At 41.2% G+C, this 51,978-nt stretch carries 88 protein-coding genes and 1 tRNA gene (1 of these 89 running past the window's edge); 68 read left to right on the top strand and 21 right to left on the bottom strand.

Features of this window, described 5'->3' with window-relative positions; all coding sequences use genetic code 11:
* The 5 genes from H735_RS10280 to H735_RS10260 form a co-directional block, all read right to left on the bottom strand.
* Positions 1-43 carry the beginning of a hypothetical protein gene (locus tag H735_RS10280; RefSeq protein ID WP_152447581.1) on the bottom strand. The gene continues 1,169 nt to the left of window position 1, outside the view, so 43 of the gene's 1,212 nt are visible here — the first part of the coding sequence; the start codon lies at positions 41-43; its stop codon lies beyond the left edge, outside the window.
* 19 nt (positions 44-62) lie between these two features.
* Positions 63-854 carry a hypothetical protein gene (locus tag H735_RS10275; RefSeq protein ID WP_020194561.1) on the bottom strand — a complete coding sequence of 264 codons (792 nt, stop codon included), beginning with the start codon at positions 852-854 and terminating at the stop codon, positions 63-65.
* Between the two features lie 139 nt (positions 855-993).
* The gene (locus H735_RS10270; RefSeq protein ID WP_020194560.1) at positions 994-1,398 is read right to left on the bottom strand and encodes a hypothetical protein; all 405 of its coding nucleotides are present in this window, start codon (positions 1,396-1,398) and stop codon (positions 994-996) included.
* Complete coding sequence (locus tag H735_RS10265) at positions 1,395-1,784, bottom strand: hypothetical protein (protein WP_020194559.1); 390 nt, start codon at positions 1,782-1,784, stop codon at positions 1,395-1,397. Before H735_RS10265 ends, H735_RS10270 begins: the two co-directional genes overlap by 4 nt.
* Positions 1,785-1,982: 198 nt before the next feature.
* Complete coding sequence (locus H735_RS10260) at positions 1,983-2,270, bottom strand: hypothetical protein (protein ID WP_020194558.1); 288 nt, start codon at positions 2,268-2,270, stop codon at positions 1,983-1,985.
* Between the two features lie 771 nt (positions 2,271-3,041).
* Between H735_RS10260 and H735_RS10255 the strand changes: the two genes are divergently transcribed.
* From H735_RS10255 to H735_RS10240, 4 genes are all read left to right on the top strand, one after another.
* Complete coding sequence (locus H735_RS10255) at positions 3,042-3,977, top strand: SEL1-like repeat protein (RefSeq protein WP_152447580.1); 936 nt, start codon at positions 3,042-3,044, stop codon at positions 3,975-3,977.
* A 94-nt stretch (positions 3,978-4,071) separates the two neighbouring features.
* Complete coding sequence (locus H735_RS10250; RefSeq protein WP_020194556.1) at positions 4,072-4,602, top strand: hypothetical protein; 531 nt, start codon at positions 4,072-4,074, stop codon at positions 4,600-4,602.
* A 461-nt stretch (positions 4,603-5,063) separates the two neighbouring features.
* Positions 5,064-5,942, top strand: a complete 879-nt coding sequence (locus tag H735_RS10245; protein ID WP_020194554.1) for a hypothetical protein — start codon at positions 5,064-5,066, stop codon at positions 5,940-5,942.
* A 57-nt stretch (positions 5,943-5,999) separates the two neighbouring features.
* Positions 6,000-6,530 carry a hypothetical protein gene (locus H735_RS10240; RefSeq protein ID WP_020194553.1) on the top strand — a complete coding sequence of 177 codons (531 nt, stop codon included), beginning with the start codon at positions 6,000-6,002 and terminating at the stop codon, positions 6,528-6,530.
* A 78-nt stretch (positions 6,531-6,608) separates the two neighbouring features.
* Here the strand turns inward: H735_RS10240 and H735_RS10235 are convergent, their stop codons facing one another.
* Complete coding sequence (locus H735_RS10235; RefSeq protein WP_020194552.1) at positions 6,609-6,848, bottom strand: hypothetical protein; 240 nt, start codon at positions 6,846-6,848, stop codon at positions 6,609-6,611.
* 190 nt (positions 6,849-7,038) lie between these two features.
* Here H735_RS10235 and H735_RS10230 point away from each other — a divergent pair, with 190 nt between their 5' ends.
* The 16 genes from H735_RS10230 to H735_RS10155 all read left to right on the top strand — a co-directional run bounded on the left by H735_RS10230 (position 7,039) and on the right by H735_RS10155 (position 16,390).
* Positions 7,039-7,263 (top strand): hypothetical protein, encoded by a 225-nt coding sequence (locus H735_RS10230; protein WP_020194550.1) that lies wholly within the window; start codon positions 7,039-7,041, stop codon positions 7,261-7,263.
* A 47-nt stretch (positions 7,264-7,310) separates the two neighbouring features.
* Positions 7,311-7,667 carry a hypothetical protein gene (locus tag H735_RS10225; RefSeq protein ID WP_020194549.1) on the top strand — a complete coding sequence of 119 codons (357 nt, stop codon included), beginning with the start codon at positions 7,311-7,313 and terminating at the stop codon, positions 7,665-7,667.
* A gap of 95 nt (positions 7,668-7,762) precedes the next feature.
* The gene (locus H735_RS10220) at positions 7,763-8,026 is read left to right on the top strand and encodes a hypothetical protein (RefSeq protein WP_020194548.1); all 264 of its coding nucleotides are present in this window, start codon (positions 7,763-7,765) and stop codon (positions 8,024-8,026) included.
* Positions 8,027-8,483: 457 nt separating this feature from the next.
* Positions 8,484-9,422, top strand: a complete 939-nt coding sequence (locus tag H735_RS10215) for a hypothetical protein (RefSeq protein ID WP_020194547.1) — start codon at positions 8,484-8,486, stop codon at positions 9,420-9,422.
* Between the two features lie 15 nt (positions 9,423-9,437).
* Positions 9,438-9,944, top strand: coding sequence for a hypothetical protein (locus H735_RS10210; protein WP_020194546.1), 507 nt, complete (start codon positions 9,438-9,440; stop codon positions 9,942-9,944).
* A 106-nt stretch (positions 9,945-10,050) separates the two neighbouring features.
* The gene (locus H735_RS10205; protein WP_020194545.1) at positions 10,051-10,326 is read left to right on the top strand and encodes a hypothetical protein; all 276 of its coding nucleotides are present in this window, start codon (positions 10,051-10,053) and stop codon (positions 10,324-10,326) included.
* A gap of 10 nt (positions 10,327-10,336) precedes the next feature.
* Entirely contained in the window at positions 10,337-10,789 is a 453-nt protein-coding gene (locus H735_RS10200; protein ID WP_020194544.1) for a hypothetical protein, read from the top strand.
* Positions 10,790-10,816: 27 nt separating this feature from the next.
* Positions 10,817-11,446, top strand: a complete 630-nt coding sequence (locus H735_RS10195) for a hypothetical protein (protein WP_020194543.1) — start codon at positions 10,817-10,819, stop codon at positions 11,444-11,446.
* Positions 11,447-11,531: 85 nt separating this feature from the next.
* Positions 11,532-11,921, top strand: a complete 390-nt coding sequence (locus H735_RS10190) for a hypothetical protein (RefSeq protein ID WP_152447578.1) — start codon at positions 11,532-11,534, stop codon at positions 11,919-11,921.
* Positions 11,922-11,991: 70 nt separating this feature from the next.
* Complete coding sequence (locus tag H735_RS10185; protein WP_020194541.1) at positions 11,992-12,372, top strand: hypothetical protein; 381 nt, start codon at positions 11,992-11,994, stop codon at positions 12,370-12,372.
* Positions 12,373-12,646: 274 nt separating this feature from the next.
* Complete coding sequence (locus H735_RS10180; RefSeq protein WP_020194540.1) at positions 12,647-13,486, top strand: SPFH domain-containing protein; 840 nt, start codon at positions 12,647-12,649, stop codon at positions 13,484-13,486.
* A gap of 288 nt (positions 13,487-13,774) precedes the next feature.
* Positions 13,775-14,332, top strand: coding sequence for a hypothetical protein (locus H735_RS10175; RefSeq protein WP_020194539.1), 558 nt, complete (start codon positions 13,775-13,777; stop codon positions 14,330-14,332).
* 283 nt (positions 14,333-14,615) lie between these two features.
* Positions 14,616-14,933, top strand: a complete 318-nt coding sequence (locus H735_RS10170) for a hypothetical protein (RefSeq protein ID WP_152447577.1) — start codon at positions 14,616-14,618, stop codon at positions 14,931-14,933.
* A gap of 18 nt (positions 14,934-14,951) precedes the next feature.
* On the top strand, positions 14,952-15,332 hold the full coding sequence (locus H735_RS10165) for a hypothetical protein (RefSeq protein WP_020194537.1): 381 nt from the start codon (positions 14,952-14,954) through the stop codon (positions 15,330-15,332).
* A 53-nt stretch (positions 15,333-15,385) separates the two neighbouring features.
* On the top strand, positions 15,386-15,607 hold the full coding sequence (locus H735_RS10160) for a hypothetical protein (protein ID WP_020194536.1): 222 nt from the start codon (positions 15,386-15,388) through the stop codon (positions 15,605-15,607).
* Between the two features lie 117 nt (positions 15,608-15,724).
* Entirely contained in the window at positions 15,725-16,390 is a 666-nt protein-coding gene (locus tag H735_RS10155; RefSeq protein WP_020194535.1) for a hypothetical protein, read from the top strand.
* 63 nt (positions 16,391-16,453) lie between these two features.
* Here H735_RS10155 and H735_RS10150 read toward each other — a convergent pair whose 3' ends face one another.
* The 13 genes from H735_RS10150 to H735_RS10085 all read right to left on the bottom strand — a co-directional run bounded on the left by H735_RS10150 (position 16,454) and on the right by H735_RS10085 (position 24,059).
* A complete protein-coding gene (locus H735_RS10150; protein WP_020194534.1) occupies positions 16,454-16,840 on the bottom strand; it encodes a hypothetical protein in 387 nt (128 codons plus the stop codon).
* Positions 16,841-16,854: 14 nt separating this feature from the next.
* A complete protein-coding gene (locus H735_RS10145; protein ID WP_020194533.1) occupies positions 16,855-17,211 on the bottom strand; it encodes a hypothetical protein in 357 nt (118 codons plus the stop codon).
* Positions 17,211-17,819: a hypothetical protein gene (locus tag H735_RS29645; RefSeq protein ID WP_020194532.1), complete on the bottom strand. Its 609-nt coding sequence runs from the start codon at positions 17,817-17,819 to the stop codon at positions 17,211-17,213. The genes H735_RS10145 and H735_RS29645 overlap by 1 nt, the downstream gene beginning before the upstream one ends.
* On the bottom strand, positions 17,816-18,337 hold the full coding sequence (locus tag H735_RS10135) for a sigma-70 family RNA polymerase sigma factor (protein WP_227741523.1): 522 nt from the start codon (positions 18,335-18,337) through the stop codon (positions 17,816-17,818). Before H735_RS10135 ends, H735_RS29645 begins: the two co-directional genes overlap by 4 nt.
* A gap of 250 nt (positions 18,338-18,587) precedes the next feature.
* Positions 18,588-20,333, bottom strand: a complete 1,746-nt coding sequence (locus tag H735_RS10125) for a vWA domain-containing protein (protein WP_020194529.1) — start codon at positions 20,331-20,333, stop codon at positions 18,588-18,590.
* 76 nt (positions 20,334-20,409) lie between these two features.
* A complete protein-coding gene (locus H735_RS10120; RefSeq protein WP_020194528.1) occupies positions 20,410-20,613 on the bottom strand; it encodes a hypothetical protein in 204 nt (67 codons plus the stop codon).
* 2 nt (positions 20,614-20,615) lie between these two features.
* Positions 20,616-20,903: a hypothetical protein gene (locus H735_RS10115; protein ID WP_020194527.1), complete on the bottom strand. Its 288-nt coding sequence runs from the start codon at positions 20,901-20,903 to the stop codon at positions 20,616-20,618.
* A complete protein-coding gene (locus H735_RS10110) occupies positions 20,904-21,143 on the bottom strand; it encodes a hypothetical protein (protein ID WP_020194526.1) in 240 nt (79 codons plus the stop codon).
* 27 nt (positions 21,144-21,170) lie between these two features.
* A complete protein-coding gene (locus tag H735_RS10105; RefSeq protein ID WP_020194525.1) occupies positions 21,171-21,914 on the bottom strand; it encodes a DUF2786 domain-containing protein in 744 nt (247 codons plus the stop codon).
* Positions 21,904-22,164: a hypothetical protein gene (locus H735_RS10100; protein ID WP_020194524.1), complete on the bottom strand. Its 261-nt coding sequence runs from the start codon at positions 22,162-22,164 to the stop codon at positions 21,904-21,906. Before H735_RS10100 ends, H735_RS10105 begins: the two co-directional genes overlap by 11 nt.
* Positions 22,165-22,168: 4 nt before the next feature.
* The gene (locus H735_RS10095; protein ID WP_020194523.1) at positions 22,169-22,420 is read right to left on the bottom strand and encodes a hypothetical protein; all 252 of its coding nucleotides are present in this window, start codon (positions 22,418-22,420) and stop codon (positions 22,169-22,171) included.
* A 58-nt stretch (positions 22,421-22,478) separates the two neighbouring features.
* Positions 22,479-23,096, bottom strand: coding sequence for a hypothetical protein (locus tag H735_RS10090; protein ID WP_020194522.1), 618 nt, complete (start codon positions 23,094-23,096; stop codon positions 22,479-22,481).
* A gap of 81 nt (positions 23,097-23,177) precedes the next feature.
* Positions 23,178-24,059 (bottom strand): hypothetical protein, encoded by an 882-nt coding sequence (locus H735_RS10085; protein WP_020194521.1) that lies wholly within the window; start codon positions 24,057-24,059, stop codon positions 23,178-23,180.
* A gap of 446 nt (positions 24,060-24,505) precedes the next feature.
* Here H735_RS10085 and H735_RS10080 point away from each other — a divergent pair, with 446 nt between their 5' ends.
* The 29 genes from H735_RS10080 to H735_RS09935 all read left to right on the top strand — a co-directional run bounded on the left by H735_RS10080 (position 24,506) and on the right by H735_RS09935 (position 40,589).
* Positions 24,506-25,471, top strand: coding sequence for a DUF1281 domain-containing protein (locus H735_RS10080; RefSeq protein ID WP_020194520.1), 966 nt, complete (start codon positions 24,506-24,508; stop codon positions 25,469-25,471).
* A 13-nt stretch (positions 25,472-25,484) separates the two neighbouring features.
* Positions 25,485-25,910, top strand: a complete 426-nt coding sequence (locus H735_RS10075; RefSeq protein WP_020194519.1) for a hypothetical protein — start codon at positions 25,485-25,487, stop codon at positions 25,908-25,910.
* A gap of 59 nt (positions 25,911-25,969) precedes the next feature.
* On the top strand, positions 25,970-26,473 hold the full coding sequence (locus H735_RS10070) for a hypothetical protein (RefSeq protein WP_020194518.1): 504 nt from the start codon (positions 25,970-25,972) through the stop codon (positions 26,471-26,473).
* A 377-nt stretch (positions 26,474-26,850) separates the two neighbouring features.
* On the top strand, positions 26,851-27,042 hold the full coding sequence (locus H735_RS30830; protein ID WP_143695863.1) for a hypothetical protein: 192 nt from the start codon (positions 26,851-26,853) through the stop codon (positions 27,040-27,042).
* Positions 27,043-27,052: 10 nt separating this feature from the next.
* Complete coding sequence (locus H735_RS10065) at positions 27,053-27,379, top strand: hypothetical protein (protein ID WP_020194516.1); 327 nt, start codon at positions 27,053-27,055, stop codon at positions 27,377-27,379.
* A 14-nt stretch (positions 27,380-27,393) separates the two neighbouring features.
* Positions 27,394-27,738 carry a hypothetical protein gene (locus tag H735_RS10060; RefSeq protein WP_020194515.1) on the top strand — a complete coding sequence of 115 codons (345 nt, stop codon included), beginning with the start codon at positions 27,394-27,396 and terminating at the stop codon, positions 27,736-27,738.
* 11 nt (positions 27,739-27,749) lie between these two features.
* The gene (locus H735_RS10055; protein WP_020194514.1) at positions 27,750-28,100 is read left to right on the top strand and encodes a hypothetical protein; all 351 of its coding nucleotides are present in this window, start codon (positions 27,750-27,752) and stop codon (positions 28,098-28,100) included.
* A 102-nt stretch (positions 28,101-28,202) separates the two neighbouring features.
* Complete coding sequence (locus tag H735_RS10050) at positions 28,203-28,721, top strand: hypothetical protein (protein WP_020194513.1); 519 nt, start codon at positions 28,203-28,205, stop codon at positions 28,719-28,721.
* A 96-nt stretch (positions 28,722-28,817) separates the two neighbouring features.
* Positions 28,818-29,132: a hypothetical protein gene (locus tag H735_RS10045; RefSeq protein ID WP_020194512.1), complete on the top strand. Its 315-nt coding sequence runs from the start codon at positions 28,818-28,820 to the stop codon at positions 29,130-29,132.
* Between the two features lie 45 nt (positions 29,133-29,177).
* Positions 29,178-30,200: an SPFH domain-containing protein gene (locus tag H735_RS10040; RefSeq protein ID WP_020194511.1), complete on the top strand. Its 1,023-nt coding sequence runs from the start codon at positions 29,178-29,180 to the stop codon at positions 30,198-30,200.
* Between the two features lie 137 nt (positions 30,201-30,337).
* Entirely contained in the window at positions 30,338-30,613 is a 276-nt protein-coding gene (locus H735_RS10035; RefSeq protein WP_020194510.1) for a hypothetical protein, read from the top strand.
* 7 nt (positions 30,614-30,620) lie between these two features.
* Entirely contained in the window at positions 30,621-31,433 is an 813-nt protein-coding gene (locus H735_RS10030) for a hypothetical protein (protein WP_020194509.1), read from the top strand.
* A 127-nt stretch (positions 31,434-31,560) separates the two neighbouring features.
* Positions 31,561-32,979 carry an Eco57I restriction-modification methylase domain-containing protein gene (locus tag H735_RS10025; RefSeq protein WP_020194508.1) on the top strand — a complete coding sequence of 473 codons (1,419 nt, stop codon included), beginning with the start codon at positions 31,561-31,563 and terminating at the stop codon, positions 32,977-32,979.
* 169 nt (positions 32,980-33,148) lie between these two features.
* Positions 33,149-33,379 carry a hypothetical protein gene (locus H735_RS10020; protein ID WP_020194507.1) on the top strand — a complete coding sequence of 77 codons (231 nt, stop codon included), beginning with the start codon at positions 33,149-33,151 and terminating at the stop codon, positions 33,377-33,379.
* A 70-nt stretch (positions 33,380-33,449) separates the two neighbouring features.
* Positions 33,450-33,773, top strand: a complete 324-nt coding sequence (locus H735_RS10015) for a hypothetical protein (RefSeq protein WP_020194506.1) — start codon at positions 33,450-33,452, stop codon at positions 33,771-33,773.
* A gap of 115 nt (positions 33,774-33,888) precedes the next feature.
* Positions 33,889-34,188, top strand: coding sequence for a hypothetical protein (locus tag H735_RS10010; RefSeq protein WP_144382829.1), 300 nt, complete (start codon positions 33,889-33,891; stop codon positions 34,186-34,188).
* Position 34,189: 1 nt separating this feature from the next.
* On the top strand, positions 34,190-34,681 hold the full coding sequence (locus H735_RS10005) for a hypothetical protein (RefSeq protein ID WP_020194504.1): 492 nt from the start codon (positions 34,190-34,192) through the stop codon (positions 34,679-34,681).
* A 138-nt stretch (positions 34,682-34,819) separates the two neighbouring features.
* Positions 34,820-35,188, top strand: coding sequence for a hypothetical protein (locus tag H735_RS10000; RefSeq protein WP_020194503.1), 369 nt, complete (start codon positions 34,820-34,822; stop codon positions 35,186-35,188).
* A 300-nt stretch (positions 35,189-35,488) separates the two neighbouring features.
* Positions 35,489-35,677 (top strand): hypothetical protein, encoded by a 189-nt coding sequence (locus H735_RS09990; protein ID WP_020194501.1) that lies wholly within the window; start codon positions 35,489-35,491, stop codon positions 35,675-35,677.
* Positions 35,678-35,706: 29 nt separating this feature from the next.
* Positions 35,707-35,931 (top strand): hypothetical protein, encoded by a 225-nt coding sequence (locus H735_RS09985; protein WP_020194500.1) that lies wholly within the window; start codon positions 35,707-35,709, stop codon positions 35,929-35,931.
* 502 nt (positions 35,932-36,433) lie between these two features.
* Positions 36,434-36,676, top strand: a complete 243-nt coding sequence (locus tag H735_RS09975) for a hypothetical protein (RefSeq protein WP_020194498.1) — start codon at positions 36,434-36,436, stop codon at positions 36,674-36,676.
* A 39-nt stretch (positions 36,677-36,715) separates the two neighbouring features.
* Positions 36,716-37,117 (top strand): hypothetical protein, encoded by a 402-nt coding sequence (locus tag H735_RS09970; protein WP_020194497.1) that lies wholly within the window; start codon positions 36,716-36,718, stop codon positions 37,115-37,117.
* Between the two features lie 298 nt (positions 37,118-37,415).
* Positions 37,416-37,814 carry a hypothetical protein gene (locus H735_RS09965; RefSeq protein ID WP_020194496.1) on the top strand — a complete coding sequence of 133 codons (399 nt, stop codon included), beginning with the start codon at positions 37,416-37,418 and terminating at the stop codon, positions 37,812-37,814.
* A 156-nt stretch (positions 37,815-37,970) separates the two neighbouring features.
* Entirely contained in the window at positions 37,971-38,294 is a 324-nt protein-coding gene (locus H735_RS09960) for a hypothetical protein (protein ID WP_020194495.1), read from the top strand.
* Positions 38,295-38,326: 32 nt separating this feature from the next.
* Positions 38,327-38,902, top strand: coding sequence for a hypothetical protein (locus H735_RS09955; protein ID WP_020194494.1), 576 nt, complete (start codon positions 38,327-38,329; stop codon positions 38,900-38,902).
* A gap of 46 nt (positions 38,903-38,948) precedes the next feature.
* Positions 38,949-39,404, top strand: a complete 456-nt coding sequence (locus H735_RS09950) for a hypothetical protein (RefSeq protein WP_020194493.1) — start codon at positions 38,949-38,951, stop codon at positions 39,402-39,404.
* Positions 39,405-39,430: 26 nt separating this feature from the next.
* A complete protein-coding gene (locus tag H735_RS09945; RefSeq protein ID WP_020194492.1) occupies positions 39,431-39,700 on the top strand; it encodes a hypothetical protein in 270 nt (89 codons plus the stop codon).
* Between the two features lie 108 nt (positions 39,701-39,808).
* Entirely contained in the window at positions 39,809-40,402 is a 594-nt protein-coding gene (locus H735_RS09940) for a hypothetical protein (RefSeq protein ID WP_020194491.1), read from the top strand.
* 7 nt (positions 40,403-40,409) lie between these two features.
* The gene (locus H735_RS09935; protein WP_020194490.1) at positions 40,410-40,589 is read left to right on the top strand and encodes a hypothetical protein; all 180 of its coding nucleotides are present in this window, start codon (positions 40,410-40,412) and stop codon (positions 40,587-40,589) included.
* A 47-nt stretch (positions 40,590-40,636) separates the two neighbouring features.
* On the opposite strand, the gene H735_RS09930 is transcribed toward H735_RS09935, so the two are convergent.
* Positions 40,637-41,200, bottom strand: coding sequence for a hypothetical protein (locus H735_RS09930; protein ID WP_020194489.1), 564 nt, complete (start codon positions 41,198-41,200; stop codon positions 40,637-40,639).
* A 5-nt stretch (positions 41,201-41,205) separates the two neighbouring features.
* Positions 41,206-42,261 carry a plasmid segregation protein ParM domain-containing protein gene (parM, locus tag H735_RS09925; RefSeq protein ID WP_020194488.1) on the bottom strand — a complete coding sequence of 352 codons (1,056 nt, stop codon included), beginning with the start codon at positions 42,259-42,261 and terminating at the stop codon, positions 41,206-41,208.
* A gap of 475 nt (positions 42,262-42,736) precedes the next feature.
* On the opposite strand from parM, the gene H735_RS30825 reads away from it, so the two are divergent.
* From H735_RS30825 to H735_RS09840, 19 genes are all read left to right on the top strand, one after another.
* Complete coding sequence (locus H735_RS30825) at positions 42,737-42,991, top strand: hypothetical protein (protein WP_095665322.1); 255 nt, start codon at positions 42,737-42,739, stop codon at positions 42,989-42,991.
* A gap of 252 nt (positions 42,992-43,243) precedes the next feature.
* Positions 43,244-43,615, top strand: coding sequence for a hypothetical protein (locus H735_RS09915; RefSeq protein WP_020194486.1), 372 nt, complete (start codon positions 43,244-43,246; stop codon positions 43,613-43,615).
* 190 nt (positions 43,616-43,805) lie between these two features.
* Positions 43,806-44,072: a hypothetical protein gene (locus H735_RS09910; RefSeq protein WP_020194485.1), complete on the top strand. Its 267-nt coding sequence runs from the start codon at positions 43,806-43,808 to the stop codon at positions 44,070-44,072.
* Positions 44,073-44,221: 149 nt separating this feature from the next.
* Positions 44,222-44,404, top strand: coding sequence for a hypothetical protein (locus H735_RS09905; protein WP_020194484.1), 183 nt, complete (start codon positions 44,222-44,224; stop codon positions 44,402-44,404).
* Between the two features lie 12 nt (positions 44,405-44,416).
* Positions 44,417-44,596, top strand: coding sequence for a hypothetical protein (locus H735_RS09900; protein ID WP_020194483.1), 180 nt, complete (start codon positions 44,417-44,419; stop codon positions 44,594-44,596).
* Between the two features lie 411 nt (positions 44,597-45,007).
* The gene (locus H735_RS09895; RefSeq protein WP_020194482.1) at positions 45,008-45,667 is read left to right on the top strand and encodes a hypothetical protein; all 660 of its coding nucleotides are present in this window, start codon (positions 45,008-45,010) and stop codon (positions 45,665-45,667) included.
* A gap of 14 nt (positions 45,668-45,681) precedes the next feature.
* Positions 45,682-46,320: a hypothetical protein gene (locus H735_RS09890; RefSeq protein WP_020194481.1), complete on the top strand. Its 639-nt coding sequence runs from the start codon at positions 45,682-45,684 to the stop codon at positions 46,318-46,320.
* 230 nt (positions 46,321-46,550) lie between these two features.
* Complete coding sequence (locus H735_RS09885; protein ID WP_152447575.1) at positions 46,551-46,772, top strand: hypothetical protein; 222 nt, start codon at positions 46,551-46,553, stop codon at positions 46,770-46,772.
* Positions 46,773-46,925: 153 nt separating this feature from the next.
* Positions 46,926-47,240, top strand: a complete 315-nt coding sequence (locus H735_RS09880; RefSeq protein ID WP_020194479.1) for a hypothetical protein — start codon at positions 46,926-46,928, stop codon at positions 47,238-47,240.
* A 690-nt stretch (positions 47,241-47,930) separates the two neighbouring features.
* Complete coding sequence (locus H735_RS09875; RefSeq protein ID WP_020194478.1) at positions 47,931-48,545, top strand: hypothetical protein; 615 nt, start codon at positions 47,931-47,933, stop codon at positions 48,543-48,545.
* Positions 48,546-48,558: 13 nt separating this feature from the next.
* A complete protein-coding gene (locus H735_RS09870; RefSeq protein ID WP_020194477.1) occupies positions 48,559-48,921 on the top strand; it encodes a hypothetical protein in 363 nt (120 codons plus the stop codon).
* Between the two features lie 9 nt (positions 48,922-48,930).
* Complete coding sequence (locus tag H735_RS09865) at positions 48,931-49,131, top strand: hypothetical protein (protein WP_020194476.1); 201 nt, start codon at positions 48,931-48,933, stop codon at positions 49,129-49,131.
* Between the two features lies 1 nt (position 49,132).
* A complete protein-coding gene (locus H735_RS09860; RefSeq protein ID WP_020194475.1) occupies positions 49,133-49,576 on the top strand; it encodes a hypothetical protein in 444 nt (147 codons plus the stop codon).
* 4 nt (positions 49,577-49,580) lie between these two features.
* The gene (locus tag H735_RS09855; protein WP_020194474.1) at positions 49,581-49,778 is read left to right on the top strand and encodes a hypothetical protein; all 198 of its coding nucleotides are present in this window, start codon (positions 49,581-49,583) and stop codon (positions 49,776-49,778) included.
* A 52-nt stretch (positions 49,779-49,830) separates the two neighbouring features.
* Positions 49,831-49,954 (top strand) — tRNA-OTHER (locus H735_RS30820).
* 92 nt (positions 49,955-50,046) lie between these two features.
* The gene (locus tag H735_RS09850) at positions 50,047-50,481 is read left to right on the top strand and encodes a hypothetical protein (protein ID WP_020194473.1); all 435 of its coding nucleotides are present in this window, start codon (positions 50,047-50,049) and stop codon (positions 50,479-50,481) included.
* 150 nt (positions 50,482-50,631) lie between these two features.
* Positions 50,632-50,802, top strand: a complete 171-nt coding sequence (locus tag H735_RS30815) for a hypothetical protein (RefSeq protein ID WP_020194472.1) — start codon at positions 50,632-50,634, stop codon at positions 50,800-50,802.
* A gap of 30 nt (positions 50,803-50,832) precedes the next feature.
* Positions 50,833-51,450, top strand: coding sequence for a hypothetical protein (locus H735_RS09845; protein WP_020194471.1), 618 nt, complete (start codon positions 50,833-50,835; stop codon positions 51,448-51,450).
* A gap of 9 nt (positions 51,451-51,459) precedes the next feature.
* Entirely contained in the window at positions 51,460-51,873 is a 414-nt protein-coding gene (locus tag H735_RS09840; protein ID WP_020194470.1) for a hypothetical protein, read from the top strand.
* Positions 51,874-51,978 lie beyond the last annotated feature (105 nt).

The raw sequence follows: 51,978 nt of genomic DNA, 5'->3' as shown, positions 1-51,978 counted from the left end.
AACCGACAATTAAAGAAATTATCAGAGCACAGAATTTTTTCATAAGGCTTTTGTTCCAGAGGTTAGTTAATTATTGACTCTACTTTGACATATCGACCATCATCTCCTTGGGTGATAGTGATAGTCTCGTTTGTGTCTATATTAGTTACTTTCGCTTTTCCTGAAAGCTCAAGGTTTACCTTTAATCGACGGTGACCATTAATTGGTGAAAATGAACCGTCTTCAAGTTTAATTACTGTAATATCGTTCATGGATTTAATCTCTTCTTCACTCAGTCCCTTTACTAATGCATCTAACGAAGTAACCAAGTCGCCGCTCCATTTTACTGGTTTTAATCTGCTACAATTACGGTCATAGTAAATATTGAACAAATCGCCTTCAAGTTCATTTGAAAGTGCAGTTCTGTAAACTAGACTCAATGAACCAGCATTGATCGGTATAACTTCCAGATCAAAATAGCCATTATCAACGGTATAGATAGCAAAATGAAATTGTTGATCACTACTGGTAATGACTTCGTCTTCTAGCCAACAGTTAACCGCGTCGATCGGTGCCACTCGGCCTTCGAAGCATTCATCTATAAAGGATTGTTCCACTATAAGGTCTTTGCTTATTTTTGCTATTGCTGCTCGAATGTAGTGGGAATAAAGTTCGATAGCTATATCGGATGTACCTTTAAAGCCGTCCAGTATGAAATGACGAATACCATTTAGAGCTCTGTTTCTGTTTGTAGCATCTACGTTGAATTCTACTCCTTTTATTTTGAAACCAACTTCTCCATTTAGTACACGATCCTCGAAACCAGTAAAATTAAAAACATCACCAGTGATAGATGACACAAAACACTCTTTCATTTTTAGATCCTTTATCTCATTTACCTGATGGATTCATTTTATGAGTGACTCGCCAAATTCAATGGTGAATGTAATTTGATCAGGGGTTCTTTGAAGTAAAAAAGGAACCGTATGGCTCCTTTTTGTAATTAACAGGAAATTAGTCTTTATCCACTCTCCCCATAATGATTTTGCACTTATCTAGAGCGACGATTCCCTTGACTTTCTTATCCGTTTTAAAAGAACCTTGAGAGGCTATTTGCGCAGGCTCTCCCTCTTTAATAACAGTGCCTGATATACACTTTGAACCAGCCAGTTCTTTATCTCCGGTACAATACCGAATTTCAGTTCTCAATGTTGAATGTGAGTAAAGAGTCTTAACTTCATTTATATCATCGTGTACCCAGATAATTTCAGTCTCTTCGGGCATTGTTGCTTTGTAGAAATTTATCATTTCTGCGCATGATAACAACGATCGACCGCCTGAAGCTGGCACAAAAGCTTGTGTGCTGAATCCAGTTATAGATAGCCCTAGTACGATCATGGTGTTGACTGTTTTTCTCATTTTTTCACTCGTCCTAATATAAGTTTACAACGATCAAGAGCCACTATCGCCTCCACTAAGTTTTCTGTATCGAAGCTTTCCTGATTGACTTCGATTGAAGGGTACTCCTCCATCATCATTAAGCCGGAGACGCACATTTTCCGACTTGGTGAGAGCTCTGTTCTACCTTTACAGTATTTAATTTTTGTTTCTAGCGTTGTCTTTGAATAAGTACTTCTTACTTCACTGATGTCTCCCTTAACCCAGACCATTTCGTACGATTCCGGTATGGTGGCTTTATATGCCATGATTCGTTCGGCACAATTGATAACCGTTCCATGTGCTTGTGTACCAAAGCTCGCCGCAAATAGTGTGAAAAGCAATATAGTTTTAATAGTATTTGTCATATTTGATCTTCTGGAATAGTTAATTGTGAGCGTTCGCAAATCATTTACAGACAAGGCTTAGACAGCTTTTCTCTTGAGTATCAGCTTTACCACCAGCTTGGTATGATTTATGCCAAATATAGAAATTCACTTATCGTGACTAGAAACCAAAGGTATGAGTTGCTGATTGGAGTGTTCTTCGAGTTAATAACTACAGCTTTAGTTCTGAAATTCATATTTGGGTGAGTATACACGGTTCACAGCAGCATAGACGTCATTCCAAGTTGGTTTACACGCACTTTTGGTTACGAAGTAGCGACGTCTGTAAGTAATGTGGCTGGGTTCATTCTCTGAAGCAGGGAACCTAAGCTCGCGCAGAATTCCTTTCTGAACAGTGATTCCCTCGAGCTTACTTAATGCGGCATCGATCTTCTCTGTCATTTCTTTAAGTTCTTTCTTGCTGCCTTCAAATCTGTCATCTGAAATGACTTCGAATGTTAGTTTCACTACCAGTCTCCCTCTTGCAAATATCCTTCAAATTACCAACATATCGAAATCCCATAAAGGACGTGATACATATGGCATTTATATTTTGGTTCTTAAAGCGGTCGCCCGAAAATCAGAGAAGTAAAAACGTGGCATGAAAGCGAGTAGCTGACCATTATAAGGAAACCTATAGCACTTTCTCTCGATCTTATCTGGCATCCAAACGCCTTTCCCAAAACTACAACTATAATACCTGTAATCAAGCCTATCTCTAAGTACGCTTGGAAATCTTTACTGATTAACTCACCAATGAAATTTAACATCGATTACCCTTGGTTATGACTATACACAAAGCGCTTTGCTACTCTAAATCGTCTCTTCATTTCTAATTCAAATGAATCTATATGTGAGCCCATTGTAGGTAAATACCTTCAATCCCAAGGTGAAGTTTAATGTGATCAGAAGGAAGTCCAGCTTCAGGCTTCTAAGCACACATTAAATCAGAGAGTTTACTATTGGTTCTAATGTTGTTTATCTATACAGGTGGTGAATGCGTTGCGAGCCCTTAATACTGTTGAAATCCTAAAGTACGCCGTTCCATTAGAGGTGTTTTTAATTACATTATTATCATTGAGACAAATACTTATACATCTAAGGTAAAAACATTGAGTTCTCCCATGATTCTTGTTCAGTTTTACTTTAGAATACGCCTCAGAACCCTTTGTTCATCTACCTTCAGTAACTCCCGCTTCCCACTCAGCTTTTAAGTTGTAGCGTTTTGGGTTGTAACAAATGGATATCGACATGAATTTACTTAAAAGACTATCAATCAGTATTGGTGTAGCCTGTCTATTTTCTACACCTTTGGTCTCATATGGATCGGTGGCAGTAGACCACAGTGGTAAGGCAAACGATATTGCTCAGCAGTTGATTGAAATGAAAGAGATGGCTGTTAAAGACAGGTCTGGAGATACAGCTTTGCATTTCGCCTATACACTTGAAGGCTATATGTCTGAGCCCAATTTCAAGCTTTTCTTCGATTGGATTAAACTTTCGGCCTCCAGAGGCAATGAAGATGCGCTGTATCAAGCGGGACTGCACTATGAGTATGGTATAGGTTTAATGCAGGACGTAGATCTAGCTGTTGAGTACTACAGCCATATAAAATCAGTTAACAACGACTTAAGCCGTGTCATCTCCAGAGCAAAGACAAGATCATTTTGTAATCAACCTCATTCGCGCAAGCCGGCTACTGCATCATTAGAGAATCGGCCAACATCATTATTTGGTAGCGAATTCACCTGCTTTACACGGCAGTCACTTGAAAAACTGTTAGTCTCGGGTGGAGCAATTAAATTGTCATCGAGTGATATGACAGATACCTTCGATGGCAGTGAAGAGTTACTCTTTTCCAAGCGTATTTATACCGATTATTCCGAGACAGGTAACTTACTAAATATAAGGTTCTACATTGCTCAAGTTGATGTGAATGATGTTCTTTATGAGATGCGGAACCAATTTGGCAAAGAGGAGCCAAACTATGGTGTTGAAGCTATGCGTGGAAAGGAATGGGTTTGGCATCGGAATGATGGTATCGATATCACCCTAATCAAAGACGGTGAGTATTCAATGCTAACGCTCGCTGACATTTCTAGTACGTTTGTTAAGCGTCGGCAGGAGGTCTATCCTTATTTGGCTGAAGGAAAGACCATTATTGCAACAAAATAGACTTTCTTGCCATTGTAATTAGATCACCTGTCTTACTTTAGTCGGTAATAAACTAGCCTTCAGTTTACTGGCAGAACCGAAGACAGGTGATTTTATGGATTTTATGACCGGCGCAAATTTGCCCACAATGGCTAGAGTTATTATTATTAACAACTTAGCCGCTCTTACACCAAATACAGCTATTGGCTATACTTTTTTAGATAATGGCTTAGAACGTATCGTTTTAGACGATGTTCAACTCCCTAGTGAAGTATCCATCGATGACTTTATGACGTGGTGTTCCGATACGATGAAGATCGAAGCAAAGGATATTAAGTTTGTGGATGCGCGAGAGTACCAAAGAGGTATCGAAAGTTACTACTCTAGTATTTTCAAAACCTCACTGGAGGAGATTGATTTACCTAAAGCGGTTGCATTGCAGCAAGAGTTACGTTTCGAACAGATGCCCTGCGAGACTGGGTATGCTTTCAAAGCTTGTAACAAGCAACCTGACCAAAGTTGCTCTTGGATCGTAAAATCGAATGATTCAGTTTACTTCGTGCAACATTTTGATGATTCTAAACCTGAAGAGGTCATTGCGTTTGTTCACGACGCAATTGTCAATCCCACAAAGAAAGTAGCATAGGTTTAATGGGCTCATAGACAATTTTGCCGGTTAACGTTCACCTTACCCACAGCAACTAGTTAGCAAGATCAAAGGTAAAATACGAAAATCCAATTAGGATATTGCGGACATTTACTTTCTGTGACGCGCTTGCTGTATTCAATCCAGAATGAATATGGACTAATCATCAACCGGCCTTGTCGGAATATCCAGATCAAAGTTGACCAAACATAGACTTGTATATGGCTGGTCAAAATCCACCTTGCTTACGCTTCATCACCATACCTTTAATCTGATCGCTTGTCTTAATGAGCTGAGCGATATCATAACCTTGCACTTGATACTTGCTAATAGAACTAATCTCGGTTGTCACTAGTTTCTATCAGAAATGCGGTCTAACAATGTTAACCACTTTTTTGATATGGAAGATGCAGCGCAAGTGCACTTGTCAATACGTAACCAAGAATCAAAGTGAGATAATTATGATGGATAACGACTTATACCAACTCTCTAGCCAGCTTAAAGGTGTTCAAACATGCCTTACCAATGCAATAGCTTGGAATCTTTCCGATTCAATAAACCAACGCAACAAAGACAGTTTAATCGATGCAATAGGTCAAATATCGAAGTCATCTCCTGACGTTTACAATCTTCTTGTAAAACAGATTAACGATGGTACGCTTGTCGTATCAGGCATTAATGACCCTGACAACAACGTTTGTGGTAATGACGTTTACACAATCAATTTTACGTTAGACGAACTATTCAAAATCATTCTGACGTTCACTGAAACTCGTGATTGTGACTCCTGGATCATAACCGATGAAAATGTTGAGGTCATTTGGCTTAATTCTGAAAAATCCAAATCTCAAGTGAGCGAGTTGTTACACCAAGCAATACTTAATGAAGCTAGTGCAATGGCAGAGTCCATTTTGAAACGCGAGTATTGTGATGACGGTTACTTGTTTGATGATACGCCTGCTATGGCAGAATTTGACCAGGGTTTACTCAAGGTTCTCAGCAATTCGTTAAACAAACCAGATAACACTGAGCATGAGTATTTTTTAGTTAAAACCAGAGTTGTTATTTGTGAGGATAGTTCGATAGCTTTAAGCCTTATAGCTGCTGAGAACGCCGATATCGCCCAAGATTTTGCGATTGCACTTGAGAGCGGAGAAAGCAACCTAGAGTGGGACACTAATGGGGCGGCAAAATCTTGTGGTTATCCTCGTTATGATTATTACAATTGTAACCCGGTAAACGCGCATGAAATCAATACTATCAAGCAATTCCATGATGTCTATGAGGCAGATTTGGGCGAGCTCGCTAGCAACGGTAATTGGGCAGAATTAAATAGTTAATTCCACCAGCGCTCATCTGATTTCGCGATCAGATGAGCACTCTATAAAGGAAACAACATGAAAAATAGTTTAAAGGTAGGTTCGGCGTTTGTAGCATCAGTGCTATTAATGGGTTGCGCTAAATCAGTTGACGATAGTCCATTCGTAAAACGTCAGGTTCTACTTGGTGATCCATCGACTGCGATCGGCTCAACTACAATCAACATTTTCGATGCTGGCTACAAGTACGGCCACCAAGAAATTGTAGTGAACTTCGATAAGATCCCTTACGGGGTGAAATTTAATAACTGTAACGATTCTGAACTTGAAAATTGTCCAAGTGAAATCAAGATTTTCTCGACAGGATTTAAGTCTAAGCCGGTTACAGTAGATGTAAACGTCACTTACAAACTCGCAGATAAGATTGTAAGTGAAGATGAAGGCGAAGACGATGTAAAGCCGGTAACGTTGAAATTTGAAAAAGTCTTTACGTATATGTCATGGGGAGAGCAGATGAAAACCCCTGAACCTCCCAAGCCTAAAGGTGAGGGTGTTCAGTTAGTTGATAAAGAAGTCTCAGTATCCATTTTTAAGAAACCTGCAAACTAAGCCACCTGATTAAATTTCGCTCAGCACATAAGAAAGCCCCGCTCAATCGCGGGGCTTTTGTTTGGGCATCAAGTTGGATTAGCCATCAATCTGGTCTTGTTGATAGCTAAATGACATGCCAGCCCCTGGCTTGCTTAGAACTGAATTATTGAACCCGGTCTCCTTTCCTTTTCTAGCGTTGTCATCCTTTAAGTGGATGACGCAAGAGCAATTACCAAGCAATGTAGCCGCAGATGATTCACTTAAATGATGAAGGTCTTTTGTGCAGGCTTCTATCCATTTCTTAGGTTTTACTGTCAATACTTCCTGATTTTGCATATGTGTTCCTTAATATATTGGTTAGATCAGCTTTATTCGAATTGGCGCTGGGCAGAACGATTGCTTTCGAAAGTGTCTTCATGATCAGCATCAGTGATTTTGAGAAAATGTAATATGATCATTTGCTTAAATTCGGTATTGAAGACAATGAGCTCATACATTAAACGCATTTGTATTCGAGGACAATGCTATGCCGCAAACTATCACACCAATATCTCTAATCACTCCAGAAATGGCAGACAAACTGCTTGAAGGTGAAGCAAACGTTGAAATCAAGCCTACAGGAGAAGTTCAAAGCGAAGATACAGTACCAATGAATTCAATAGGTCTGTTTGTCGAAGATAAGCTTATTGCCAGCTCTTGGACATACACAGGTTGTGCAGACGAACTGTTATATATTATGAACGAGCTGTAATAGCTCTGTTCGTGGCTTAAACTATTTAACCACTTGGAGTACATTTTATGGGTATTGCTGCTCACAATCGCGCTAGCCGTGTAATCTCTCAACGCATTGCGGCAGAGAAGCCGTTGCGTCCTACTGCTTTTTTGATCATGGATCGCATCAATGCTATGCCCAAATTCCCACGCTTTGATGTTTTAGGCCACAAAGTACAGGCAAAATGTACCCCGATGTGTGATGAGGTTGTGATCGAGTTTGATAAGAATCATAGCGTTTGGTTTATGATGCACCCAGAAAAAATGTATGAGGGTTTTTCTCGATGCTACAAGACTTTGGAAGACTGCATCAGGAATTGGGATATCTTTCTCTCTGACTATGATGAAACGACCCGTCGTTGGACAGCACGCACTTTGGGTTAGTTCCTAAGTGTATTTCGATCAACTTGAATATGATGCTTTGTTCTAAAATAGCATCATGTTTTTTTCTTTCTTATTCATTAATGCAGAGGAACGTCATGTGGCATAATGACTCAGAGCCAGTCCTAAGTAACAAGCTTTCAGTTTATAGAGAAAGCCCGCCATCCCCACATGTGGAAGAACCTAAAGAAAATCGTGAGTTCTGTGATCAGATCGCCCAAGCTTTAGTATCGCTTGGAACCGAAGAGACATTGGGATGCATGGCACGAATGATGTGTGCGATTGCGACTCATCAAGGCGTCGATTTGGAATTCAATTGTAGCCTTGGCAAAGTTTCCATAGAACGTGCAGAGAAACAGTAACTCAGGAAAGCCATCACGGTATTGGTGGTGTAAAGCAAGTTATAGAACTGGATCAACCTGAAGTAGAGCCTACAGAGGTTGAAAAAAGTATAAACGCTACTTATACAGTTATTTAAGCCTGATATCCCAGTTTAAGTTTTATGTTTTAATAGGGGTTAACCTTGTGAAAAAGTACATAACGTTCAATAGTCTTGCTGAGTCTGAACGTTTTAAAGATACCAATCCCGCTTTAATCGAAGAAGCTCACTCAATTGCGTCTTCCTATAAAGGCGTTGCTTATACAGAAACATGGTTATGCTGCAACTGCCCATCACATATAGCCGGCTTCGATAAAGACGATGAGATTTTGGTTAGTGTTCCGCTTCTTGTATCTGACTCAAACAATTAGTTCAGGTAGGAGTTTGGCGGTGGAAAATAGAATGAATCATCCAAATTCTAATACGTTACGGAGTATTTCGTGAGTCATAATTTACAAGAAGATATTGAGCATTATAAGGCTAGCGACGAGCATCTATCATCTCAGGTGCATGAACATAATGATAAGGTCTTTGCAAAGAAAGTAGAAATTGACGAGTTGAAAGAAGCTCGTTCTCGACTTGGGTTGTGGAACAAAATCAAAACGTACCGTTCTTTTAAACAAGCTGTAGGTGCTATTGAAAAAGAACAAAGCTCTATTCGTTCAACGATAAATGGCTTCAGTCGTGACCGAACTCGCATTAAAAGCCAATTAGTTAACAAGCATATTAGCCAGGTGTTAACCCAAAGTTCTGAGTTGGATATGATCAGACGACTTCAATGCCAACTAAATGATGCTGAACGAATTCACCAAAGTAACCAACGCCTTGTTGATTCGGGGAATGATGTTTTACGTGAGCTTGATGAAGCGGAAGATGCTGTTGATTCAGCAGAAACAATGGAAATGCTTGATCTGGTCACAAATAGTAGCGCTATTTCCATGCTTTCAACTATGGAAAACAGTGAAGTAGAAGAAGAGGTTGATGATGCTAAACGAGCTATCAGGTCTTTTGCCCGAGCATTGGGTGAACACCGTGATTTAGTTCAGGATCTTGAGCACTCGACCACTCTTGAATTCATCGACCTTGGCATGGATTTCATGGGAATGAATGACTCATTTGACTTCGGCAGTATTATATCCCTATTCAATCTGTCCAAAACAGGCGATCAGATCAGTACCGCTATTTGCAGAGTAAAATCCTTTATGCCGGATTTAGAGCGTGCTGCTTTGAACTCGAATAATGAATGTGCCCGCATCAAGCGTGAACTTTGGGACTTAAAGCAGGATGAATGTAAGCCGTTACTACAGACGTTTTTGCGTTCTAATGTTGAAATCTACCCAGTTGATTTCGAAAAAATGGTTGCCGCACAAACGGTATAATTAAGGTAGGTAAGAATGGGTTATCGTTACAGGCTAGGGACAATTCCTAAATCAGCAAAGGTTACTTATGCTGATAAAAGCTATTCGGATTGTGATGGAATGATGGAGTTTGTTTTCGCTCCACCAGAACATTCAGAGCTGTATTGCATGGGCGATCTGGCCTGTAACGTTGATGAAGATGTAACCCCATTCTATCCCTTTGACCTTTCTGCGGCAGAAGGCCATGAATTTTCTATCTTGTCCCGGGCAGGCCTTGTGAAGCTCATTGAAGCCTATCGGGATCGAGTTACTAAGTTTTATGCTGAAATGGTCGAACGTGATGACCACCTTGAAATGGTTGGTTATGTTACTCAGCGTTCAAAGGTTTGGGATTGTCGGTGGAGTAATCCTGTAAGAATCGATGAACCGGGCGACGGTGAAATGTCCCGTTCTGATGACATGGAATACGCCGTATTTAACCTTCTTTACATCCTTAAGACATTCGATTTTGAGTCCAACTATCTAATCCTTAATGGATGGTGATCATCGCCATCCATCCTAGCCACAAGATCAATTGAATGTGATGTGGTCAGTAATATTATGACCTTGTTGTTTCCATTAACGAAAACCACGAGGTTAAATTTAAATAATGTTAAAAGTCTCAAACATCACTCGCAAGCTGGCTCAACTGAACAACATTAAGTTGGTTGAAGATGCAAAAAACAACACGCTTTCGTTTACTGTTCTTAACGATTCTGAGCAAAAACCGGTAATCGTATGGGCTGTTTCTCCCAAAAATGAATTGGTCTTTAAAGACGCACCAGGTCTTTCTCCAGAAATGAAAGAAGAGTTACCTCACTGGGTTAGTGATAACAACAAACTACGAGAGGTGATCCGTTTTGTTAAACCTGCCTTTACTGCTTAAGGAGTAGGGCATGAATACTGGCATGAACAACTGCGTTTTGTATAAGGGGCTTTCTTCTGTCCCTCAAACCTCGAACATTGACTGTTATTACAGTGAAAGAGGTAGCTTTGGCTCTGGTTTTTACTGTGTGGATATCGATTCAGCATTGGTCTACGCGAGCGATGTACCTGAGCACATTCTCAAAGTAAACGTAGCCATGGTTAACCCAATGGTTGTTCGTGTCGGTTTTGAACAAGGTTGGGCAATGGATTTCGATAGCGCGGCATTGCCCCTCTTGAGAAAGCTGTTTACTGAAGATGACGTTCTCAAACTGGTTCGTGACAGTGAAGATGGATTGTTTGATGAAACAATACAGTTAGCTGTTACCCAAAAAGGGCATGATGGTTTAGTTGTCATTTACGACGAAGGGGCGTGCTTTGAAACTATTGTTTATGACAAGAATGTCATTTCGCTTTGCTTATGATGACCATTAATCACACTGGTAAAAGTTATGAAGATCAATGATAAAACACGCTATAACACTTCGAACCCAGATGTGGATTGGTTATCACTTGGAAAGAATCCAGAACTATCGCCACTGGACAAACAGTACGTTCGACAGGCGTTATCGTTTCTCCATAAGGATTCTGTAACTGATAGAGAGCGTGCTGCCAAGTTCCTCTTGAAGCGCATACAGCAGTATTACGATGTCATTGGCTATGTTGGTCCGATCATTTCTTCAGCTAAATCTGAAATTGGCTATTGTCTTGGCGGTTGGATCAATGAACACGGCCATGCACCATGGCGAGAGTCCTTCTGTACGACTAATAATTACTCTTGGGAAAAACCTGAGAAGATATTTAACTCTGTTCGTTATGCGTGCTTTGAAAGCGCTCTCAGACTCGCTGCATGGGAAGTTGAGCAAGAAGTACCTGAGAGTGCAGAAACACTTAAACGAGCACGTTGGTTAGCTTACGGGGCGATACAGGAGCATACAGATAGACGTTGGTATGATATTCGTAACCGTATGGGTACAACCGGCATGAAGAAGCAGCTTAAAAGTGTGATCGACAAAGTTAACTTGTATCGACTAGTGACTAGTAAAGGTGAATGGCTGGGTCATTTTGAGCCAATCACATGAAGTACATTCAGGTATAACTTTTGACAAATCGACTCAGGGTTTACTGCCATTAGCTGACAGTACCGATAATAAATATGGGCAACACATGCACAATCAACCAGCGTTTATTAGCAATTTAGAATCTAAGTTCCGTCAAACAAATGAGAAGCTTCGGCTAGAACTCGTATATTGGCGAAAACAACTCAACGAAAGTTGCCAAGAGTTAGCTATGTTCAACAAAGAGCAAAAAAGTGTTGAGGATGACTTAATGTGGCGATTTGATACCAAATCAATCGATCATAAGAAGGGGCTTTCGATTCAGAAACAATATCTCGAAGAGGTAGTTAAGCATAATCGTCACATGATTGAAATCCGAGAAAAAGAGTTCCGCAGGGTAGGAGGTTTTATTTGTAGCCTGCGAGCCGATGCTTACAACCATAAAATCGAGATGAAGTCCTTTAATAATGAATCGACCACCATTGATTACCACTCATAAGATCAATTAGTTACCACTGTTAGACCATATAATTAACCAATCGAACAAGTTCAAATACTTAGGAATCAACATGGTTAAAACAAACGGATTCGTAAACGCATTATTGACTGGCGGCACTGCTTGTACAGGTCATACTGAAATGGATTTTAAAGGTGAGCTTCTTGCTGCTCCTGTTGTCTATGAAACGGTGGAAGAAGCGCAGAGTGATTTGGAGTCAGAAGTGGCTGACATTTTAAATGCAGTTGAAAAAGGCGATATTGTTGATGCTGGAGATGCTCTTATGCTTCAGGTTCTCCGTATTGAGATTGAAAATGGTCACTTCAAACTATATCAAGTATTTAAAACTGACGAGCATGACCCCGGTGATCTTATCGAAGAAGGTTCTGTTGCTGACTTGGCTGGCGGATTCGATCAAAATCAATTACATCCTAACTTCCGAAAAGCAGCTTAAATATTTATACGGTAGGTTTGAGAACCTACCGTGTGAGGAATCCAAGTAGCAAGACGCAATGCTAGGTTAAGTATCTGGTCCACCCCTTGTTCATTCGTATTAATTGACTAAAATGCCGCACTCAATATCGATTAGTGCCACGAGCACTATCAACTAAGAAGCAAGCTGCTGAAAAGTCACATGATCAGGCTCTAATGCCTTGGAATCGATTACCATCTTACTGAAATACAACTTTTAATTATACTCAACTCAAGGTTATGGGAGTTACTAAACGATGAGAAAACTATTTGCTATTGGTGTATTAATTTTGGCCTCGACGAATTTGGCAGGATGTTCGAAGGTTGTTGAACTTGGCTTTGAAGGCGTGGCCGTTGACCGTCCGTTCATGTTTGGTCATGAGGGGGTTAACCCGGTTCCGCAAGAAGAAGGTACCCGCGAGTGGTATTATCCTTCAACAAAGGTTATTCCGATTGAAATTCGTCCGGTTCGTTATGATGAAGATTTACATGACATCTTCGCCAAAGATAACGTACCAGTCTCCCTTGATGCAGGTGTATCGATCAAAGCAGTTTCTGGCAAGACGCCCAGTCTGTATCAAAAAGCTGGTAAAGATTATTACGAGCGCAAGATTCAGTTGAAGTTCTTGAACCTACTTCGAAACTTTGCCCGTAGTGAAACCTCTTCTGATTTGACGTCAAATGAGCAAACTACAGAACAAGGTCAGGTTGATATTAAAGAACAACTACAAGCGTACGTTGATTCAATCGAGTTACCTGTAATTGTAGAAAGTGTATTCATTGGTAAAGCGACACCTCCAAAAGCAGTTCTCACCGAAATTGCCAATACTGCGAGTCAGACACAACGAATTAAAACTGAAGGTCAGCGCCAAGAAGCTGAAAATGCTCGCAAGGATGCTGAGGAGGCCAAAGCTTCTGCTGATAAAGCGTATATGGTTAAATTTGGTATGAGCATTCCTGAATACCTAACTTTGCGTGGATTGGAACTGCAAAAAGAACAGCTTGAGATCATCAAAGACAAAGAGAATCTCAATGTATTGATGGCTACTGGCGGAGCTAACCCGCAACCAATGTGGAAGGTTCCGGGCTCACGATAATCGTTAATAATCAATTGGCAAAAGCCCGCATGATGAGCGGGCTTTTTTTTGATCAAAGCAATTAAGCAATGACGCTACATTTAGTTTGTGCCCTCGGTTTAGACCAGTTCTATCTGTTTCTAGCAGGTAGCGGCATCTGTTAAACAATGTTTGGACGCAATTTCGTCTCACCGAAGCGAATGAGGTGTTCAAACTTGGTGTATGGATAACTGATCAATCATATTTTGTTGCTTAGTAGGATAATTGTCACAACAAATAGCTTGATTACAATTACTTTGAGGTGCCCAAATGGAAAATCAACCTAAACCAGAACTGATTGCTCGTATCTTTATCGATAGTAACAATGCCCACAGCTTCCGAAGTCAGTTTGCTAATGTTGGGTTTAATTTCAGTGTCATTGAAAAAGGTTCAGCCAACCAAAGCTACGCTCCAAACTTCCTGACAAGTTTAGACGCTGTGAATCAAAAGATGGAAGAGTATAGTAATATTGCTCTTACTTCTTCTGTAGAGAAGGGATCTGACCATTCAGACAAACCAGTTCGTTTTCTTGGTTATGATTTGGAAATGAATGGTTCATCGCGTAGTCTTGCTTTCCATAAGATTGAACGTTTTGTCAAAACGGTCAAGCCAGTAATACGTCGGGCCGAAAAAATTGCTAGTGACGAAGGTATCAATATGAGCTCCTTTGCTGGGTATTCTATGGCGATCCTTAAGTCTTTGAAGGTAAAAAGCATTACATTTGAAGATTACTCTGAAAAGCAGGGGGTTACCCGTTGGAAAACATACCCACTTATGGATCTGCCAGAACTGCTTGAAAAAGCAAAGGCTATGGCCGTTGAATTGTAAGTTAAATGGTTGTGGGTCTCCCGACCCACATTACTGACAGGTGTTAGGACAGTCCCCTATGATTTGCTCGCTATTTAGGATAATCCAATTTAAGGTTCAGATCAGACTTATGAAGAAAGAGCTGAAATATGCCATTTCACTCAATATGTCGAACTCTCAACAGTTTGTATATTTCACAAACCACGCTCGACGTATAGTTAACTTGTAGTTGATGTAAGTGTGTCTTGATCAATGACATCAACTCTATAGTGGTACAATGTTTCTACTGAACGAGGTATATTTTATGGATAGGAAATTGAAGTTATTACTAATGTCGATGTTATTTTCGATGACTTTTGTTTCAAACGCATCAAATTTAGCACCTAAACACATTCGGGATGCCGTGGAATCGCTGAATTTGCACTGCCCTGACGGGTACCAACCAATTATTTCATTTTATGAAAGACCTGAAATTCAGGTTAACTATTTTGACCCAAGCATTATGGCGATCGAATCGACTGAAATTCATCGCATTGGATGCGGTCAGAGTGAACTTCCCTTAGGGGAGAAACATTGCATGTTGGTTGAATGTACTCAGCCAATTTCTGAGACAGGCCAATAAATTAGGGAGACAGTACATATGACTATCGTTTTTAGACAGGTGAAAGACCGATTTGATCTCTCTCTTTTCAAATCAACGAACCTCTTACCAGGATATGGTAGTCACCAGAACCTATCAGCATCGCAATTTGAACAGATCAATGCACTTGGTTCAAATCTATCAAGCATCTGGCTTTCATTAGGTTGTCTTGAACTGAACTTCGGGCAAGTCTTGGGAACCCATTTAGATGTAAAACATCACGAACATACTATTAAGGTGGATTATAAGGGCAATATTTTGGATGAGAACCCAACAGAAGATGACATCCGAATGGTGGCAGGCATTCTACCTCAGTTGGAACTCATTACAAAAATGGTTCACCAGAAAATCGCGTACGAGAGGCCTAAAGAGTCAGCTTGATTTTTAGCAAACCATCCTAATTACGTTCTCTAAAAAGTGGAGATGATAGAAACATGATAAACACAAGTATTTTAAGCACTGTGATTAAGGCAGGTATCGCTGCAAACACTAGAGGTCCTGAATTACCAGAAGTTGTAATTGACGCACGTCACTTTACAGTAAATCCTTTTGGAATCTCTACTAATGCAAACCTCGCAGACTTCTCTACTGTTTTGGATAGAAATACTAGGATTATTGATATTGGCCCAGGTTACCAGAAACTGCTCCCTAACTGAGCTTTGGTCAAAGGCAAGCACAATAATTAATGCTTAGCTTTGAGATCAATTGCGCTACTTTTGAACTTGTTACAATAGCTATATGTTTCATAGATATTTATGTAGGATTTGTCACCTATGATTACTGCTTTAATCACACTTAACCTTCGCGTCGTACGAGGTGGTGTTGGCAACGTCGCCACTATTACGAAATCAATCCAATTACCAAATGTATATGAATCTGATGAGGGTATAGCAACATCTCTCGTTCTTTTCGAAGATCAAACAATATCGCCGGAATTAAGGATTGAGAGTGTTGATGGTGAAGTTGGTACCGTCCATTTGAATATGACCAATCCTTTCGGAGTGAATCTCGACAAGTTCATAGATGGCACAACATTTGAGGAACTGGCTGAAAAGATGAAAGTTGTCGGCTGGGAAGTAGAGCCTGACATTGATGGATTGCGCAGTTTAGATGAACATAACAAGATCATGGAAGAGCGTGATGCCCAAAAGTCTGTACCAGACGAAATGCTTTCAGACTCGGCGTATTCAAAGAAATATGATTTAAAGGCAACGACCAAGCAGAAGGTAGTTTTCTCGTTGATATTCGTTGTTGCCCTGTCCTTATTTATGGCTCTTGTTACTAGTATCTACAATGCAATTGGCTTAGAGGTAAATAGTATATCTCGGAACCTAATGACAGTTTTTTTTGGTTGTACTTTTTCTCTAATTGGCTCGAGGCTCATGACTTCATGGTTAGTTAAAAATCATCGAAAGCAAGCTGTTTCACACCCAGCTTAAGCAAAAAGGATAGGCTCTTTGCCTATCCTTTTTTGATAATCTCGGTTCGTTTTATGGCTGTGGCTATTGACGGATGTCCCCAGATACAGAGCTTACGTCACCTTCTATTCGATGTGCATGAACATCGCCTGAAACTGTTGTTACGTTACCTGACACATCACCGACTTGTACATCCCCGGAAGTTGATTCAACAGTACCCACAGACCCATTTACTATGCATGTATGGCATGACGTCACGTTTAGTGAGTTAATGTTTCCCGTAACCTGGATGTTGATTTCAGTTGCGTCTCCGACGACTATGTTGTTGCCATCGATAATTATGCTTCCGTTTACTCCGTTATTAACAATGACATTGTTGCCGGTGTATGTTTTGCCATTAATTGTTATAGTTCCACTAGTTGCACCGAAAGAGGCTAGCAATAGCAGGCAGAATGTAAAATGCTTCATCATTTGTCCTCTTTTTTTCAGTCGTTCTCTTGTCTGATGGATTCAAGCCAAACTGAGAGCAATTGTCCATCAACGCTGTGAACCCCCATTTTATCGGGATCGGTCTCAATTCCCATTTGAGGTGTATCTTTGGCGCATTCAAACGCTTGCATTATCTTCCCGCTTTTCACATCAAGTACATGCGACCATTCAACAGTAAAGGTAGTCATTTCGTTTCGGACAATTTGTTTCCCGATCACGGCCAGAGCAATTTCTGTTGCTTCAAAAATGCTGTCTTTTCCGATCAGGAAATCCTTCGCGCCTCCGGTTTGTTCGAAGTCTTCTCCGCAAAAAACTAGGTATTTTGCTTCAACAGTAGTGATGGAATTTCCCATTATTCAACGTCCTTTGGTTTAATCTGCTCAATAATTTCTTTTGACAATAAAGGTTCAACGTCGGGGTTTTCAGTAAATAACGTACGAGCTTTTGCTATATTTCCCTGTTTAACCAGCTTTTCGATTAATTCTGCGACCGAGTTGATACCGTTCCGATGAAGTGCATTACGTTCCTTCTCCAGTGTGGCTGAGTGCTGCTTTAACGACTGCTCTATCACAGTGCCTGATTCTGATATCCCCGGAGCTGGGGAGCCTAGTACATCCAGGCTGTCAGAACTTTCATTCAATGTTGAGTTTTCATCTGGCACGGTTTTTAGCAGCATTTGCTGTTCTACTGACCCAGGCTTGTATTCGAACCCTTTTAGCATCAATTCGCTTTGTACTGGTTCTAACGTTTGTTTGTGCCATTTCCAAGGTTTAAGTAGGGTTACAAACATCACAGAGGCCGCAAGTCCCATATAAAGCCACCAGCGAGGGCGTTTATTGCCAGGAGCACGTTCTGCTTTGGACTGCTTCTTTGCATAGTCCAGAATTGTTTTATCCAATTCAGCCGATGGTTTCTCTGTGGCTGATTCTTTGTATAACTTTACGATGTCTTCATTATTCATAACCGACTCCCTAGCTTAAAGGTCAAGCATTTACGGAGTTGTGAGAGTGCATTGCGAAGTCTGGTTTTTACCGCTTCCGGGGCTGCATCTACTATGGTGCAGATCTGGGCCGGGGTGAAATTAGATTCATACCGAAGCATAAAAGCTTCTCTCTGTAGATCGGGCAGCTTGAGCATACAATCATTGATCGCTGCTTTTTTTCGTTGCTCCCAGTCATCTTCATCGGCACACAGCTCTGCTGATATTTGCATTAGGTAAGCGTTTTCCGTCATAGATTTTCTATGATTGTCAATTAGCTTGTTGTGTGCAATTCGATAAAGCCAGGTGGTAAACTTAGCTGTCGGAGAGTATTCATTTCGTTTGTCTATTACAGCGAACCATACATCTTGATATAGCTCTTCAGAACGAGAAGATTGTGATGAATTAAGTTGCCTCACAAAATACCGGTATAATGGCTTTTTATGTCGCTGATAGAGGACAGTAAAAGCAGATTCACTGCCTTTACCGAACTGTTCCATGAGCTGTTCATCCGAGGCTTGGCTCAATGTAGGAATTTCACTCATTGTTTTGTGGGGAAATGGTTGTGCACGACGTTTCTTTATCTTCAGTAGACTTTTTTGCGAACAGAAACGCCATGAGAAGGGTACTCAGATCGTTAGCACTAACAGTACATTTTCCGTCTTCGTCGGTCCCGTTGACAGCAGCTTCGCTTAGTCTATTGAAAGCGTCATTTACGCCCTGAGTATTTACATCAACCATTTCTGTTCCTTATTGAATGTTTTCGGCCGTTCTAATCAATTCAACAAACTCACCACGGTAATTGTACTCATCGGTGCCTTTGTTCTTTCGTGCGATTTCTGAAATCTGATCGTAGTTCATACCATTGAGGTAGCTACTGCCTTTCAATTTTTGAGCAAAGGCCGCAACCGACGTAGCAAACTGGAATTCAGAACTTGCTTTTGCAAAGTCCGGTTGAATATCTTCAGTTTTGACGATGGAGGTGATCAAATTGCTAGTGGATTCACCAGGTAGTTTATAACGTAGCTTGACCAATGCAACTTCATCATTCAAATCTGTAGAGACTTTGCGTTCTGGCTGGCTTTGGTACCGTAAATCGTCCACTTGCCCTTTATGGCCGACAAGAGTCAGTTCATACATGGCAGTTACAGTGTGGCCTGCACCAATTTCACCGGCATCAATGGCATCATTGTTGAAGTCTGCTTTATCTAGTAATCGGTTTTGGTATCCGATCAACCGGTACTCTTTGACAACATTCGGATTAAATTCAATTTGAGCTTTCACATCAGAAGCGATTGTCTGCAGTGTGCCGGACATTTGGTGATGAAATACTTTGCGAGACTCCCGGATACTGTCAATGTATGCGTAGTTTCCATCGCCAATATCAGCCAATTGCTCCATAAGTGCGTCGTTATAATTACCGCGACCAAACCCAAGTGTCGTTAGTGACACGCCTTGTTTGCGTTCTGACGCGACTATTTCTTTTAGCTTATCGATCGATGAGATACCGATATTGAAATCGCCATCGGTTGCTAACATGATAAGGTTTACACCATCATTGATGAATCCTGCTCGAGCTTGTTGGTAAGCTAGTCGGATGCCGCTTTCCCCTGCGGTACCACCACCAGAGGTAAGTTGGTTAATGGCATTGATGATTGTTTGCTTGTCTGATCCCTTTGTCGGCTCAAGCACCACTTTAGAGCTGCCGGCATAAGTCACCAGACTCACCGCATCATTCTCATTAAGTTCCTTGGTTAGCATCACCAGACTACGTTTAAGTAGGGGAAGCTTATTTTGACTGTGCATTGAACCCGAGGTATCGATCAGGAATACAAGGTTAGATGGCTTCCTGGCATCAGCAGGTATTTCATAACCTTTGAGAGCAATGCGTAGTAACTGCCGGTCTTTGTTCCATGGTGAGGCTGCTATCTCAGTATTTACAGAGAAAGGCTGGCCGCGGTCTTCCGAGACTGGATAATCATAATCGAAATAGTTGATAAAAGCTTCTTCACGAATGGCATCCGACACAGGTTTATAACCGTTGTTTAATTGGTTCCGGACGTTGGCATAAGATCCTGTATCAACATCGATCGAGAAAGTGGATAGGGGTTCAGTCACCGTACGAATCACACCATTACTAGGCGTCTTTTGATAGTTCTCATCCATCATAGGCATTGGTGCCAGAGCTCCGTCTATTCCACCTAAGGCAATGTTTTCAGCAAGTACCATTGGTTGTTGCCTTTTGACCTTTGAGGACGAAACAAGGGAGTCAGAGCGACTTTGATACTGAACTGCATTTAGTTCTTTGGTGGATAGGGCTTCGGTTTTTACCGCTTTTGGTGATACAGCAATGAGCGTTTCCGCTTTAAGATCAGTGACCTCTACCTGTTGCGTTGTATCTGAATCCAGCTCATTAGAGCCTTTCTTTTGTTCTGAACACCCAGTCATGACAGCAAGCGCAATCAAGCTGATTCCCACGATTTTTTTATTACCCATTTGGCGATCCTTAGTCGTTTAATTTCTGAATACAGCCTTATAAACGTGCGAGATTCGTAAAGGGGTTTTTTATTTTTTATTTTTGTACAGGCGTCAGTTCATCAAGGTTTGCGTGTCGGGGAAAGTCGTCGTTATAGATTGGTACAATTATGTCTTTGCCGTCGCTGATCGCCTCACCGGTTGTTACCACACGGATACCATTACCTTGCAAAAACTGAAATGGACGCCACATAAATTCGGAGCCTACCGGGTATAGGCTGTTAAATTCGGATGAAGTCATGTTCAAGAATCTCCTTGCTGTTTATCTTCTTCAGGTAATAGGCCTTCGAATGCCATTAATGCTTCGATGATCATTCCATCAAGTAATAATTCGATTTCTTCTTCCCCGTTAGAACCTGGTTGCCCCTCAAGCGTCAACTGTTCTACGAGTGGGAAGGGATACCCATCTTCATCAACAACATGTTGAAGCTTGTGGCTCATGGCAAATTCTTTAGCCTTTTTGAAAGCTGCTTCGACTTGATCTTTTTTGCTGGACATCAACTTTTGATATCCTTGTGCGTAGGTCGCCATTTAGTATTCTCCGGGTGGTTTAATTTGGCTAACGCGACTGGATTCAACGTATCGTATCCTAACGATGTGATGAGTATCCTTCCAATATCGGTCACCGTAGACTTGTAGTTTTAAGCGTCCGTCAGGCATCTTTTTTAGGACATGACAACGCATCTTGTAGAATTTTCCGTTATCACCAAATGCATGGCGGCACTGCAGTAAATGCGTTGCGTTATTTGCGTTCAATTCCTGTATGGACATGTTTCCTGCCTGATCGAAACTCACTGATTATTTTACCTGCGTGCACTCGAGTAATGATGGTTCTGAACCCTGTTCTGTTGAACCGTCAACACCTGTATGTACGTTAACATGCAGTCCAGTTTGGTAGCCCGACACCATTTGATTCATCATCTTATCTTCATCCATAGGACGAACATCGATCGCCTCTAGTGGGCCGAAGTGTTTTTTGATGTAGGCCTGGGTATCTGCCATGACGTTCTGTGCGACATCCATTTGAGGTAAGTTGCGTCCAACCGCCATAACCCAACCGAGGGCGAATGCATCTGACTTTTCAGTTTTAGTTTTACGCTTAGAATTACCGTGTAGAGAGTCCATAAAGACTTTCCGGGCATCAGTCATAAGACGATGGAGATTTTCAAATGCGTACACGGACACAGTAGCTGCGTGCTCGGTTCCAATGAAAGAGACTCGTTGGTGATAGCGTAGCCGAATTTGATAACACTGGTATAAGTCGCTCCATAGACTTACTTCACGCGCCTCTGATTCGTAAATTACGTCACAGCCGAATGCAGAGCCGATATACCGAACTAAGTGATCTACATGTCGCTGGAGCTTCATATTGAGCTTTAACGCACTGGTTTTCCGCTTAATCATTACGTCAAAATGTTCAAGGTTGTGCTTTTGCATCAACCTTTGAGCCGCTTTAAGGGCCTGTGCCGCTTCGTTTGGGTTTTGGGACTCTGCTAGTGCCAAACACTTCTTGATGCGGTCCAGAACCTTCTCATCGCTCATTACCGGTGCCTTTTGTTGATTTCAGAGCAACTAGACGTCGGCATTCATGAACGATATCAACACATCCCTGCAGGTACTCCGGTGTTTGGATGAATCCAACAACGAAAGGCTCCCCGTCATCATCTTCCACCACTTCTCGTTCCTTTGAATAGTTAATCGCTTTTAGGTAATCAGCAATTTCTTCTAAAGCCTTGATTGGATCGTCACTCAGCTTAATTGGCTGTGCATTTTCCTCAATTACTGGTTTCATATTTTTAATCCATTTTAGATTTTTCAGGCTCATAGTCCGGTCTATCGTTGTTACGAAACGTTGAGTCCCACATACTAATAAGCTCTACTGGTTTACCTGCAATTTCTTCACCGTTCTTACTGGTAAACCAAACTTCTTGCCCTTCTGAGCAAATGTTGCATCGGGCTTCCTCTAATATGTCTGGTTCTCCGTAGTTAGTAACAAGTACCTTGTAGATTGCACCGTGTTTTAAATCTCGAAATGGTATTTCAGGCATATTTGTTGACCTCAATTAGACGAGCCCACCTATCACTTCATAGGTGGGCTCGTTTGGACTATCCTACAGTGATTGTAATTTCGCCTTCTTCACGCTTGAACCATTCCCATAGATCGGCGGAAGTAGCAGTTTGTTGCATCATGTATTGAGTGCATTCAACGAATACCTCTACAGGCCAGTTTAAGTCGGTTTCGGTTTTCACCCGCTCAATCTGTTTTTTGAGGTCTTCATGAAATCCTGGTGATAGAGTTTTGAAAACACGTACAGAGGATTCACCAATCATGATGACAGATATTTCAGCCTGCATACTAAGCATGTCCATGACTTGAGCCATTGAGGAGTCAACATAAGTAAAACCCATTTCGTATGTAGTATCTGGAGTTTTATCTAACTGGAGCAGGATATAATGCCCAACCATTACTGGTTTAGTTACTTCCTGTTTTCGCCAGATGTTTGTACCAACCATCAGATCAATGTCTGGTTCTGCAGTTACATTTGCGATTGTTACATCTTCTTCACGTAAAACGAGCCCTAAGCTTGTACCCTGCATTGGCACTTTTACATTTTCTGCTTTTGTTCCAATGAGCATCGGTTGCATTTGACCGATCTCCATGTTCTTTCGTACTTCCTGCACTAGCTCAAGGGGCAGGTTGATGGTAGGGGTTCCAGTCGTCATTATTAATGCTCCATTGACGGTGTTTTTGTCTTTTGAGGAATGATAGTCCCATTAATTTTATGGAATACACTCAACGTAAGCTTATTGAATTGCGACTTCTTTCATGTTTTCAATATGCTTTGGATGTAGGTCGGTGGCATTATATATCCATTCTGGCAGTGTTTTCTTATGAAGCTTTGCGTATTCTTCCAGGTAAGTGATCACGGCTTTTTGAGCGTTACCTCGATGTTCAGTCTTATAGCTGCCTTTCTCTGTTTTGAATACAAGTGCAAAATTACCTTCTTTTCTGTCTGCAGTTCCAACCTCTAATTCAACACTTAATACCTTTAACTTTCCGGATTCGACTTCTGCCTGTTGAGTTAAAGTTTCTATGTCTTTATAAGCAAAGGCGGTACCAAATACAAATGCGATACCTGCTATCACTGACACCGCAAAGAAAAACTTAAAGGTAAACACTCTACTTACCAACTCAGGGACAGTTAGTTCACCTTTAGCTACGTAGCAAAACCCAGCAATCATCATTAGAATGTAGATAAAAACCATTATGAAAGCAGCGGCTTGGGCTCCTGTTGTGATGCAAAAAAATTTACTCTTGCTGAACCATTGCCAAATAGAAGAACCAATGATTGCGTCATAGTTGTTCTTCGCATGGTTTCGAAACTCAATGTATGGAGGTGTGGTACCTATAAGCGTCAGAACTTCATTTAAGAGCCACAACATAAATACAAGGCCGAAGATGTAATGGACAATGTCCGCTAGCTTGTTGCTGACGTTGCCCCAAATCGTCAAGTAATCAGTTTTGCCTTCGACAACATCAAAAGCGATACTAGGAAAATTCGCAAGTATATAAAACACATACGAGAGTGCATATATAACTGCTAATGTCGCCAAGGTACCAAGGAATTTGGTCGCAAGTGATTTCAATCCAATTATAGGGTAATTAATAAGCTTCTGTTTTGTCATAAGTAAGTCTCAAAACCCGCAAGTAATGTACAAAACACCTTGGGGTATCCTTGTTTCTTTAGAAGAATAGTCTTCCCAGCATAATTATTATCGGTATCACGATCTATGTGTAATACCAAGCAAGCATCTGATTCAAATCTACTGTTTGTAATGCATCATGAACTTAGATCAAGCGACAACATAAAGTAATGTTGAGACTCGAGATTCACTGCTCCACCTAAGTGCTGTAACTGGAATGTCTTAGTTAGCTTTTTACATTATATGTCGTTTTGCTCTTTTTCAGAATTCCGCTTGATTTGATCAAGCGAGGTATAGTTTTTACTGCCTGATTAGTTATTTGATGTATTTGTTACTCCTAAAATCGCGTTGTGATCAATTGCTATTGCGTGGTGGATTTTATTCTTGCCTTGTCAGTTAAGACATTAACCAAGATGAGGAAAAGAACCATGGCTAATTACTGTACCAACGCACTTGTACTTCACAACGCAAGTGAAGCTGAAATAAACCTAGTCGAGTCGGTATTTGATGGAACGTTCGTAAACCGCATAGATGAGATCACCTGGAAGCTTCGCAAAATATTCTTAGCTGGGGCGTGTGGCTTATTGCTCCCTCACAAATCCACAGACACGGCAGTAATAGATCTGCTAGAAGAGGCTTGCCCGTTACTAATAAAAGGTCGCTTTGGTGATTCTGAAGCGTCTCTTGCCTACTCAGAGTTTCTTGCCTTGTTCATCAATGGTGAACTAAAGCCAGGACACTACGATGAAATAGACAGCATTTATCACCGCACTGGAATACACAATGTTTATTTTGGTGACATTCCTATTCGTTACCGCAAAGCAATGAAACGTCTATGGAAAGATTGTTCTGAGACATACTTCGACGAGAACCGAAGAACGTATGAGTTCAATCAAAAGATCGGAATAGATGCTTGGTGGTCACATCAGGTAGCTGCCCCAATAAACTCAGCAAAAGAAGAAAAGTTCGACATGCGAGTGCTTACCCCTGTACCTGTCCGAGTATTGGTTAGTAACAAGGTAGAAGAGCACTACTCAGGTCATGGCAGAATAACGCCATTCTTCAGCACTATGTCTAAGTTCTTTTACTATAAGCAATTGTTTGGGAATAAGATGTATGTAACGGATGCATGGCGCATTACCGGTGATGGTAGTTGGTCTTTCGATAGCGCATGGTCTCCAGTTCGAGAGCTATCAGAAATTATACCTGAATTTTTAAAAGATCATTTAGGTGAAGAAAACGAAGATTTGTCAGTAGATATCGCATATTTCGAAGGTGGTATGGGCTTTCAAGGCGTGAACGATGATGTGTATGATTATGTTTGCATTTATGACGAGGATGATGATTCCGACAGCGGCTTACATCCTGATGTACAAACAGCCTTTGGATATTAATTAGGAGTCATTTATGTCAGGAATTAAGTGTAGCGAGTGTGGTTGGGTTTCCAAATCCCGAAATGACTTGGATGCTGGAGTAGAGTTCAGTAATCATATTGCGAAATTTCACACAACAGGAAAGCCAGATCCAAAGATTATGGCAATTCCAAGTGGTGACATTACAATCAGTGAGTCAATACGTAACGGTGAGCCTACCTATGGCATTTATGTTAACAGTTCTTATATCGGTGCGGCTGGTCATATCTACTTCAAAGAAGATAAAAAGCTCCATCGTCGGGCGAAGTTGGTAAATGAAGAAGATAAGGACGAGGTCTTTGCTTTGGCGGTTGATATCGCAAAGTATTTAAAAGTATCTGTTCATCATACGAAGTTCGCATACCCTTACCCAAGATACGTCGCACTCGTTTATCTGCATGAGCCTATCGGTAAAAAATAGGCAAAATTGAGCCCGTATGATTACGGGCTTTCATCTAACTTGAAGGCACTATATATCTAATGAGAAGTTCTAAAAAGTCATTGCCACTATACATCCCTCTATTGGTTGGAGCATTAATTGGTTGGTGCGTCATATTTCTTTTCAACGCAACTACCCACAAAGGTATGTTTGAACATGAAGAGTTATTAAGTCAGTTGGATAGGGCTTACTCAGAGGCTTGGTCTAACCCACGTTTCAATGAATTGTATGTCCGTAATTATAAGTCCGATCAACTAAACAGCTCTGGTATGTCTGAACTAGGGGATAAGGAGTATTACACAATCTATACAGATTGTGTCTATGAAACCAATACATGTACTTTCTCGATGAGAGCTGTTTATATGGACGACAAGCCAACAAATGATGGTTATGCGATAGTTCGCAATAGTAATGACGGCTCTATTTCCGTTTATGCCGAAGGAAAGTATTTAGATCCTGAAGTTTTTTACTATTCTCTTGCAGATAACTTAAATTCTCTTGAGGAGAACTTGTCAGAACTTTCAGCAGTTCCGCCTGTTAAGTAATCCTCTTTAAATAGCATTCCGATCAATTGCTCCGATAAGGTTCAGCTTAAACTATCCATATCTTACGTCTCGAGCGAGAACTTATTACATATCAGAGGATTTGTGATGGATAATACTGAATGGGAACTACTGACATAGGACGTAATGTGTAAGAATTGACTGCCTGTTCCTGAATTGGTCAGGCGGTAATAAAGTGTGGTTTGGCACGAGAGACGCACTCTCATGAAATCTGCAATAGGAAAAGCTAACTCAAGTAATCGAGGCTAGTGATTGGTGAAGTTTGGACATCACTGGTCATCTAATACGCCCGTTGGATATCTGAGCCTGTTAGCCACTCCAGACCGCACTTTATTACTTCAAATTCATATCAGAGAATTATGAGCAAAGATACTGAGACACCTCAGGAGCAAGGTGCTGATTGCGATCTACCCGAAGCTCGGATTGAACACCGTCATTACGCTATTGCTTACTGCCCTAAATGCGATGCAGAGCATGATGTACCAACGTGTGATAGTGGTGAAATAACATGTATCTGTGACACTCGGTTCTTCTGGAGCACAGTGGAATAAGGAAGGATTTATGGACACAACGATTTCTGATGATTTCAACGCAATCATGGACGCATTGGCAGATAAGCCTACGATCGATGAAGCTGCCTTGATTTCGCTTTCTGCTGAGATTAAAGCCTTATCGGTCAAGTGTCAGAATACCGGGCTCTTTGATCATAGCCGTGAGCGTTACGAAGAGTTTGTTGCTCATATTGAAAATAATGAGCCAGAAGAAAAATGGCTGATCAATTCTTGGGCATGGCTAATGAACCGCATTGTTGAAGCTCCATTCGGTATTCTTATGCATGGTTCTGTCGTGCTATGCATCCCGATTGTGGCGAAATATCTGCCAGATTAATAAAGGAATCAATCATGTGTGAAATGCAAATTGGAACAATTGAGTGTCGTGGCGATGGCTATCTATGGGATGCCGATTCTGACGGTTATGACCCTGCCGACAAATCCATGCCTTGTCCTAACTGTAATACTCTTGTGTTCCTAGAGAACGCAAAAGAAGAAGCAGAGTCTACTTCCTATTACCAGGATATGACCTCTACAGGCACTGGCGTTACTATTTGGGAAAATGCGGTGAAAGCTGCTAATTACTGGAATCCGGAAGCCACTACTGAAGCTTTACCAAAGATTGGGAAAGTTGAGGCTGTTTATGATGATCCGGATGATAAATCAAATACTCTAACGCAAGTCTTTTGCTACTAGGCGGTTTCTTTATGACTGAAAAATTAGAAAGAGATCAGGTTCGTGCCATATTGAAGAAAGCTGGTATCACTGTTGAGTCTGTGACCAATGATGACCTTAAAAAGTTACGTCGGATAATCAGTAAGCATTTGCGTCGTTCTGGTATCTACCACGGCACAGCTAAGCTCAGAAGGGCTAGAAATGATCTCAAGTACATAGAAATGACTACAGAACAGTGGGATCGTCGAGAAGCCGTTTCGTTTAATCGTGACGGTTTCATAGGCGTAGCAGGTTGGGCTGATGACAATAATGTACAGCCTCTGCTTTCTGCTCTGGTGGAATGGTCAGAATGGATGTCAGAGAAACTTGCTAGGGCTGCATAATTGATGGAACTACTTGGGGTATGGATTTTTCTTTACTGCATTGCGGATTACATCCGGTGCAATATCTTTCAACCAGTAGAAGTTAGTCACGAGGATTAGGTCATGGCTAAGTATGGCAAGAAACGTGGTCATCATTGTTGGTGGCTTACCATTGATGGCAACAGTGTTGCTAATTTCGATAATGAAACGGATGTCGATGGGATCATTGATACGGAAGTTGAACGCAACAACTTGAAAGCAGCCAGCAGTCAAGCGATGGAGTATGTCAGCATGATCCCGCAACATACAGAAAACGCCCATGCTTTGCATTATGTTGAGTCTGCTAAGGCATGGCTATCTAAAGGTCAGGAGAATAATATTGTGAATATGAGTGAATCAGAGAAGCAGCGATATCGAAATGCGTTGAAAGGGTTGAAAGGTCAAGCTGAGGCTGTTACCGAAGCACTGCCGGATAAGCCTGATTCAAAAGCTATGTCCAATTCCCAATCTCTCATGTCTGAGCATTCGGATGAAGTTAAGGTCATTTATCGTCTGGTAATGAAAAAACATATTCCGGTTCCTGAACTCACTGAAGAACAATTATTCGAATGGTTGAGCGATCCGAGAGAGTTACTTTCGTAAATACGTCTATCCGGTTCTATGATCAATTGCCGAAAAGGTGTTTGCAATACCATAAGCCCATACTTTTTAGCCATTTAGAAACTTGGATTAGGACGCATGATTGATTCCGTTGCACAAAAGAACATTGAAACATTGATTATTACCAAAACCTTAGAAGTTGGTTTATCGGAGCATGAAGGCAAGCTCCAGGCAGAACGAATCATTAAGGCAATTACTAATCCAGTCCCAACTCAAATGGACAAAATGTTATCTGACATGCTCGATATTCTTTTGATGGGCAAAGGAGCAATTAGTATCACTGAAGCGATCACTTCAGTTGGCCTTTCTATCGCACCGCATCTTAGAAACCGAGTGAATGTTGAAAAACGTCAGGAAATGGACAAGATCATCGCATCGCTGCAATACGCTTAGTTTTTAGTTTAACAACAGCTTTGAATGTAATTATGGAGTAAGAATATGTCTGAAACGACAGATAACAATGTGATCAACAACGACATACCGCCCAAGGTTGATGTCATTAACAATCAGTACACCAACGGTAAAGAGGTGAATGCATCTAACGGGATGTTTATGCTCTTCATTTCACTAGCTTTACTAGTTTTTGCCATCGCTTTAGGCTTCGGCTTTATTGGTGGCTACGAATTAATTAACTATCGAGGCTATGGCTCAAATGCTGTTGAATATCCGTATCGTTGGTATGCGATTATTCCAGCACTAACAACTTTGTTTATCTGGACTGCTTTAGGCACCATTAAGCCTAATGAATCATATGTATTCAGTTTTTTTGGCGAGCCAAGAGGCGTGTTAAACCGCCGTGGTTTTTTCTTCACGAACCCATTCATGTCTGCTAAAAAGGTTTCTCTGAAGATCCAGAATAATGTTATCGATGAATCAAAATTTAATGATGCAAATGGGACACCTGTCATCTCAGGCGCAACAGTTCGTTGGCGCACCTTTGACCCTGAACTTGTTGTTTACGATCTTGAAGACGACATCGAGAACTTTTTAGTTGCACAGATTGAAGGTAATCTGCGTTCTGTGGTTTCAAAGTACCCTTATGAATCATCTAATGATGATCAACAGGATTCTGATGTAGATGCAAAGTCCCGCGGAATTTCACTGTCTCGCTCTCCAGAAGAGGTTGGAGCTGAAATTGCAAGTAACATCAATGATGATGTAGTGAAGTACGGCATCTTTATTGATCAAGTTACATTAACTTCTCTTAGCTACGCACCTGAAGTTGCAGCAGCAATGACTCAACGCCAGCAAGCTAAGTCTGTAATGAATGCTAAAAAAGAACTCTCTCAGGGCATTGTAGGCGTAGTAAAAGATACGATTAAAAATCTTGAGAATTCATCCAATGAAGACAAAAGCGATGCAATTGCTCTAGACAAGGAAGCTAAACAGCAACTAGCCAAGGATTTAACATTAGTTCTTTTTGGCAACTCATCTGTAGATCCTGTTATCAAAGTCAATTAACGACATATTGGCCGTTGTTTAGTTCCTTTAACTTGCGTTGCGGTCAGTTCTAATTTTAATGTTGTAGAGGGGGTAGTGAAGCCGGTCTTCATCTAGCCCCTCAAACTCGCAAATCATTTATTACCTCTGGAGTCATAATGTTAAGTAATTTATTTCGTGTAACTTCTGAAATGGGTGGCTGCAATGGCTTTTCAATTAAGCCAATTGAACAATGGCCTGATGTTTCACCTGAGTTTGATATCAATCAATTGGATCATCAGGCTGCTCTGCTTGCTGATGAACAGTTACTAATTTTCGTTGATGGGGAAGAAACTGAAGTTGCCAAACTAACTCAGGATCTAAAAATTCAAGAACTTAATAACTTCTTGAACGAAGTTTTTGATGGTTACTTGCATGAAAAGATAGCAATTTAGGGGTTGCATGAAGATTTTTCAATACCTGTTTCTTTTAGCTCTCGTCCCAGTGGTTGGTCAAGCTGGCGAGTGGCAACAACAGCATTTTGTTGACCCGCACAGCCAGAAGTCTACAAAGACTTATTCTATGTCGGCCCAGAACGCGGTCGGGAAAAATGTCATCTTCAGCTTTCATTGTGATACGGTCGTAAGGACATTTTCAAAACAGTCGGGGCCAGCATATCTAGAACGACAAGGTATGTATGATACTTTCTCATTGAAGCTGTATTTTCCCGACACGGATTTTAATCTTTATGAACCAGTAAGTGTACGAGTTGGTTGGCAACCTAAGTGGAAAACGTTTAGACCTAAGTCATTTATGCCGTTCGATCACAACACACTTTATTATCGCGACGTGTTTACTCAGTATGTAAATCCTACTAAGGGCTCTTCTGCTGGTTCATACTCAGCCACATTGCTAGGTAAAGCTGATAAGATAACCATTCATATTATGACTGCGTCAGGCGCGATTAATGAATCGTGGGTACTTGAAACTCCTGGTATTCAGAATGTTGTTTACGATATGTCTAACGTTTGCAATGCAGTTAATGGTCATAGAGTCGTTGAAGACATTGAAGCAAGTATGTCGGTTCAACTCCGTAAAGACAGAGCATTTTTAGATAGACAGTGGACAGAGTATCTTAGCCGTTTCGATTCTTCTCAACGAGGCACCGTGCTTCTTCAGTATAACCAGCAGCAGGCCGCAGAAAGAGAGCTGCGTAAGGAAAGAATCCGTTTTTTTGATAATCAAGATAACTGGGGTTATCCATCGAGATACTGAACTTAACGTAGTGCATCAGAAAGCAGTACGTAAGTTCTGCTTTTTTGTGTTCAGATCACTCGCATATTTATAGTAGGCAATAAAATCTATAGCAACTATTAAGGCAAACATCACATAAGGTGTCATCATGTTGCAATACGAATTATGCCAACCTACCGTATCGAGAACTGACTTCTCAGGCGTACTAGGACTTGTAGAATCTAACAGCCAGAAATGGGCTGAATTGACTACTAAGGCATACAGTCGTCAAATTGGGCAGGTGTTTACACCTATTGCCATGTCTCAACAATTATCCTCATTACTTCCTGATTCAGAGCTTAAATCTCGTGAACCAGCAATAGCAGATCCAGGAGCTGGAACAGGAATTCTGTCAACTTGCTTGGCCGCTCGCCTCTACGAATTTAATCCAACTCCGTTATCAATCTTTGGCTTTGAAACGGACAGACGTGTGGCCGAAGACTTTACGAAGGCTTGGGCACTTTTCCAAAAACAAGCGGACCACCCAATAGATCACTATCTCTTTGGCTCTTTTGCTGAGCACGCAGAAACGTTGCTGACTACTGGCGAATGGCCGGATTTACCGAAACCGGACTACATCACAACAAATCCACCATTCATCAAACTTGCGAAATCATCAGAGCTCTCACAAACCCTTACTAAGCATGGTATTGCAGTAACTAACATCTACGCTGCTTTTGTAGCTCTAGCAACCTGTTGGTTGAAAGATGATGGTTGTTTATTGGCTATTTTGCCTCGCAGTTTTGCTTCTGGGGATTATTTTAAGGTTTTTCGTAAGTGGCTTGGTGAACGCATGAGCGTAGAACATATCATGCTATTTAAAAGCAGATCCTGTTTCCGTAATGTTTTGCAGGAAAACATTTGTATCTATATGAAAAAGAAAACAGATCAGACACGACGAGTACGCATCACTGTGTCAGAGAATCCAACCTCAACTCCGGATTATGACTTGATCTTACCAGCGAGCGAGATCATTACAGATGCAGGGTGGTTACTGCCTCGTTCTGTTCAGGATATTGTGCTCTTAAACCAAAATCGACAACGTACAGAAACGCTTTCTACTCTTGGTTTGAACTTCTCTACCGGGAAAATCGAATTGCACCGCGTTAATGGTGATATTGAGACACCTGTAATCTACGCACGAGATTTTGATGCAGTGGGAACCATGACATGGGGAGAAACCAAGAAACCCCGGATTGTTTCTGCGGATAAAAAACAGATCTTAGATCTGCCGGAGAAGGGCGGTTACGTGGGGCTGAAACGCATCAGTTCTAATGATGGTGAAAACGCCCAGCGGTTGTATCCAGTGTGGTTGTCTCGCGATACCACCGGTTACGACCAGATCAGTATCGATAATCATGTGCAGTTCATTCACCGTAACGGAGAGCCGCTTACTCAAAGAGAAGGAGAACAACTGGTTAACTTTCTTCTCAGCGATGAAAGTCAGGCAGTAATGCGTTCTTGTTGTGGTACCACTCAGATCAACCGTGCTGATATCGAGAAGCTTAAGTTCCCGTTAATTGTGTAGCTTATTGACCGAGTGTAGTTCGATTGCGTTGAAGCTAATTGGTACCGGTTAACGTGAGAGGTTATGTTGAAGCAATTGCGTTTTTCCATAGTGACTATGAATTAGAAACGTTCTGCGAATCCATGATAAAGTCGATCATGAAACTAAACAGAGACCGAGGAACAAAATCATGTCACACAACAATGACCTAGAGATGAAAAAACAGCAATTTAAAACGCTGAAGAAGCAGTTTGAAGTGTTACTTTCCCCGCATATAGAGGATAAGAAAACACTTGAAAAAGTTACTGGAGATTGTGCCGATGTGATGCTTTTCTCATGGCATTTGAAAGAAACTGGATTTCCGTTTGGTGGTGACGATACCGCTGTATGGCGTGATGATGAACTAAATACGAGCAATTAAGGAAAATAATGGGGGATTTATTTACATCTGTATTAGTAGTTTTGGTTGGCCTAGAGGAAAACGGAAGGTTATGAACAAGCTTTTTATATCAATACTTTTAACTGTTTCGGCATCGAGCGCGGTAGCTACTGAAGGCAAAGATAACTATACAATTCCTGTTGCTGAACTAAAGATGGCAGAACAAAAGTTCAATGTTGCTCAGTTTGGTCAACAGGTCGCGGTTATGGCACTTAGTTACGTCAAAGACATTCGTGATGCAGACGGAAAGAAAGTGGTCGATGTGGTCATTGTAGATAAGCTTTGTCATGTAACTGTTATTGAACATGATAACGGGCTACAGGCTGAACAAGTTGTTTGTGACTCAGGAAACTATTTCGATGATCGGGAAAAGTAAGACAAGGTGACGGAAAGTTGGTTTGCCCCCTTTCCTGTATAGCCTCATGATCACTTAATCATGAAGTTCAAGCGATATCATCGACCTATCATCAGATTATCAAGGTAGGGAGCATATGATGTTTCGAGTTACTTCAGAAAAATTCACTGAGCCAGCAGTTTCGCATAAAGGTAAACACTACTTTCCTTATGACGGCCAGGTGCAAATGGATGAGCGCGGCAGACTGTCAATGCCATTTTGTTATTACGACCGTCAACGTGGTGAATGGAAAGAGTGCACGGCTTATTTAAGTGACATGTCACTGGTAGAGCAATTATTCACGTTCGCGCAGAAAAAAGGCTTGATTAAAGGGTTTCCTAGCGTCGTCACGGCATTCCTCAACAATAATACTGTATTGGCGAACAAGGCATCCTAACATGAACTTAAAACATCAAAGAGCATTTAACCGCGGTGTCATGTTGGCTCGTTTCCTTGAGGCCTATGGTAACGCATACGAAGGTTCCAACTTAACTTTGCAGGGAGAGATCCCAGTATTTGTATCGGCACCAACTTTGCCGATGTCTACCTATACGGCTAAAGGGTACCTGTCTGAAGCGAAAATTAATTTCCATGACTTTGATAATGAATTGTTAGCTTCGAGCATTCAAAAGCTAGAAGAACTTGGTTTAACAACTGAGTATGAAGAAGGGAATATCAACAACGGAAAAAACGAGCCTGTTGTAATTCACGAATGGTCTTCTTGGAATTTCCGTTTTGGTCTGGGGCGACATACCTATGCCGAGTGGCTGTCTCTTCATCAAGCTGATGTTGATTGCTGCTTTACCAACTTGGGTTGTGAAGCGGCGTTCTGGAACGAGAGTGAGTGCGGTTTTCATGCTGACTTAACGCTTCGCTGGCCGGATGACTAGTTTACTGATCAGATGCGGGGCTATTTGGCCTCGCATTAGTCGAGATTCGTGTATAGCAAAAAGATCAATTGCTTGACCTTCGATGCTCATATTATGAACCCATCAGGTACAAATCGTTTATAGCATGAGGAGAATATAATGAGCGAGCAGCAACCATACCGTAGAGAGTCAGAACCAACCTTCTCAAAACGCCCTGAAGGGTACCAGGAGACCTTAGAGATGCTAAAGCAGCCTAACAGTCGCCCATTTTACGACACGGTACTGAAATACGCTCCTGATACGTTTATGAACGTAAAGGAATTTGGTAAGGAATGCTTGAAAGAGCTCAAGACCATACCTGCTGCAAATCCATTTGATTGCATTGCAGATGTAGTTCATATGCTTGATCATTTAGTACAAGCTGGCGCGGTAGAGTCGAAGCGAGTTGATATTCGTGAAGGTCATCACGATCGCCTTGTGGGTGCTCGTATTGAATATCGTCGCATTATGAAATCATTGGACGCTTAAGCTGGGTACCACCAGCTTAATCTTTCTGCGAAATGTAAACTGATCAACATTGATAATAGGTGTGCTAAGGGCATGGGAACTCTTGTAAGTATTATATTGGCGTTTATTGGTGGGATGTTGGTTTATGGCCTTACTTATCTCTCCGTAAAAGAAAGGGCAAATTCCCTCCCAGGCGGGGCGTTGGTAGGTTCACTTGTCCTATCTCCTTGGTATTTGGTAATGCCGGCGGCGCTCTTCGGGCATCTGGCAGGCATTTGGCTATTAAAGTTCGTATTTCAACACAGGAATAAAGGTTAAGGCATGGGACATTCAGTCATTTCGACCAACGACGTTACTGTCGAAGTTAAAGGGAAGAACGTGTTTATCAATGGTCGCTTAGTCCGCGAGGACCAAATGCAGCAAGCGAAGTTTACCAAAATCTCCAATATGGTATTTCTGATCGTAGGCTTTGTTGCTGGTGGCTTTTCAGCTGCTGTTCTTCTTCCGTAATTACCCCATTGACAAAGGTGGATTAGATCATGAAAGTTTCTCAACAAGTTATTGATGCCATGGAAGCTAAAGGCTTTGTAATGGTAGAGGGTGTGGCAATTCTTAATGATACAGTTGTTGCTGAGATGAAATTACCATACGAGCATACAAGACAACTTGTACTTAACTCACATCAAGCGGTGAGTGTATTTAACAATGAGTGCAGTGATCGCTTTGCGATTTTCCGTCCTCGCGCAGAAGTAATGGTGAAGTAGATTGTTATTCGTACACATTTGGCTACCGATTTCAATCATATTGGCTGGCGCAGTTGCCACATATTATGGTTATCATTTCTCTACTAAGTCTGAATGGGTGTCGAAAAAATGGACAGATAAATATCTGCTCATGACTCAGTCTGTTGTAGCTGCCTCTATGCTATCTACTGATTACGAGCAATTCATTATTGAGTCCGGCATGTCACCGATATTTGTCAATGTGTTTAGTTTTGCAGTTGTTACCACATGGATTTTTACTGTTCCGATAATAGTCGTTGGATTGTACGTGATCATCTCAACCGAACCGAAAAGGGGCTAACCTGCCAGCAACTATTCACAGGATTCTTAGTATTAAGCTGTTGAAGTGGTTTGTTCTGGCGCAAGGAAGTTCGTAAGTTCGAGATGCAATGAAATCAACCGCCGGTGAAAAGTGTTCAGATCACTTGCATGATTTGAAGTGGCATTATCATATCTTTATAACTTAACTAACTGGAATGTTGATATGCAGCAAAAGTTCAATGCCAATACAGAAAACCGTTTTGTGGTAACCCTTTCAATCAATTGCGAGTTTACCGACCGTGTGATCATTGAGACTGACGGCAAAGAGCCATCTCAAGCTGTGATCGACAAAATGGTTGCGTCTCACATCAAAATGAACTGGCATCCATATAGCTATGAAGTTGTTAGCGTACAGACTATGGAAGAGGCGCTTAAGGCTCTCTTTGTTGATTTAGGCAAGGCTTAGTTTGCCTTGTTTCAGATTTATCTGTTGGAGTAGTAACTTATGGAAATCGGTAAGCTTATCTTTCTTGAAGATACTGGTATTAACAACATATTAGAAATGGATCGCAAAGAGCGGAGCAAGTCAGGTTTTGGTGTTACGATTGGGTTTAAGCACCGTGATTGTGACATTATCTTTATTCCTAGCTCAGAAGAGGGATGCATTTACGCTGTTACGCAGACAGACACAAACAAGGATGTATTTAAAAACTGTCATATCGATTTGGAATTTCGAAATGCGCTAGTTAAGCATTATGGTGATGAGCAGTTACTTGTATTAAAGCGAGATCTAGCAGAATGTGACCTCGATTTTGCTAATGGCAATGTTACTGGTGATGCTCCGGTTTATGATGTTCTTCATTTGGACGCAAGACTCGAGTTAGAACAACGGTACGGTCATGGCTGAGTACGAAGTTGATCTATTCCTAGAATGCCCTGACATTGATAACTGTGATTATTCACCAGAAGAACCCACTACAATCAATGGAGAAGACGGCTCCTCCCACGAGTGGACCTGCCCAGGGTGCGGTAAAACGTATCTGTTTGAAGTAGTATACGAGCCAGAGATTTCGAATATGCGATCAAAAAGCGAATAAGCGTATGTCTACTCTCAGGTTTATATGCTGTATAATGGTTTAGCCGTTTTCAGATGGATTTGATTCGGCTTTACTCTCAAAATATATTTGCTTTGCGCCTATTCCCTCATGGATTTACCAGAAGCGTTGTTGGTTGAAAATATGACAATATCCGATGTAACTAGCATTCAATTGAATGAAGCTAATGCCCTGGCATTCATTAAACAAATCGAAGCATTCAGAACCTTAATCTACTCAGAAGTACATCCACTAACGATGATGATCTTTATTAAAGTCATTATTGAACCAGTTAATACAGTGTCACCGACGTATATTAAAGAGCGCTTCAATATCTCTCAGGCGGCTGCGTCCAGACATTTCCGTACCCTGACCGTGAGAAAAGATGCTGATAAGGCTGGTTTAGGACTTTGTGAAGTTCGTTGCGACCCAATGAATCCTAAATGGAAGTTCTTGGCTCTTACCCCTAAAGGACTGCAGGTAGCGCAAGAGCTTTCAAAACACTTCTGATAAAAGGATTTGTCGGGTATTTCTAGTTTCCGGCGAATCTTACTCCTATATAAAACTCTTATTCCTTGCATAGTTTCATGATCATTTGTTTCGTTTACGTCACTTGTATCATTGACTTATACAAAACAGTTAAACCTTTAGGAGTGAGGAGTCGTTATGCCAAATCCAATTATCAATCATACTAATTTAGTTCGCTCTCACGATAAGAGCCTGCTTGATAGTCTTGTTAAGAAGCTTGAACGCAACGGCCTTAAAAGTCATGAAATATGTCCAGACCCAAACAATGATGACGAAATGATTGTAGTGGTACCGACTGACCGTATTACGGCGCAGGCGCTTTGGAAAACCCTTGACGCTGTAGCTGTCAATTCTGATGAAGAAGTAGAAGAACAATGGTTCATGTTCGAGTCCGGCACAAGTGTTTATGATATTTGGCGCTGGATTGAAGATACATTCAATGTCGCGGTACACGACCTGTAATAAATCACGTTAACTTTGGAGAGGGCAATATAATGGCAATTCAGATTAAACTAGTTTCAAGCGAAAATGGCTTTCATGATTTTGACGTCCAGGGCGCAGGGTTTATTAACCGTGTTACCGTAAGCAATGATATTCAACGTGGTGATATGTTCAATATTTATCACGGTTACTCTGACGAGAATCGCCGTAAAAGCACGGGCATCTGGCTTGGCGATAAAGGTATCGGCGGTTATCTCACTGGTGATTTAGAGAAGTCGATTCGTCGCTCTGACGTCTTCATAGGTGAAACGATGGATTCTGACTATTTTTACGCTATGGTCGCTAAAAAGCACTGTAAATGTAACTGTAAGAGTCCCAGTGTTCGTTCTCGTTATGAGAATCGTACTTTGATTGCTGTTGACCTGGACTCAACGGAGTTTGAGCGCGAAAGCAGCCGATTCAATGTTTACACCGGTTCTTGTATTAGCTGCGGTGAATTGGTCACCTTTGGTAATCAGATTGGTAGTTTTAATAGCACCGGGCTTGACCACTTAAAAGACCTAGCGGTTAAAGAACACCGTGGACCGATCGAATGGGGCAATATTATTACTTCAAGAGATCAGCTTTAGTGATTTGGCTGGTGGCATAGCTGCCAGCAATATGTAGGATATTGCAATGACCAAGGAAGAAATGAGTATTACCGAGTTTTTCAGTACTATCGAGCCAGAAAGTACACCAACGGAACGTATTAACAAAGTTGTTCATTCGCTTGGTGAACTTAAAGGTGTAATTGATGCCGCTGAAAGCTTAGGTATGGCGGTTGATAACAAAATCTTTTGTATGGGCTTGCAGGGTGTAGCTGCCCGAGTATTTACCGATCTGGATTTGGATTTTGATGCAGGGCAATCTGCAGAAGCGATGGTCTACGACACCAGCGATTGTGATCCTAAAATAAAAACTAAGACAACGAAATCTGTTCAGGTTCTAGAGAATGTCAAATCACTGAAAGCGTTTATCGCTGAACTTGAATCGTATGGTGCAACGGATGAAAGCGTGACGTACTGTATCGCTTTGCCGGGACTAAGAATCAGCACTTATCGAAATATGGATTTAGAATTTAATTGGGCATAGTACAAGCCCATAGCAGGAGTTTTCCCATGGATAACGAGACATTTTACTTTCTTGCCTACCCGGGCGGTGACCAAAAGAAAATCACGGTCATAGACCTTGCTTTTTCTGTCGATTATCAACGCAATGACTGGGCTAATGTGAACGATGAAACGTATTCTGAACACCAGAAAGCAATTTCCGATGCCCGTAAATTGGCTAAGAAATTCGACCTTGAATATGTCCCGTTCGACTCTCGCTATAATAGTGAATTGAGCGAGCCTAAACACCCTCAGCTAACGCTGGATGAAGAAGAGTGATAGAATGTGTGCCAATCTTCTTAAATTGGCACACAATGCTTTCTACGCGCAATGCGGGAAGTGTGATCTATTTAAAGCAAATTAAGTATTCTGAACGGTAAAGCAAATATGGCAACAACCTATGAAAAGATGTTCCTCGATGTAGCATCAAACCTTAATACAAGTGACAATGACACTAAGATCCGCCAGATTGTAATGTCGCCTGATAGCGAAGACTTACGCTTGGCAATGGGTCAGCTGATTGCTGAAATGGCAGAATATTTCATTGAAGGACGTAACAATATGAACCCGGGCTGTATTGCACACCAGTGCCATATTGTTAGTCACGGCTTTAAATTATTTTTCGATCAGAACTGCAGTGAGCCATCTTTACCGCAGTTTGCTAACCTAAAGCTCACGGTTGGTAACGTGTTCTACAAGGGCGAGAACATTTATAAAGCAACGAAACGCACAGTGCGTGATACGATTGACGACGGTCGCAAGTTAGACCGCAAATTAGACGTTCACGTATGGCTTACTGCTAGCGATATGACTGTGTATGACTTGTCGATCATCCCAACGCTGCGAGCCAAAGGCCACAACATTGGTTCCGATGCTTCTCAACTAATTGTATGGAGACAAGAGGACAAGAGCGACTTTATCTATAAACCTCTTTTGGTTGATGATGACTTTGCAAACAAAGTAGACATCATTACGATGTGAGGTAGTTATGCCACTTCCTATTGATCAATCCGACATTACCTATATTTTTCTCGTGTTAGTGGTAGTTTTCATTATCTATACATTGAGTGGAGCTTCCGACTGGGTAGGGGAACATGTTCGCGCCAAGAAGCTTGCTAATGATGAGAAAGAATTGGAACTCGAAGAACGGCGTAAAAAACCTGAGTAACAGTTAATAAAAAAGGTGCTCGTTCTACGGCACCTTTTTTGTTGAGTTTACGAACACATACCTGGAGGAACTTTCCGGTTCATTGTCACTGGTAAATCTTCACTTTCAAGAGATTCTGTTCTGAAAATATCCTCTTTGTCTGAGCTCTCAACAACTTGGGTCTGTGAGCAGGTTGTTGGTTGTTCTTTCAGTTGTGATTCCATTTCCAAACGTTCTGACGCATTTACCCCCGTACCTGACAAGCCACGTATTATTTCATTTTGCTGCTTTACCATTTCAGATAGAGACTTAATTAATTCCGATTGGTCTCGAATCTGCTTTTCAAACGGCTCCATGTCGGCCAAGTTATACGTTGTACTTTTTTTAAGTGCCAATGCCATGTAATTCAATACATCTTCGGGTTTACTGAAGCCGAATGAAGGTATCAATTTACAAGCTTTGACAAGATCTGGGCTTGCGGTAAATAACCCTAGACCAGCCTTATATAAGTCAGAATGAGATAAGCTATGTTTCTTATCTTCTTTCGCCTGCCGGAAGCTCCTAAGAGCTTCCACATCGTCTCTATCTGCGTCAGAAATGTATATGCTGCTTATCTTTTCTCTGCCAGCCATAATTACTAACCCTCAGCAAGAGCATCCCCAGCTTGGGAAATTGCAATTTCTCGTGCCAATGCTGTTTGCGGCTTATCAATCATGATCACATCTGAATCTTTCTCAAATGCTTCGGTCATCGCAGGCAGGATTAACTCAGAACCACCACCTACCAGATATAAACGGTTTGGTGCAGATCGAAGTGCTTTAGTCACTTCAACGACTTGTGAGGCAAGTTTGTCTGTTGCTTCATTCATTGCAGTGCGAACAGCTTCGCGCTTTTCTTCGTTCTTAAAGGTTGCTTTCCACAATGCTTCATTCTTGCGGTTTTGAATTAAGTGACTGATGCGTGATTGTGACTGTTCAGAACCCCAAGCATCTCGTACTGCACGGATTACCTGATTGACATTGATGTTATCAAAGCCTTGTGGGATAAGGCTTTGGAATTCACCAATGATAAGGCATAGTTCAAGCGAGTTACCACCCAGGTCAACCACAACTGACTCTGAATAGTCGTCTACTTCTGCATTATATAGTGTAGACATAATTGCCGGGATACCCTCAGGCATCACTTTCACACTATTAATCTTGAATGGTGTAACGCACTGGTATTTGTTGCTGTCAGCCTGATCTGCAGCCTCAATGCCGTTGTTGATCTCAACTCTGCGCATGACGCTTTTTTTCTTCGCTTCAATGTTGGTGACGTTCTTGGTCAGATCGATGCCATTTTGGTAGTTGTAGTATTGTGAGATTGGCAGCGTTACAACAACGTCAATCAATGGGTATTCTTCTGGCGTACCAATGCCGGCATGTAGCAGGGCATAGTGGATCGCCGCCAAGTTAACGTCGGAGTTCTGAAACTCATTGTTAGTTGTCGTTAGGGAATTAACGTTCGAGTAGTGCAGTTTGTTGTCACCAATAGTGATATTAAACCCCTCTTTACCGTGAGGTGCTGGTTTGTGCCCCTCAGCAAAAGAGTGCGTGCAAACATATGTAAGCAGCTTGCTAAGTTTGATATGAGAAATCTTTATGTTTGTCGAGCCGTCATCAATGGCAACTACAGGGATAGGATTCTGTTCCACTTTTTTGTCCTCTTCCAAATCTCGCAGATTGTTCAAATAGCATACAAAATAGACTATTTGTTGGTGTTATCAGAAATATACTCTAATTGAGGTGTTCTTTCCACAATTTCGCCCTTTCATTTGATGGGAAGTGATCAAGCGGCAAAATTTAACCTTGTTTTGAGTATCTATTGAATACTCACAGAAGTAGTCAAAGTGTCTTTTTGGTTTTTGGTCTAATTATGAATACTCACTTTGAGTATCATTATGATGTCAATTTGAGTTTCAAAGTAAGGCTCAACTTAGGTTTGGCGCATGGGTAAGTACCTTCCAATTTTGAATTTGCGCACCTTGATTTTTATTGAGTATCTTTGTGAGGTGTTAGTTTTAATTGCTGAAATTGGTCAGAATTTGTGTTGTGTGACTAGATCAGAGGATTAGAAGCAGTCCGAACTATGATAAGAAACCATGTTTAATTTATTGTATTGGAATGCTTATGTTTAACTACAGAACCTATATGGGAGTGTGGTACAAGTCATTACTTCAGTTGGTCATGATGTTCGTATTTGTACATCTATGTTCGGTATTGCTGTTTGGTGTAAAACTCTTCTCTTTTGTCGGGTTGATTGTTGCGCTTTTCGTGACAGTAGCAATTGGCTCAATTGGCTATTTACAAAAACGTTCAGACAAGAACCGGAATGAAAAAATATCAGAAGCGAAAAAATCTAATTACGAGCAAAACAAAGCGTGAAATCGCGTATGACGCCAAAGAAAAAGCTCGAGCTTTTGTATCAACCGAGCAGGGTGTTCGCTTGTTACAGGATTGCAATGTGATCACTCCCGGTGGCTTATTACGGGAAAGGCGAAACATCAAGTTCTCTGAGGCTTTACTTCCATTGTTTCCTGGCATTACGGGGATGGTGGCAGAGCAATTGTATAGAGAACTACTTTTAGAACAGAAAAAGGGTTCTGAAAGTGATAGGACCTCACAAGGGAGAAAGTCGTGAGAACTACATTGATAATTATGGCAATTCTTCTCGTAGGAGTTGGAATTATTGAAACCATTGAAAAAGCAGCTTTACCAGAGCCGGTAAAAGTTGATTTGTATGAAAAGTCACAAGCTGAGCACGTTGCTAAGGAAAAACGAAAGCTGGCGAAGAAAAAGGAAGAACTTCTTCTAATAAAAGAAGGAAGAGACATCTTTGAAAAAAAAGAATTGTTAGATTTACCGGCACTATCAGAAAATGAACTCAAAAAGGTGATTCACTATCTTGTGAATGAGTACGTGTTGAGATTTGGGGGCATATTTTCAGTACTCGTTTTACTCACGTTCATATACATAAAATTTAGCAATGCAAGGTCCAGTTACTATTAGCTGTTTTTTCAGATAGGTCTTATTGAGCATCGATAAGTCCGATAATTCAAAAAAACCACGAAACCTACAGGGTCAGTCTTGTAGGTTTTTGTTACGAGTAAAGCTCTATGATCACTTGTTTGAGCAAGGTAAAAGATATTATTGAACTATCAAATATGATCCATTAGCCAATGTTATAAGGGGTATCCAGATGTTGAAAGATTTCAATGATGATAAGCTTTACAAATGTAAACGTATGGTTTGCAAACCTGCTCTTGATTCGCACGGTTCAGAAGTTCCTCATCGTTGTAGTTTGCAACTGGTTGATTTGAATAATCAGCCGTATGGTCCTGATAACATTTTTCGACAGTTTACTGGTGTCGAAATGGGTAAGATTTATGAAGTTCAAACAGAAATGGATGGTGACTACATACTTTCCGTTAAGCCAGGAACTTTCAAAGCGTTGACATCTCTATGATCAATTGGTCATAAGTTTTCGGTGGTAACGTTAGAGGCTGCTTTCTTGTGGAAAAGCAGCAAGTATCATAAATACGACAAGTAACCCTTCCTCTCGGCAAGTAGTTTAGAGGTTGAATTATATCTCAGTAATTAAAAATGGAATTATCAATGGCAAAAGCGCAGCAATTAACTATCGGCACGAAAGTAAAATATTACCCAATTATGGGCGAATCGGAATGTACTGAACATGAAGTGAGATCAGAAGTCTGGCAAGTATGTGGCGAGGATGTCGTGAAAATTTCAGGTAAGGCCGGTGGTGTAAGCATCGATCACTTAGTAGTGATCCAGTAATGGAGAGTCTCAATGCCTAGTTCTGATACAGTTTTAATCACTATTTTAGAGCAACCCATTAAGGTCAAAGACGAATTTGGTCAGATCGGTATGCTAGTGAGTATGGATTCCGGTAGACAGAACCCCTTTAAACTGGAGTCATTGGAAAGTGATGGTGCCACTTGGTATTGCCGTAGTATTGACGCTTTGTAACAAGCTAGAATAGGTCATTTAAGATCAGCTTCATTTTAGGCTAATTTTATTCTGTTCATGAAAGGGCGATAAATTATGTAGTTGCTCATCAAACAACAGCATAGGGGAATGCAATTTGTTGATATGTTTATCCACCAGCAAAATAAAAAGGTACATGATCAGCAGCTATAAATTTGTATTTGTTATAATAACGGCACTGAACGATGTGGCTGATAAGCGTCGTTCGGTGTTGTGTTATGCATACTCCTGTAACATTTAATTGGCTATTCCAATATGCAGCGTTTCCTCCCAGTGAACGCTGCTTTTTTTTGTCTGCACCATTTAGGTGTACCTTCGTATGATCACTTGCATTAGTTTTTCCGTTGCTACCATACAAACAGTTCTTAACTAATCCGTATAGGTACAAAGACAATGCCGATTTCAACAACAGCCTTAGCTTTTATCAATGCTGAACTTACTCCAATAACAGATGACGAGGGTAGGGAGCACATTGATTCAATGCTCAAAGAAGATTTTCACAACTCGCAAGCAACGCTAGTGGATCTGGAAGATATGGCTTCATGGGAGGACAATCTTCATGCTGTGCGAGGGTTCGGTGAAATAGATTGCTATTCCTCACACGAGCAGTTTCACTTTATCGTTTATACGAACAAGGCTAATAAGACAATTGTCTTTAAATCTGAAACAAACTGCTTTTACGCCCCAATTATGAAGCAGGTCCAAGTCATCATCACTGATGATAGCCGCTATGCAGTTAGTGACTGGCAGGTAACAAACTGGTACCGAAATCTCCTAACTACCCAAAATCCGATCGCCAATGTAGCAACCATGGGTATGTTTAACGAATTGCGTGTAGGTGTTCGCTTGGGTGAAATTAAGCCTTTTTCTTTCGTGTTCGAGGGACGGGAATACCAGATTGGCAGCAAAGGTGAGCTTACACCTGAATGGGCTATTAATTTCTTCGACCAGCAAGCGACTCATATGTACTCGCTAATGTCGGGTTGCTCACGCGAAGACGCACTCAAGAAACTAATTGATAAGAAAACTGAACGTCAACAAATCCAACACTAATCAGAGAGTCGATCATGAATATTAACCAAACCACACACCTTCTAACTTTTTTTGATGGCGATCCTATGCCAACAAACCCAATTGAAACGATGAAAGGACCGTTATCCTTTGGCAGTGAATTAGAAGCGGTCGAAGTACTGTTCCATCATGTGAAGAATCGAATCGCTGACTCGTATGCGGAGTTGTTTGCCGAAAGTGCAGATAGCAACAACATTGATATTCTGCAGTACACTTCTGATGACGACGTTGCAATCACTCGTGATGAAGTTATCATTGCCGTTGAAAGTGAATATTCAGATTCGGACAGCTGGGCTAACCTGATCGATTGGTATTCTAGTGTAGTTGAAGATTGTGATGGCTATTTCGCTTATAAGATCGAAGTAAAGCCAGTTCATAGTTTTCTAGAGCAAATGCGTATGGCTGATGCGGTCGAGATCGACGACAATTTTGTACGTCATTTCAATGTAACTTCCGTAGATGATTACGACAATCTCAATGATCAGGCGGTAATGGAAGCAGAAATGGTGGATGGTGACTATAAACAAAACGTTTATTCAGTCAACTATGATGAAGCCATGAATGCGTATTATAACGCACAGTTAGGGGCGTGGCAGGTAGGTGAGCTCTCGATTAAGTTCTTCAAAGTATCTTGAAGCATAACAATCAATCTCCCATTATCATTACATATCAATTTGTTTTAATATCATTAAATTGCTGAGTGGCAATCTATGCAGCTTAGAGCGGGTGGTCTTTCTGATAGCCTTTGGGCAATCGAATTACTGGGCGTGACCCGCACCTTTTCTTCTAGTGGACACAATGAGTTATGACCAACTGCGAAATTCAATCATTAGTTACGGTTCAAGCAATAAAGGATTTCCTTTTATTGGAGTTTGAAGATCAAGCCTTGATCAAAAAGAAATGTGTTGTGGCGATTGTTAAAGAGATCAAAGCTAGCCATGGCGAAACTCTTGATTTAAAGAAAATTGACAGTGTTCTCTTTGATAACAAATTCCTACCATTTATCAACGAGATGGATTACGCGCTTGAGTTGGTCTTTGTACCTGTTCATAAAGTATTTGATAGCCTACTTTCCCCTCAGAAGTAAACAGCAAAATTAAAATGGCTAGTCCCTTATCATTCAAATTGCTTATAGTGTCGAAGTATCATGGTAGAATTTGCCTAGCTTGACCTTGTACTGTGAGTTTTTTTAAGCGTTCTACGCTGAAATTTGATGGGTTAGACTAGTTTGGAGGATGTAATGGTTTTGAATAGTGATAACGAAACTATAAACAATGTAGTCGAGATAGTCGGTGGTATGATAAGTAATGCCGCTATCGATTCTGGTTACCACTCGCCTATTAACAGAGAGTATAACACCGCTCCTGGTTACTTAAATGTGGTGACCAAGCTTTCTTCTGAAGGTGAAGAGGGTAATGTCGAGTTATGTATCAAGTTTGAAAACAACGTTTGGTCAGTTTTTTTCAACAGAAAACTGACTCACTCTTTTAAACATGACATAACGGAAGCAGACCTAAAGACAGCTTTTAACCTATATCGTAGTTCGGCAAATTAACAATGTTAATCGTTTTAGGGTCCGCTTGCATGGTAGAGCAATTTTGCATTTGGTTCCTCGGGATTGGAAAGTCATTCTGAATCAACCGATAATCAGAGGGTTGAGTTGTAGTCTAATTTGGGTGGGGTATGTTTAAAAAAATAATTTCAGTTCTGCTGATAGTCATAACATCTCTAGTGAGCATTCCCATAGTAACGATAGTTCTTAGGCATGTTTTTGACGGTAATTTTAGTTTTCTCCCTCTAATGTTTGTTGTGATGCTGTTCGTACATTTATCGAGAAATTTGGTGTACGCGATTACACCGAGTTGGCCGAAGTGGATGTTAGATTAACTTTATGGAACTGCTTAGATCAGGAAGTAGTAGTACCTCGCCAACTTTTCAACTCTGAGTATTTCATGTCTCTGTTCTAAAGCGATTGGTACTTATTGAATTTCATCTTCAAGTCATAAGTTTGAATCATCCATGACCAGATCCAACGCCCTCGTTTTTTACCTGCTATAACAAATTCATTCAACAACAGTCATGTGATTTTGTAGCTTAACTTAATATGCCCACATAGCTTCTTTTGGTTATTGGGTTGTGTCCTGTCCTAGCTGTATGATCAATTGTTTAGGTGAGTAGAGCTGTATTATTAACTCAAGACGAAACGATAGATTTATCCATTTACCAACATCTTGAGGATAGAACCATGGCAGCAATAAAACTACACGATTGTCGTAATCAAGCACGCTATATCAAGCGTCTTTCTCAACTGTTTGCAATAGCGTCGAAGCGTGTAATTCTACCGTCTGATGATTACGCCATTTCTGTACCAGACCGATTCGATTTGAAGGATGTTACCCGAAAAGATGGCTGGCATGGCAATTCCATTTCCCTTCATCTTAGCCGTCATGTGCCACTTTCTGATCCAGAACAATACCATGCTGAATTACGCCTGTTCGAGAACGGGGAAAGCTCTAACTCAGAAAAACGAGCTCAAGGTATGCTTTTCCTACGTTACGGTGTTCGTTACAACTTTGAATCAAGAGATTTGATGGCTTCGATTCAAGAACGTTTCTCTTATGAACGTTCGCTATCGGCAGTACTACGTAATCTGGTGAACCTGATGAATGAGCAGATCACAGCGCACCAAAAAGAACTTGCGGCCAAAGAAACACCAGTACAGCTTTACAACATAGTTGAGGAAGTTGAAGGTGAAGACGATATTGTTTTAGAGAAGGGGCTTACACTAAGCGAAGCCGAATCAAAACTATGCTGGCACTTAAACCATGATGCTGATGCTTTTATCCAAGATGAAAACTAATGGAGCAGGTACTATGAAAAAATTCCAGAACATACCAGAAAGCGAAATGGTTGAGTTGGTACCTATGCTGGTGGTCGCCTCTGTCGTTTTCACAGTAACGCCAATGTGCGATACTTTCGAAATTGAGGTCAAAGACGATGACGCGCACGTGGTTCAAGGCTTACTCCGTTCAGTATCACGATCTGATGCGAAGAACAACTTAGCCAATGGGTTTAATTATCAAGAGAAGAGCAACATTCTAGCTGGTCTTCGCCTATTGCAAGATAAGGTCGAAGATGGTTCTCTTGCGGATGGCAGAAAGCTGCCACATTTTGATGATGCAGAACCCTTATCGTCAGATCAAATTGATGAACTTTGCGAAAAACTTAATCAGTAAGGAATATTCATGAGCAAGAATACTAATCACACCGTCGAGGTTCGCCCAAATCACTTTGAACCAATGTCAGACGAACTGGTTAAGCGTTGTGATGGCGATACAGAAATGGCAGGGTTCTTTCACTGCTTGGGGGTTGCCTTGCGCCCTACAGATAATCAGGTGGACTCTAAACACTTAAAAGCTAATTTACCTGAGCATAAGGGGCGGTAACATGAATTACGGTTACTGCGTCTACTGTAACGAAACAGTATATTCCTCTGATGAGCGTGTGAACTTATCTTTGGGTGTTGCTCACTTTGAATGTCATGAACGTGAGCAGGAAGCGATTCACGAACAGATGCTTAAAGCTGGTGAAGATGAAATGCAACGTCGAGAGAAAGATAACCAGATCTTTGTTCGATTGGAGAAGACTCTTAAGCCAAAATTCTGGCAACCGATCAAGTGGACTCGAGAAGCTAATTTTTGTCAGGATCTTGAGATCGTTGGAATCGATAAAGTGAAAGGTACCAAGACTTCTGCTTATGAGTTTTTTGGTCAAGGAGCTGCTATACGTCACCTGTTTGAAGACGTATCGAGCGAGGGCGATACCTACGGCGGTCTTGTTTGGATACCTATCGGCAAAGGTCGATATTTACAAATGCATATTTGGGGGTAAAGAGATGATTAAGCACGATACAATTCCATTAGAAACTGGACTATTCTGGTATTTTGAAAATGGTAAAGAATCTCCTGAACCAGTGTACCTTGATGCGATCAAACATCCTAAAGCCATGAAAGGCTTCAACGGTCGTCGTCAGGACTGGTTGCGTAGTGGTGAATACCTTCTTGGTCCGCAAACGCCACCAAGTGCCGCATAAGAAGTCGTAATATATTGTATGACTGGCGGCATAAGTCGCCACTCATTCGCATGGGTTCTGTAGCTCAGCTGGATAGAGCACTACGCCGTTACTGAGACGATTGCAATCGTCAACGTTATAATTTCGCGATAAAGGCTATTATGGGGGGTCGCCGGTTCAAATCCGGTCAGAGCCCAGCCGAATGAGTAATACACTCTCTGTAAACAAGGAATGGCAGTAATGGTAGTACTGTCAATATTTATCATGTGTTTGAATCTGGAGATCCGGTGTGAGTGAAACAACTAAAACACTAGGTTATTTTGTCTGCGTTGATGGCGTGATTTGGACGGTGTATCAAACTGGTACAGAAGTCCATAGTAATTATAGTGGCGACATCAAAGTCGATGAAAAGAGCGTGCAAATTCTTGGCTCATTCGATGAGACCCATGAAGGCGAGAAATCTTCGGCTGGCCGTTTGATTGAAGAGGAGTATTGCCTGTGGAGCTCTATTGTTGACCTCGCAATTGCTATTGAAAAGCCAGCTGCAATTGATGATGGCAACATGACTTTAGATCAGGCCGTATCTGAACAGTTGGAAACGATCCAAGCGTTTAAGGCTAACTATATTGCCGAGAGCAAAGATAATCCGGATATGTACCCTTTATCTTTGCCTAAAGATAATGCTGGAAGCTGGTTTGAGCAGATGATGGATTTCGAACCGTAACTTCTATTCAATAAACAGATTACTCTCTACAGATCAAATAACCACCGAGAAACAAGTTGGTGGTTATTGTCCCTTTCTTACGATCAATTGGAATTATCTTCTCCGCTTTATCATTGCCTTACGTTATTCATTACGAACACAGAGGCAAATATGAAACTTCAAGATCTTACCCTTCAGCATAAAGACGGCATGTCATTTATCCAACTACCTAATGGCGATGTAATTGAACTGACTATTTGCAATACCGGCAAAGCGCTCTACGTTGATCACCGTGAGTCGCTTGGTGCCGATAGCTTAGGTGCTTTGTCAGTAGAACTTTAATTTTGCATTACCTTTCTGGAGGAACTTAGTATGAACAAGCCATTACAAACACTTAGCCAAGCAATTAACGGTCGCGTATCGGAAAAGTTAGTTTCTGACGTCAACGTAAATGAAGATAAATACATTGACGTTAGCTTTAAATTAGCAGAAGGAAAGTATGCTGGTTGCCATGTATCTGCAATAGTTAGCCTTGGTGATTTTGACCCGTATTATGTTGAAATAGAAGTTTCTGACGCCAACTTGAAACCTATTCTAAACAAAGCTCAGGGTTGTGATTGCGTTTGTAATCTTCAAGACCAGTTAGTTGAGTTTCTCGAAAGTGACCTTGAGTTTGATACTGATTCTAAAGCTTACTATGACTTTGAAACTGACATTTCGTTCTCTCCTAAGAGTTATGAGGAGCTTGAAAATGTTTCTGATGAAGAGTTTGAAGCGACAGCATTCTATGACGGAGTGGGAATCATGGTGAAGGAGTGCGATCTAATTCTTATTGAACGTTCTCTTTTGGATGCACCTAAACACAATGCTGGATGTTGGCCTGCTAACGTGAAGACTTATCGATACGATAAGGGCTTCGACCAAGAAAAGTACATTGCGGCTTTTTGGGGTCGTGCAGTAGACAATTACATTTTGCTATCTGAACTGTAAGGAAAAATCATGAGTATTGTTGCGTTTCCAGAACGATTTAAAAACTACACAGAAGCTTTACAGGCAAATGCTGTGATCAAGACTAACGGCTCTATCGACGGTATCGAAAACTTGTTCGATGATATGTCTACAACAGGTTATTACGATTCGGACGACATTTGCGACATGTTCTTAAAGGTGCTTCCTGAACCGTTTGTCGTTGGTGCATTAGCTACCGTTTCCATGGGGACTTATTTTGTATCTAATAAGTTGATCAGCTTATTGATTGACCTTGTTGGAGATGACAGAAGAGAATTCGGCAGCTTCACTTCAATCGTTCAAGCATTAGCCCATGATAGCTTCCATATCGGCCCTACCAACTGTGGAAATCTCATTCGAACGGATTTTGGCGAGACACTAGATCAGCACTTCTTCAAGATTTAGCCCAAAGTATAGTTCTTAACTGACAAAAACCTACCTTGCCTTCCGGAAGGGTAGGTTTTTCTTTGCATGGTTATATCCTCATTTATCACAAATCCAAATGAATCC

It is taken from the genome of Vibrio owensii CAIM 1854 = LMG 25443 (genome assembly GCF_000817815.1).
Lineage (GTDB): Bacteria > Pseudomonadota > Gammaproteobacteria > Enterobacterales > Vibrionaceae > Vibrio > Vibrio owensii.
This window is presented reverse-complemented; position numbering and strand designations above follow the sequence as displayed.

Bases quoted from the DNA above. Each gene is read 5' to 3' on its own strand.
- H735_RS10255 (WP_152447580.1), top strand. From the start codon at position 3,042: ATGGATATCGACATGAATTTACTTAAAAGACTATCAATCAGTATTGGT.
- H735_RS30830 (WP_143695863.1), top strand. From the start codon at position 26,851: ATGAGCAAAGATACTGAGACACCTCAGGAGCAAGGTGCTGATTGCGAT.
- H735_RS10050 (WP_020194513.1), top strand. From the start codon at position 28,203: ATGGCTAAGTATGGCAAGAAACGTGGTCATCATTGTTGGTGGCTTACC.
- H735_RS10230 (WP_020194550.1), top strand. From the start codon at position 7,039: ATGCCGCAAACTATCACACCAATATCTCTAATCACTCCAGAAATGGCA.
- H735_RS09875 (WP_020194478.1), top strand. From the start codon at position 47,931: ATGGCAGCAATAAAACTACACGATTGTCGTAATCAAGCACGCTATATC.
- H735_RS10240 (WP_020194553.1), top strand. From the start codon at position 6,000: ATGAAAAATAGTTTAAAGGTAGGTTCGGCGTTTGTAGCATCAGTGCTA.
- H735_RS10035 (WP_020194510.1), top strand. From the start codon at position 30,338: ATGTTAAGTAATTTATTTCGTGTAACTTCTGAAATGGGTGGCTGCAAT.
- H735_RS10185 (WP_020194541.1), top strand. From the start codon at position 11,992: ATGGTTAAAACAAACGGATTCGTAAACGCATTATTGACTGGCGGCACT.
- H735_RS10110 (WP_020194526.1), bottom strand. From the start codon at position 21,143: ATGTCCATACAGGAATTGAACGCAAATAACGCAACGCATTTACTGCAG.
- H735_RS10040 (WP_020194511.1), top strand. From the start codon at position 29,178: ATGTCTGAAACGACAGATAACAATGTGATCAACAACGACATACCGCCC.
- H735_RS10135 (WP_227741523.1), bottom strand. From the start codon at position 18,337: ATGGAACAGTTCGGTAAAGGCAGTGAATCTGCTTTTACTGTCCTCTAT.
- H735_RS10155 (WP_020194535.1), top strand. From the start codon at position 15,725: ATGATTACTGCTTTAATCACACTTAACCTTCGCGTCGTACGAGGTGGT.
- H735_RS10195 (WP_020194543.1), top strand. From the start codon at position 10,817: ATGAAGATCAATGATAAAACACGCTATAACACTTCGAACCCAGATGTG.
- H735_RS10250 (WP_020194556.1), top strand. From the start codon at position 4,072: ATGGATTTTATGACCGGCGCAAATTTGCCCACAATGGCTAGAGTTATT.
- H735_RS10025 (WP_020194508.1), top strand. From the start codon at position 31,561: ATGTTGCAATACGAATTATGCCAACCTACCGTATCGAGAACTGACTTC.
- H735_RS10220 (WP_020194548.1), top strand. From the start codon at position 7,763: ATGTGGCATAATGACTCAGAGCCAGTCCTAAGTAACAAGCTTTCAGTT.
- H735_RS09990 (WP_020194501.1), top strand. From the start codon at position 35,489: ATGGGACATTCAGTCATTTCGACCAACGACGTTACTGTCGAAGTTAAA.
- H735_RS10210 (WP_020194546.1), top strand. From the start codon at position 9,438: ATGGGTTATCGTTACAGGCTAGGGACAATTCCTAAATCAGCAAAGGTT.
- H735_RS10265 (WP_020194559.1), bottom strand. From the start codon at position 1,784: ATGACAAATACTATTAAAACTATATTGCTTTTCACACTATTTGCGGCG.
- H735_RS09910 (WP_020194485.1), top strand. From the start codon at position 43,806: ATGTTGAAAGATTTCAATGATGATAAGCTTTACAAATGTAAACGTATG.
- H735_RS10100 (WP_020194524.1), bottom strand. From the start codon at position 22,164: ATGAAACCAGTAATTGAGGAAAATGCACAGCCAATTAAGCTGAGTGAC.
- H735_RS09845 (WP_020194471.1), top strand. From the start codon at position 50,833: ATGAACAAGCCATTACAAACACTTAGCCAAGCAATTAACGGTCGCGTA.
- H735_RS10245 (WP_020194554.1), top strand. From the start codon at position 5,064: ATGATGGATAACGACTTATACCAACTCTCTAGCCAGCTTAAAGGTGTT.
- H735_RS10125 (WP_020194529.1), bottom strand. From the start codon at position 20,333: ATGGGTAATAAAAAAATCGTGGGAATCAGCTTGATTGCGCTTGCTGTC.
- H735_RS10010 (WP_144382829.1), top strand. From the start codon at position 33,889: ATGATGTTTCGAGTTACTTCAGAAAAATTCACTGAGCCAGCAGTTTCG.
- H735_RS09880 (WP_020194479.1), top strand. From the start codon at position 46,926: ATGGTTTTGAATAGTGATAACGAAACTATAAACAATGTAGTCGAGATA.
- H735_RS10055 (WP_020194514.1), top strand. From the start codon at position 27,750: ATGACTGAAAAATTAGAAAGAGATCAGGTTCGTGCCATATTGAAGAAA.
- H735_RS29645 (WP_020194532.1), bottom strand. From the start codon at position 17,819: ATGAATAATGAAGACATCGTAAAGTTATACAAAGAATCAGCCACAGAG.
- H735_RS10015 (WP_020194506.1), top strand. From the start codon at position 33,450: ATGAACAAGCTTTTTATATCAATACTTTTAACTGTTTCGGCATCGAGC.
- H735_RS09985 (WP_020194500.1), top strand. From the start codon at position 35,707: ATGAAAGTTTCTCAACAAGTTATTGATGCCATGGAAGCTAAAGGCTTT.
- H735_RS10095 (WP_020194523.1), bottom strand. From the start codon at position 22,420: ATGCCTGAAATACCATTTCGAGATTTAAAACACGGTGCAATCTACAAG.
- H735_RS09930 (WP_020194489.1), bottom strand. From the start codon at position 41,200: ATGGCTGGCAGAGAAAAGATAAGCAGCATATACATTTCTGACGCAGAT.
- H735_RS10080 (WP_020194520.1), top strand. From the start codon at position 24,506: ATGGCTAATTACTGTACCAACGCACTTGTACTTCACAACGCAAGTGAA.
- H735_RS09900 (WP_020194483.1), top strand. From the start codon at position 44,417: ATGCCTAGTTCTGATACAGTTTTAATCACTATTTTAGAGCAACCCATT.
- H735_RS10200 (WP_020194544.1), top strand. From the start codon at position 10,337: ATGAATACTGGCATGAACAACTGCGTTTTGTATAAGGGGCTTTCTTCT.
- H735_RS09855 (WP_020194474.1), top strand. From the start codon at position 49,581: ATGATTAAGCACGATACAATTCCATTAGAAACTGGACTATTCTGGTAT.
- H735_RS10075 (WP_020194519.1), top strand. From the start codon at position 25,485: ATGTCAGGAATTAAGTGTAGCGAGTGTGGTTGGGTTTCCAAATCCCGA.
- H735_RS09870 (WP_020194477.1), top strand. From the start codon at position 48,559: ATGAAAAAATTCCAGAACATACCAGAAAGCGAAATGGTTGAGTTGGTA.
- H735_RS09935 (WP_020194490.1), top strand. From the start codon at position 40,410: ATGCCACTTCCTATTGATCAATCCGACATTACCTATATTTTTCTCGTG.
- H735_RS10160 (WP_020194536.1), top strand. From the start codon at position 15,386: ATGATAAACACAAGTATTTTAAGCACTGTGATTAAGGCAGGTATCGCT.
- H735_RS30825 (WP_095665322.1), top strand. From the start codon at position 42,737: ATGTTTAACTACAGAACCTATATGGGAGTGTGGTACAAGTCATTACTT.
- H735_RS10060 (WP_020194515.1), top strand. From the start codon at position 27,394: ATGTGTGAAATGCAAATTGGAACAATTGAGTGTCGTGGCGATGGCTAT.
- H735_RS09955 (WP_020194494.1), top strand. From the start codon at position 38,327: ATGGCAATTCAGATTAAACTAGTTTCAAGCGAAAATGGCTTTCATGAT.
- H735_RS09865 (WP_020194476.1), top strand. From the start codon at position 48,931: ATGAGCAAGAATACTAATCACACCGTCGAGGTTCGCCCAAATCACTTT.
- H735_RS10030 (WP_020194509.1), top strand. From the start codon at position 30,621: ATGAAGATTTTTCAATACCTGTTTCTTTTAGCTCTCGTCCCAGTGGTT.
- H735_RS30815 (WP_020194472.1), top strand. From the start codon at position 50,632: ATGAAACTTCAAGATCTTACCCTTCAGCATAAAGACGGCATGTCATTT.
- H735_RS09945 (WP_020194492.1), top strand. From the start codon at position 39,431: ATGGATAACGAGACATTTTACTTTCTTGCCTACCCGGGCGGTGACCAA.
- H735_RS10085 (WP_020194521.1), bottom strand. From the start codon at position 24,059: ATGACAAAACAGAAGCTTATTAATTACCCTATAATTGGATTGAAATCA.
- H735_RS10235 (WP_020194552.1), bottom strand. From the start codon at position 6,848: ATGCAAAATCAGGAAGTATTGACAGTAAAACCTAAGAAATGGATAGAA.
- H735_RS10225 (WP_020194549.1), top strand. From the start codon at position 7,311: ATGGGTATTGCTGCTCACAATCGCGCTAGCCGTGTAATCTCTCAACGC.
- H735_RS10045 (WP_020194512.1), top strand. From the start codon at position 28,818: ATGATTGATTCCGTTGCACAAAAGAACATTGAAACATTGATTATTACC.
- H735_RS10275 (WP_020194561.1), bottom strand. From the start codon at position 854: ATGAAAGAGTGTTTTGTGTCATCTATCACTGGTGATGTTTTTAATTTT.
- H735_RS10105 (WP_020194525.1), bottom strand. From the start codon at position 21,914: ATGAGCGATGAGAAGGTTCTGGACCGCATCAAGAAGTGTTTGGCACTA.
- H735_RS10175 (WP_020194539.1), top strand. From the start codon at position 13,775: ATGGAAAATCAACCTAAACCAGAACTGATTGCTCGTATCTTTATCGAT.
- H735_RS10090 (WP_020194522.1), bottom strand. From the start codon at position 23,096: ATGACGACTGGAACCCCTACCATCAACCTGCCCCTTGAGCTAGTGCAG.
- H735_RS09975 (WP_020194498.1), top strand. From the start codon at position 36,434: ATGCAGCAAAAGTTCAATGCCAATACAGAAAACCGTTTTGTGGTAACC.
- H735_RS09890 (WP_020194481.1), top strand. From the start codon at position 45,682: ATGAATATTAACCAAACCACACACCTTCTAACTTTTTTTGATGGCGAT.
- H735_RS10165 (WP_020194537.1), top strand. From the start codon at position 14,952: ATGACTATCGTTTTTAGACAGGTGAAAGACCGATTTGATCTCTCTCTT.
- H735_RS10000 (WP_020194503.1), top strand. From the start codon at position 34,820: ATGAGCGAGCAGCAACCATACCGTAGAGAGTCAGAACCAACCTTCTCA.
- H735_RS10065 (WP_020194516.1), top strand. From the start codon at position 27,053: ATGGACACAACGATTTCTGATGATTTCAACGCAATCATGGACGCATTG.
- H735_RS10170 (WP_152447577.1), top strand. From the start codon at position 14,616: ATGGATAGGAAATTGAAGTTATTACTAATGTCGATGTTATTTTCGATG.
- H735_RS10205 (WP_020194545.1), top strand. From the start codon at position 10,051: ATGTTAAAAGTCTCAAACATCACTCGCAAGCTGGCTCAACTGAACAAC.
- H735_RS10115 (WP_020194527.1), bottom strand. From the start codon at position 20,903: ATGGCGACCTACGCACAAGGATATCAAAAGTTGATGTCCAGCAAAAAA.
- H735_RS09965 (WP_020194496.1), top strand. From the start codon at position 37,416: ATGGATTTACCAGAAGCGTTGTTGGTTGAAAATATGACAATATCCGAT.
- H735_RS09970 (WP_020194497.1), top strand. From the start codon at position 36,716: ATGGAAATCGGTAAGCTTATCTTTCTTGAAGATACTGGTATTAACAAC.
- H735_RS10190 (WP_152447578.1), top strand. From the start codon at position 11,532: ATGCACAATCAACCAGCGTTTATTAGCAATTTAGAATCTAAGTTCCGT.
- H735_RS10070 (WP_020194518.1), top strand. From the start codon at position 25,970: ATGAGAAGTTCTAAAAAGTCATTGCCACTATACATCCCTCTATTGGTT.
- H735_RS09860 (WP_020194475.1), top strand. From the start codon at position 49,133: ATGAATTACGGTTACTGCGTCTACTGTAACGAAACAGTATATTCCTCT.
- H735_RS09960 (WP_020194495.1), top strand. From the start codon at position 37,971: ATGCCAAATCCAATTATCAATCATACTAATTTAGTTCGCTCTCACGAT.
- H735_RS09840 (WP_020194470.1), top strand. From the start codon at position 51,460: ATGAGTATTGTTGCGTTTCCAGAACGATTTAAAAACTACACAGAAGCT.
- H735_RS10150 (WP_020194534.1), bottom strand. From the start codon at position 16,840: ATGATGAAGCATTTTACATTCTGCCTGCTATTGCTAGCCTCTTTCGGT.
- H735_RS09950 (WP_020194493.1), top strand. From the start codon at position 38,949: ATGACCAAGGAAGAAATGAGTATTACCGAGTTTTTCAGTACTATCGAG.
- H735_RS10020 (WP_020194507.1), top strand. From the start codon at position 33,149: ATGTCACACAACAATGACCTAGAGATGAAAAAACAGCAATTTAAAACG.
- H735_RS09895 (WP_020194482.1), top strand. From the start codon at position 45,008: ATGCCGATTTCAACAACAGCCTTAGCTTTTATCAATGCTGAACTTACT.
- H735_RS10120 (WP_020194528.1), bottom strand. From the start codon at position 20,613: ATGACTTCATCCGAATTTAACAGCCTATACCCGGTAGGCTCCGAATTT.
- H735_RS10270 (WP_020194560.1), bottom strand. From the start codon at position 1,398: ATGAGAAAAACAGTCAACACCATGATCGTACTAGGGCTATCTATAACT.
- H735_RS10180 (WP_020194540.1), top strand. From the start codon at position 12,647: ATGAGAAAACTATTTGCTATTGGTGTATTAATTTTGGCCTCGACGAAT.
- H735_RS10005 (WP_020194504.1), top strand. From the start codon at position 34,190: ATGAACTTAAAACATCAAAGAGCATTTAACCGCGGTGTCATGTTGGCT.
- H735_RS10145 (WP_020194533.1), bottom strand. From the start codon at position 17,211: ATGGGAAATTCCATCACTACTGTTGAAGCAAAATACCTAGTTTTTTGC.
- H735_RS09940 (WP_020194491.1), top strand. From the start codon at position 39,809: ATGGCAACAACCTATGAAAAGATGTTCCTCGATGTAGCATCAAACCTT.
- H735_RS09905 (WP_020194484.1), top strand. From the start codon at position 44,222: ATGGCAAAAGCGCAGCAATTAACTATCGGCACGAAAGTAAAATATTAC.